The organism is Pseudomonas sp. SWRI111, assembly GCF_014268555.1.
Classification (GTDB): domain Bacteria; phylum Pseudomonadota; class Gammaproteobacteria; order Pseudomonadales; family Pseudomonadaceae; genus Aquipseudomonas; species Aquipseudomonas hamedanensis.
In genome coordinates this window covers 227,787-269,219 of the sequence record NZ_JABWQQ010000005.1, presented here as the reverse complement: position 1 = coordinate 269,219, position 41,433 = coordinate 227,787, and the positions used below count along the sequence as shown (strand labels likewise).

The window sequence follows — 41,433 nt, the reverse complement described above, 5'->3', positions numbered from 1 at the left end:
GATCTACACGTACGCCGAGCAGAAGCTGCAGCTGCTGCTGAACTTGGGCAACTACGCGTTGCTTGGCGATGACGAACTGTACATCGCCGCGTACCTCGGCTCGCTGAAAATGGCCTTTATCAGCACCGTACTCTGCCTGCTGATCGGCTATCCGATGGCCTACGCCATCGCCAGTGCGCGCAAAGAGCTGCAAACGGTGCTGGTGCTGCTGATCATGATGCCGACCTGGACCGCGATCCTGATCCGCGTCTACGCGTGGATGGGCATCCTCAGCAACAACGGCCTGCTCAACGGTTTCCTGATGAGCATGGGCCTGATCGACGAACCGCTGCAGATCCTCAACACCAACCTCGCCGTGTATATCGGCGTGGTCTATTCGTACCTGCCGTTCATGATCCTGCCGCTGTACGCCAACCTGGTGAAGCACGACAACAGCCTGCTGGAAGCTGCTTCGGACCTAGGGTCGAGTACCTTCAACAGCTTCTGGAAAATCACCATTCCGCTGTCCAAGAACGGGATCATTGCCGGCTGCATGCTGGTGTTCATCCCGGTGGTGGGCGAGTTCGTCATTCCGGAACTGCTCGGCGGTCCGGAAACCCTGATGATCGGCAAGGTGCTCTGGCAAGAGTTCTTCAACAACCGCGACTGGCCGGTGGCGTCCGCGCTGGCGGTGGTGATGCTGGCGATCCTGATTGTGCCGATCATTCTGTTCAACCGCAGTCAGGCCAAGGAAATGGAGGGTAAAGAATGAAGCGCTTCCGTTTCTCCAGCCTGATGCTGGTACTGGGTTTGTTGTTCATTTATCTGCCGATGCTGATCCTGGTCATCTACTCGTTCAACGCCTCCAAACTGGTGACGGTGTGGGGCGGCTGGTCGATCAAGTGGTACGTCGGCCTGCTCGATAACTCGCAACTGATGGGCTCGGTGCTGCGCTCGCTGGAAATCGCCTGCTACACGGCGGTCGCCGCGGTCGCTCTCGGCACACTGGCGGCGTTCGTGCTGACGCGCATCACCCACTTCAAGGGCCGCACGCTGTTCGGCGGCCTGGTGACTGCGCCGCTGGTGATGCCGGAGGTGATTACCGGTCTGTCGCTGTTGCTGCTGTTCGTGGCCATGGCGCAGATGATCGGCTGGCCGCAGGAGCGCGGCATCGTCACCATCTGGATCGCCCACACCACTTTCTGTGCGGCGTATGTTGCGGTGGTGGTGTCGGCGCGTTTGCGTGAGTTGGACCTGTCGATCGAAGAAGCGGCAATGGACTTGGGCGCACGGCCGTGGAAGGTGTTCTTCCTGATCACCATCCCGATGATCGCGCCGTCGCTGGCGGCGGGCGGGATGATGTCGTTCGCGCTGTCGCTGGATGACCTGGTGCTGGCGAGCTTCGTGTCCGGCCCGGGGTCGACGACCTTGCCGATGGAAGTGTTCTCGGCGGTGCGTCTGGGCGTGAAGCCTGAGATCAACGCCGTGGCCAGCCTGATTTTGCTGGCGGTGTCGCTGGTGACCTTCCTGGTGTGGTTCTTCAGCCGCCGCGCCGAAGAAGCACGCAAAAAAGCCATCCAGCAAGCCATCGAAGAGAGTGCGGCCGATTCGTGGAAGCAACCGGACGCCCGCCGCGCGCCTGCGCCGCAAACCGTTTAGGCCGGTCGGGTAGGCCTCATTCCCGAGGTCAACCCAAATCCAGACTGTAGGAGTGAGCCTGCTCGCGATAGCGGTGTGTCAGCCAAGCATTATTCAGCTGACACGACGCCATCGCGAGCAGGCTCACTCCTACAGGGGATTTATGCAGTCCAGGGAGAATTGCGGATGACCTCGACAAAGTTCATCGGCCTGAACCCCGGCTCCTTATCTACCAGCACATCTGTCTTCACGTTGCCAAACGTGGTCTGCGGGCGATGGCGCAAGCCGTCGGCAAACGCGCAGATGATGCATTCCTTGAAACCCTCGCCGCGTGGATGCGCATGCACCACGGCTTCGCGCTGCACGCTGCTGAACGCGGCGTAATCGATGCCCAGCACATCCATCTCCACGCCGGCAGTGACCAGCGCCACGGTCGGGCGCAGATGCTTGGGCACCCCCGGCGTGGTGTGCAAGGCGATCGACAGCCACACTTGCTCGATGTCGTCATCGCTCAGCCCGTACGGCTTGAGAAAGGCTGCCGCGGCATTCGCGCCATCCACTTCAAAACGCTCATCGTCGCTGCGATGGCCTTCGACCAGACCCAGGTCATGGAACATCGCGCCGACGTATAACAGCTCCGGGTTGTAGGCCAGTTGTTGGCGCTCGCCGCTCAAGGCTCCGAACAGAAACACCCGGCGCGAGTGGTGATAGAGCAGGTCGGATTCGATGTCACGGATGTATTCGGTGGTAGCCCGGGCGAGGGCGCTGTCGGGGATTTGGATGCCGGCGATGGTGCTGGACATTTGGTTTTCCTCAGCGAAAACGCCGTTGTGGCGTTGATGGGGAAAGTCTGTTCCCGACGCGCCAAGCGAACAATCGAGGCATGGCTGCGATCCTTGCCATTGCACCTGCAAATCATGCCAAGCTCGCTTGCCGGGTGGGATTTGGCTAGGGTTGGCTCGATCAACAAGCCAGACATGGCCCATGTGGGAGCGGGCTTGCTCGCGAAGGCGGTGTGCCATTCAACGGAGATGTTGCAGGTAATGGCCTCTTCGCGAGCAAGCCCGCTCCCACAGGGATTGTGTTTGTCACAAGCAATGAGGGCGTTTGAGCCATGAACAAATCCGTCGCCATCGTCGTATTCCCCGGCGTGCAATCGCTGGACGTCAGCGGCCCCATGGATGTGTTTGCCGAGGCCAATCGTTTCCTCGCAGCGCAGGATCACTATCGGTTAGAGGTGATCGGCCTGGAGCGTGGGCCGATGGCCTGCTCCAACGGCCTTACCCTCCACGCTCATCGCCATTTCAGCGAAGTCCTCGACGCCTATGACCTGCTGCTGGTCGCCGGTGGCCCGCAATTGCCGTTCATGGATTTCGGCGCGACCTTCGACGCCTGGCTGCGCGACGCCTGTGGCCGTGCCCGGCGCTTCGGCTCAATTTGCAACGGCGCGTTCATGCTGGCGCGTGCCGGTTTGCTGGAGCGGCGCACAGTCACCACCCATTGGAACGATGCCGAGGCCTTGGCGCGGCTATGTCCGACGACGCGGGTTGAAGCGGATCGTCTGTATGTCGAAGACGACACCCTCTACACCTCGGCGGGGGTCACGGCGGGCATCGATCTGTCTCTCTACCTGCTGGCGCGCGACCATGGCACCGAGGTCGCGCTGAATGTGGCGAAACGTCTGGTGGTGTTCACCCAGCGCTCGGGCGGGCAATCGCAGTTCAGTCCTTTCCTCACGCCACATGCCGAACCGACGTCGGCGGTGGCGACGGTGCAGCTGTACGTATTGGCCAATCTCACCGGGGATCTGACGATTGCCGATCTGGCCAGTGCGGCCAACATGAGTGCGCGGAATTTTTCCCGGGTGTTCACGCGAGAGGCCAAGGTAACGCCCGCGGAGTTTGTCGAACGGGCGCGCGTGGATGCGGCGCGAGTGATGCTCGAAAGCACAGCGGCACCGCTGAAAACCGTGGCGTACCAGTGCGGGTTTCGCGATGCGCAACATATGCGCAGCGTGTTCAACCGCAGATTAGGCGTGACGCCGCAACAGTTTCGGCTGAATTTTGCCGTAATGCTCTAAGACATGTACTGACTGGATGGGCCGCATCGCGAGCAGGCTCACTCCTACAATTAACCGCGTTTCTCCTGGAGGAATGCGATCAACTGTAGGAGCGAGCCTGCTCGCGAAGGGGCCGGTGCAGACGGCAGAACTCTATTGCGCAGCGCGCGCCGGCAGCAGCTTCAACGTACTGCGCGTATTCGCCAGCACCTCTTCTTCACTGAAATGCGCCTGCACATAAATCCCCTCGATATACGCTTCAGCCTGGTCGTCATAGTGCCGGTCAAACGGCACACCACTCTGGCCGACCGGGTTGATGGTCAAGCCATGCGCCGGGTCGGCAAAATCCACCAGCCGCCGTGTCGACGGCCCGTAAGTCACCGGCCACGGCGCCGGGCCGATTTTCGCCGAGAGGTTGTTGGGTACTTCATGACTGCCCGGCGCCGCGAACGGGCCGACATTGAACAGGCGATCCAGCGGCTTCTGCTGCCCCAGCGGATGGCCATGCGTCAGGGTGTGCGCCGCGCCCCACTGCCAGCCCGCCACATCGTCGCCAAGCGCCAGCGTGAGATGCGCCATGCTCGCCGCCCATGCCGTGCGCACAGCGTCGGCGCGGCTCTCTCTGGCCGGCGTGCTGCGATTGTCCCACCACGCTGAATCGACATTTGCCGCCAGTCGCGGCAGTGCGGAATCGACCACCCGCGTCGACAACAGCGTCTCGAAAAAGGCATTGCCCAACTCATCGCGCATGGCCGCATCGACGAGGTCATAGAGGAATTGGTTGAACACCGTCGCCGTGACCGAGTCCAGCGGATAGTCGCCCGGCCACTGCGCCAGTTGCTCGACCAGCTTCAGTTGCGCCGGATCACTCACCACCTCACGCAACACCGGCAACAGCGGTTTCAACAGACGCGGCCCGTAGGCGGTCGCCGTGCCCAATTGCAACTTCTGATTGGCCTCGTTGCTCCACTTCACGCGGTTGTCGCTGAGTTGGAGATCGAGCTGCCGGCCGCGATCGGCGAGGTTGTAGTAACCGGGAATTTCCATGCCCGTCGGCGAGACGGGCTGGAAGTTGGCCGAAACGATATAGCCGCGCGCCGGATTTTCTTCCTGCGGATTGGCGCTGAACGGGTAGTAGCCGTCCTTGTCCGCCTCAGGCGTGCTGCCGTCAAGAATGAAAGCCGGTTTTACCCCGGCCGGACGCTTGGGCAGCAAGGCCGAGGCCCACCAGGCGATGTCGCCCTTGGCGTTGGCGTAAACCAGATTCAGACCCGGCGCCTGCACCTTGGCCGCCGCAGTGCGTGCCTTGGCCAGGGTGTCGGCGCGGTTGAGCTGATAGAAGCCTTCAAGAATCGGGTTCGGCGTTTCGAGGAAGGCCCACCACATCGCAATCGGTGTTTTTCCGGCAGCGCTGCCGAGGGCATCGTTGACGATTGGCCCATGCGGCGACTGGCGCAAGGTGATGGTCACGGGCGCCTGGCCTTTCACATTGATCTGCTGCTCGGTGACGACCATGTCGGTCCACTGGCCGCGATACCAGACCTGATTGGGGTTGTCCGGGTTGACCTTTTCGGCGATCAGATCCAGGTCATCGTTCTGGAACATGGTCAGGCTCCAGCCGAAATCCAGGTTGTGTCCCAGAAACGCAAACGGCACCAGTGCCTGATGATGTCCGTACAGTTCGAAGCCCGGCGCCGACAACTGCGCCTCGTACCACACCGACGGCACCGAGAAACGAATGTGCGGATCGCCGGCCAACAGCGGCTTGCCACTCTGGCTACGGCTGCCGGCGATGACCCAGGCGTTGCTGCCTTCGAACTGCGGCAGGCCGTGGTCGATCAGTGCCTGCTCGCTGAGGCGGGCGAGGGTGTTGAGGTCTTGCCAGTCGCCAGCGGCGAGAGCTGGTTTGTGCCTGGCGTGATCGGGGGCCAGAACGCCTTTGGCTTGCCAGTCGAGATCGAAGACATTCAGGTAGTCGGCGCCGAGCTGATCGCGCACGTAGGTCAGCAGCGGCTCGGTGCGAAACGCGGCGGCAAAACTGTAGGCCATGTACCCCGCGACGCTGATGCTGTCCTCGGCAGTGAACGGCCGCTTGGCGATGCCCAGCACGTCGAACTCGATCGGCGCCGCGTGGGTGTCCTGATATTGGTTGATGCCATCCAGATACGCTTGCAGGCCCTTCCACGCCGGCGACTGCTTGTCGAGACCGGCGACGTAACTGGCCGCACGTTCACGGATGCGCAGGCTGCGGAACAGCTTATCGGTGTCGAGCAGTTTCGGTCCCAGCACTTCGGCTAGCTCACCCCGGGCGAGACGGCGCATGGCTTCCATCTGGAACAACCGATCCTGAGCGTGCACATAACCGAGGGCGCGATACAGGTCGGTTTCGTTCTCGGCGCGAATATGCGGCACACCGCGCTCGTCGTAACGCACAGTCACCGAGCCTTGCAGGTTGCGCAGTTCGACCTGGCCCTGACGTGTCGGTTGTTTGCTGTAGACGTACCCGCCGGCGGCGCAGAGCAGGACAACGATGAGCAAGGCAACAACGATCAACGCACGCTTCATGGTGACTCCTTGTGCAGGCGAGTGGGCCGCCCGTCGGGCTGCAAACATTTAGCACAGAGCATCTGTGCGGTGCAGCGCTGTCCTTGAAAAGTCCGGAATGCCTTACTTCGTCTCAACCGGCCACGGGCAATAACACCCCACCGCCAAGGTATGCGTGGCATCGACCGGGCGATCTTCCGTCAGGGCATGCAGGATCGGTTCGATAAAGCTGTTGCTGGAGTTGCAGGTCAGGCCTTCGCTGTAGGGGCCGAAGTAGGCCAGCTTGCCGCTGCGGTCCCAAATCGCCACGGCGGGGCTGGCGGGGATCTGTTCGGAACCGGGCAGGACGATGATGCTTTTCAGGCTGGCGAGGGTGGCGGGCAACTGGCCGTGGCTGCCGGGCCTTTGCACGGCGAAAAACTCCACGCCGCGGGCGCCGAACTGCTCGACCATCTCGGTCAGGTGCTGCTGATTGCCGACATTGCACGGGCACGCCGGGTCCCAGAAGTGCACCAGACGAATATTGCCCGGCCCGGCGAGGTTGTCCGGCAGACGCAGCGGATCGCCGGAAAATACGGCGGTGTGTTCGCTGAACGCACGCAGATAACGCCCCTGAAACCAGTCATACGCCGCCCACAATACCCCGGCGCAGATCAGCGCGAGCAGGCTGGCGAACAGTGCGGTGCGGTAGGGCGAACGCATGGATTTGAGTCCTCAGAGGCGGGCTAGCTTGCCATGCTTGCCGCGACAGATGAATATCGCAGGCCGATAAAGTCTGTTTACCGCTTTGGAATGACCGCATGCCTGATACTTTCGACCCCGATCATTTACGCGCGAGCCTAAAGCCCTTGGCCGAGTGGCAGCCGTTATCGGACGAGGCCAAGGCTTATCAGCGCTTCTACAAAACCGACTTTGCCGAGCGCGATGTCTGGCGCGGCATGGGCCGTTTCGAGGTCGATGGCTACGAGCTGGTCAGCCATTGCTGGTGGCCGGAGAAGGTCAAGGGCACGCTGTTTCTGCTGCACGGCTATTACGATCACACCGGGCTGTATCGGCATGTGATCGAGTGGGCGCTGGATCAGGATTTTGCCGTGATCGCCTGCGACTTGCCGGGGCATGGTCTGTCGAGCGGGCCACGGGCGAGCATTCGTGATTTCGCGGAATATCAGCACATGCTGCAAGCGCTGTTCGCCGAAGCCAATTCGATTGCGCTGCCGCAACCGTGGCATTTGTGCGGGCAGAGCACGGGTGGCGCGATTGTCGTCGATCACCTGCTCAACCATGGCGAGCACAGTCCGGCGCAGGGCCAGGTGATTTTGCTGGCGCCGCTGGTGCGGCCAAGAGCGTGGGGCTGGTCGCAGCTGAGCTATTACCTGCTGCGGCCTTTTGTCCGAGGCGTCGCGCGGCGCTTCAGCGAGAACTCCAACGATCCGGACTTCTTGCCATTTTTGCAGGCCGATCCGTTACAGCCCCGGCGCCTGCCGACGCAATGGGTAGGCGCTCTGTCGCGCTGGATCATTCGCGTCGAGCACGCCAAAAAAAGCCCGCGACGGCCGCTGATCATTCAGGGGCAGGCGGACATGACCGTGGACTGGCAGCACAATCTGCAGGTATTGAAATGGAAGTTCGACCGGCCGCAGATTCTGCTGCTGGCTGAGGCGCGCCATCATCTGGCCAATGAGACGGCGGAGATGCGCGAGGAGTATTTCGAGTTCTTGAGCAAGCGGATCAGGGGCCGGAATCTCTAGCATTAGCGATGGCCCCATCGCGAGCAGGCTCACTGCTACATTTGGAATGCGTACCCCTGTAGGAGTGAGCCTGCTCGCGATAGCGGTCTAAGAGGCGACGAGGATCACTGCCCGACCGCCAGCCCCGCCCGAATCGCCGCCAATGCCGCCTGATAGTAAGCCTTGCCCTCGGTCGACTCGGCAAACGTCGCAAACTCTTCCAGCTCTTCATCCGACAAGTCGCGATAGACATAGAGCAGGGTGTTGTTCAAATCAGCGCCAATCTGATCCATCAGGCGCTGACGCTGACCATTCAACATGCCCTGGGCCTGACCGCCACCGAGCAACCCCGGAATCATCGAACTCAAACTGTCCGCCGCGACGCCGGCAATCGCCAGGCTGACTTCGGCGCCAGCCTCGCGCGCGGGCAGCGCTTGGGCGAGGTGGCCGATAATCAGCAGACGCGTGTCGCTGGCCTGCATTTTCGGCAGGCCCTTGGCATTTTTCGCCAATTGATCGCGGCGGGTCGCGAGCAGTTCGGCGGCGACGATTTTCTTGCCCAGCGGTGACTGAAAGAACGCCAGCGCCGGTTTCGGGTCGGCGAGTTTCTGCCGCAGTTGCGCTTCGGCACGTTGATCCATGGCCTGGGGCGCGAAGCGCTGATTGCTGTTGTTCACCAGCGCCTGAAACACCGCCGGCGGCAGGCTGTTCTGATAGCGCTGCTGGGCGGCGCTCAGGGCGTCGTTGAAATGCGCGCGTTGTTCTGGCCAGCCGGCGACCTTGTAGAGCTGATCGTGGCCGTCCGCCCAGGCAGGCAAAACGCAGAACATCAACAGTGAAAAAAGCAAACGGCGCATAGGGACTCCTGTCAGCAGCCGACTATTCTCCGTGCGGTGCCGGTACTTGTCGAGAATTCGTATCAAGGCGCCGCGCGGCTCTGTCGGATTTGTTGCCGCCGGCATACTATGCGCGCCATGCCGATATCCTCTGAACACCCGCTGCTGTTACGCATTGTCGACGACCTGGCCGAACACGGCTGGTCGCAGCAGAACATTTTCCTGCCTGCCGGTTTGACCGGCGAGCTGGCGGCCGAGTGCCGTCAACGTGAAGCCGAGGGTGAACTGGCGCCGGCGGCGGTCGGTCGTGGGCCGTTTTCAGAGATCCGCGAGGGCATTCGTGGCGACCACATTCAGTGGATCGACCCGGGCCAGGCCGAGGCCACTGACCGTTATCTGAGCCTGATGGACAGCCTGCGCGAAGCGCTCAATCGCGGCCTGTTCCTGGGACTTGAAGACTTCGAATGCCATTTCGCCCTGTACCCGCCCGGCGCGTTTTATCGCAAGCACGTCGACCGCTTCCGCGATGACGACCGGCGCATGGTCTCGGCGGTGATTTACCTCAACGAGGCGTGGCTGCCGGAGGATGGCGGTCAGTTGCGCATGTACCTCAAGGACGGACGCGTGCACGACGTGCAGCCGACCGGCGGCTGTCTGGTGGTGTTTCTTTCCGGCGAAGTGCCCCACGAAGTGCTGCCGGCCAACCGCGAGCGGCTGTCGCTGACCGGATGGTTCCGTCGCCGTGGCAACGAGCCGTTCTGAGCATGGACAAGATTCTGGTCAGTCGTTGCCTGTTGGGCCATCGCGTGCGTTATGACGGTGGCGCCAGTGGGCCGTTCGATCTGCTTGAACAATGGATTGCCGAAGGACGCGTAGTGCCGCTGTGTCCTGAGGTGGCCGGTGGTTTGCCGACCCCGAGGGCGGCGGCGGAGATTCCCGGCGGGCAGGGCGCAGAGGTGCTTGATGGCGTGGCCGCAGTGATCACCACCGATGGCGAAGATGTCAGCGCGCAGTTTCTCGACGGTGCGCGACAGGCGCTGGCGTTGGTGCAGCGACACGGTATTCGGGTGGCGGTGCTCAAGGCCAACAGCCCCTCTTGCGGGAATCTGCTGACCTACGATGGCACATTCAGCGGAGTGAAAGTCTCCGGCGAAGGCGTTACGGCTGCGCTGCTCAAGCGCCATGGGGTTCAGGTGTTCAGTGAGCTTGAGCTGCCGCAAGCGGCGCAGGCCCTGGCAGCCCTCATCTAAAGGATCGCCGAAAATCCCGTGTAGGAGTGAGCCTGCTCGCGATAGCGGTGTGTCAGTCAATGATTATCGAACGACATACCGCATTCGCGGGCAAGCCCGCTCCCACAGGTTCTGGGTTTACCGGGGTGCGGTGAACCACTTCTCGGTCAGCGCATCGAGCCGCCCATCGGCCTTGATCCGCTGCATCGCACTCTCAAGGCTGGCCTGAAACGCCGGATTACCCTTCTGAAACGGAATCGCCAGTTCCACCGATTGCGGCGCTTTCGGCTTTTCTTCGGTCAACGCCTGCACCAGCACCATCGGCCGGGGTGTCTCGTCTTTCTTCGCCAGCAGCTGCCCGTCGACCTCGCCGTACGGTGTGCTGACGTCGAAACGTTCCTTGAGTTCGGGTGTCAGTGCTATGTGATTGAGCGCGACGTCGTACTTGCCACTTTCAACGCCCTGGAGCAGATCGGCCTCGTCGGTGACGATGAAGTCGGCGCGCACATCCAGCTCCCGGGCCAGGATTTGCCCAAGCTCGACCTCGAACCCCGTGAGTGTGTCGCCTTCCTTGTAATTGAACGGCGGTGTATTAGCCTCAAGGGCTATGCGCAACTCGCCACGGTCGTTGACGTCATCAATCAGTTCGGCGTGAGCCAAGGGGCTCAGAAGGGGTAGCAGGCAGATCAGGCCAGGCAGAAAACGCATGGTCACTCCTTTGAAATCATTATCGCGACGCTCTGATTCAGGCTCGCTTTGCTATGGTTGTCGAGTGCCTTCGACAACGAATGGTCATGAAGTTGTCATGACCGTGCGGATTTTACGGAAAAACTGGAGAAGAAAATGAAAAGCTTTATGTCACGTGCAGCGTTGGCCGGTGTGCTGATGGGTGTTTCGGTGCTGGCCAGTGCGGCAACGCCGGCGCCCAAGGATGCTGAAGTGTTCATCGTTTCTCCCGAGGACGGGACCACCGTCCCGCAGGAATTCAAGGTCAAGTTCGGCGTCAAGAACATCGCGCTGGCCCCGGCGGGTGACGTCACCAAAAACACCGGCCACCATCACCTGCTGATCGACGTCGACGACCTGCCGGCCGAAGGCGCGCCGATCCCGACTGACGCCCACCACATGCATTTCGGCAAGGCGCAAACCGAAGCCACGATCAAACTGGCCCCGGGCAAGCACACCTTGCAGCTGATTCTCGGCGACAGCGGTCACATGCCGTTCGACCCATCGATCGTTTCGGAAAAAATCACGGTCAACGTGAAATAAAAAAAGGGAGTCCTTCGGGACTCCCTTCTTTTATTCAGCTTCAAGTTGCTGGCTGCAAGCTACAAGCTGCAGTTAGAACAGTACGCGACTACGGATAGTACCGTTGACGTGTTGCAGCTTCTCTTGCGCCAGCTCCGAGTATTCGGCGTCGACGTCGATGACCACGTAGCCGACCTTCTCGTTGGTCTGCAGGAACTGACCGGAGATGTTGATGCCGTTTTCGGCAAAGACCTTGTTGATCTCGCTCATCACACCCGGGATGTTCTCGTGGATGTGCAGCAGGCGGTGCTTGCCAGGGTGAGCCGGCAGGGCCACTTCCGGGAAGTTCACCGACGAGACGGAGGTACCGTTGTCGCTGTACTTGACCAGTTTTTCCGCCACTTCCAGACCGATGTTGGCTTGCGCTTCAGCGGTGGAACCGCCGATGTGCGGGGTCAGGATCACGTTGTCGAGGCCACGCAGCGGGCTTTCGAACTCTTCGTCGTTGGAGCGTGGCTCCACCGGGAACACGTCGATGGCCGCGCCGATCAGGTGCTTGTCCTTGATCGCGTCCGCCAGGGCGTCGAGTTCGACCACGGTGCCGCGTGCGGCGTTGATCAGGATGCCGCCCTTCTTGATCGCGCGGATTTCCTTCTCACCGATCATCCACTGGGTCGCTGCGGTTTCCGGTACGTGCAGGGTGACGATATCGGACATGCCCAGCAGCTCGTGCAGGTTGTTGACCTGCGTGGCGTTGCCCAGCGGCAGCTTGGTCACGGTGTCGTAGAAGAACACCTGCATGCCCAGGCCTTCAGCCAGAACCGACAGCTGCGTGCCGATCGAGCCGTAGCCGACGATGCCCAGCTTCTTGCCACGGATCTCGAAGGAGTTGGCTGCGGATTTGATCCAGCCGCCACGGTGGCAGGACGCGTTTTTCTCAGGGATGCCGCGCAACAGCAGAATCGCTTCGGCCAGCACCAGCTCGGCCACGGAGCGGGTGTTGGAGTACGGCGCGTTGAACACGGCGATACCGCGCTCGCGGGCCGCACCGAGGTCAACCTGGTTGGTGCCGATGCAGAAACAGCCGACCGCGACCAGCTTCTTCGCGTGATCGAAGATCTCTTCGGTCAGTTGCGTGCGCGAGCGAATGCCGATGAAGTGAGCGTCCGCGATCTTTTCCTTGAGCTGGGCGTCCGGCAGAGAACTGGTGTGGTACTCGATGCTGGTGTAGCCCGCCGCCTTGAGGACGTCGACAGCCGATTGGTGGACGCCTTCGAGAAGAAGGAACTTGATCTTGCTCTTATCGAGAGAAGTCTTGCTCATCTGCGTAAACCTGTATCCCGGAGAAAAATGGCAGGAGATAGCCAGCAGACGCTGACCCGGACGACAAGAATGCCGTCACCGCAGATCAGGCCTTGGGCACTGTCCTGCGGGGTCGGTATGCTAGCATAGCCACCCCGCTAAACACTCATTCCTGCGACGTGAAGCGTTCTCAGGATGACCATGAATTGTTCGAGAGTTCTGTCGATGACCAATCCTGCGCTGATTGATGAACTGAAGTCCCTGGTCGAAGCTGGCAAGGTCTTGACCGACGCCGACTCCCTGAACGCATACGGCAAGGATTGGACCAGGCATTTTGCTCCGGCGCCGAGCGCCATTGTGTTTCCCAAGACCATCGAACAAGTCCAGGCCGTGGTCCGCTGGGCCAACGCGCGCAAGGTCGCGCTGGTGCCGTCGGGCGGACGCACCGGGCTGTCCGCCGCTGCGGTGGCGGCCAACGGCGAAGTGGTTGTCTCGTTCGATTACATGAACCAGATCCTCGACGTGAACCTCACCGACCGCACCGCCGTGTGCCAGCCGGGCGTAGTCACTGAACATCTGCAGAATGTCGCCGAAGAAAATGGCTTGTATTACCCGGTCGACTTCGCGTCGGCGGGTTCCAGCCAGATTGGCGGCAACATCGGCACCAATGCCGGCGGAATCAAGGTGATTCGCTACGGCATGACCCGTAACTGGGTGGCGGGCATGAAAGTCGTCACCGGCAAGGGCGACGTGCTCGAACTGAACAAGGACCTGATCAAGAACGCCACCGGTTACGACCTGCGCCAGCTGTTCATCGGCGCCGAAGGCACTTTGGGTTTCGTCGTCGAAGCGACCATGCGCCTGGACCGCGCACCGAAAAACCTCACCGCCATGGTCCTCGGCACCGCCGATTTCGATTCGATCATGCCGGTGCTGCACGCCTTTCAGGGCAAGCTTGATCTGACTGCGTTCGAATTTTTTTCCGACAAGGCCCTGGCCAAAGTGCTCGGCCGTGGCGACGTACCGGCACCGTTCGGCACCGAGTGCCCGTTCTACGCCCTGCTGGAGTTTGAAGCGACCACTGAAGAAGTGGCCAACAGCGCGCTGGAAACCTTCGAACATTGCGTCGAGCAGGGCTGGGTGCTGGACGGCGTGATGAGCCAGAGCGAAACCCAGTTGCAGAACCTGTGGAAACTGCGCGAGTACATCTCCGAGACCATTTCGCACTGGACCCCTTACAAGAACGACATCTCGGTGACGGTCTCGAAAGTGCCAGCCTTCCTGCGGGAAATCGATGCGATTGTCGGCGAGCACTACCCGGACTTCGAAATCGTCTGGTTCGGCCACATCGGCGATGGCAACCTGCACCTGAACATTCTCAAGCCGGAAAACCTCAGCAAGGACGAGTTCTTCGCCAAGTGCGCGACCGTCAACAAGTGGGTGTTCGAAACCGTTGAGAAGTACAACGGTTCGATTTCCGCCGAGCATGGCGTCGGCATGACCAAGCGCGATTACTTGACCTACAGCCGCTCGCCGGTCGAAATCGAATACATGAAAGCGGTCAAGGCAGTGTTCGACCCGAACGGCATCATGAACCCGGGCAAGATCTTTGCGGTTTGATCGGTAATCTCTGTTGAATCAATGAAGGCAGGAGTCGGTAAATGAGCTATCAGCACCAGTACGTCGACGGCACGCGCATTCACTTCCCGATCGGGAAAGTCGTGTGCATTGGCCGCAATTACGCCGAACACGCCAAGGAACTGGACAACCCGGTTCCGACCGAGCCGCTGCTGTTCATCAAGCCGGGCAGTTGCGTGGTGCCGCTGGAAGGCGGGTTCAGCATTCCGACCGAGCGCGGTTCGGTGCACTACGAGGCGGAGATCGCCGTGTTGATCGGCAAGCCGCTGTCGACCAAGCCGAGCCGCGAAGAAGTCCTCGACGCCATTTCCGGTTTCGCCCCGGCGCTGGACCTGACCCTGCGCGACAAGCAGGCCGAGCTGAAAGCCAAGGGCCTGCCGTGGGAAATCGCCAAGTCGTTCGACGGCGCAGCGGTACTTGCCCCGTTCGTGGTCGGCAGCACCTTTGCTGACCTGACCGACATTGGCATTCGCCTGACCATTAATGGCGAAGTGCGCCAGGACGGTAACAGCAGCGCGATGCTCAACCCGATCGTGCCGATGATCCAGCACATGGCCGGCTGTTTCTCGCTGCAGGCCGGTGACGTGATCCTGACCGGCACGCCGGTGGGTGTCGGTCCGCTGAACGCCGGCGATGAGATCGTCCTCGAACTCCCGGGCGCGAGCAGTTTCAGCAGCAGCGTGCGCTAAGCCCACCACCGCAAATCCCCTTGTAGGAGTGAGCCTGCTCGCGATAGCGGTCTGTCAGTCGAAACATACATCAACTGACAGACCGCTATCGCGAGCAGGCTCACTCCTACATTTGTTTTATGTTGTTGCTGGCAAACGCACACGCCAATCCCGCCATTTCCCGTTTTTTTCACATCCTCTCTGGATAATTTCCGCCATTCTGGCGTCTGAGCCGGCCTCTTTGTGCTATTACCCTTAGCCTGAATTTTCGGAACGCGTCCCTTGATGTCCTCTCAAACTCAGCAGAAACCCACACGTCGCTCCCGTTTCGCCCTGCGCTGGTACGCCTGGCTGTTATTGATCATCGCTGCGGCCTATGGGCTGGCGTTCGCCATGCACTGGGACGATCGCGGCGTGCTCTGGGTGCTGGAACGCTTCGAGAGCAAGGCCGAGCAGAAGGAGAGCGTCTGGCTGCCGGACTACCAAGTGGTGATCGATGCCAAGCCGCTGCCGGGCATGGAGAAGGACGAAGCTTCGGACCTGGCCTACAACCCGCAGACCAAAACCCTGTTTTCAGTGATGGGCAAAAATCCGTTTCTCGCCGAACTCAGCCTGCAAGGCGAGGTGCTGCGCAAAATGCCGCTGGTGGGCTGGAGCAATCCGGAAGGCCTGACGGTGATGGAGAACGGTCTGCTGGCGATCATCGATGAGCGTCAACACACGCTGTCGATCGTCAAGGTCGATGCCGCGACTCGCGAGCTGAACATCGCCGACTTCCCCAAATACGACCTCGGCCCGTCGAAAGACCAGAACAAAGCCTTCGAAGCCATCGCTTGGGATCCGCGCAATCAGCAACTGGTGCTGGGTGAAGAGCGGCCGCCGGCGCTGTTCACCTGGAAAAGCGACGGTAGCCAGACGTTGACGGGTGACAAGCAGAAACTGCCCAGCGATGAGTTGGATATCCGCAATCTTTCGGCGTTGGCCGTCGATCCGCGCACCGGCCATTGGCTGGTGTTGTCGGCCGATTCGCACCTGTTGCTGGAACTGGACGAGACCGGCGAACAAGTCAGCTTCATGACCCTGCTCGGCAATTTCAACGGTTTGAAAGACACCATCCCCCGCGCCGAAGGCGTGACCATGGACGAGGCCGGCACCCTGTACATCGTCAGTGAGCCGAACCTGTTCTACCGTTTCGAAAAGCACAAGTAACTTTCCCTACAACAATCGCGGAATTGTGCGGTTGTCGTGGCAGGCAAGTGGCCATTAAGCTTCAATTCAGACGGGCGTGATATTTCATCGGCCTGTTTTGAATCCGAGCCCGCCCGAATGCGTCGACTTGCCCGTCCCAAACCGCTGGTCATCCTCTTATTGGTAATTGCCCTGATCGCGTTGATCGCGATCGGCCAATACCTGCGCCTGTTCGAGCGCGCCTGGTTCAACCTGCACACGTTGTGGCAGCCGTTGAGCAGCGAGGCGATCGGGCTGGGTCAGTATCGGGTGACGATCGAGGCGCGGCCGATCGACGGGCTCGACGATGACGTCTCGGCGCTGACCTACGATCCGGTGCGCAAAAGCCTGTTCACCGTCACCAACAAAAACTCTGAACTGATCGAATTGTCGCTGGAAGGCAAGATCCTGCGACGCATTGCTCTGGTCGGCTTTGGCGATCCGGAAGCGGTGGAGTACATCAGCGCTGACACTTATGTCATTACCGACGAGCGCCAGCAGCGACTGATCAAGATCCACCTCGACGCCGACACAACGTTTCTCGATGCCGAGGATGCCGAGCAAATGACGCTCGGCGTGCACATGGCCAGCAACAAGGGTTTTGAGGGGCTGGCTTACGATTCAGTGGGTAAACGGCTGTTCGTGGCGAAAGAGCGCGACCCGATGCTGATCTATGAAGTCCACGGCTTTCCGCATTTCAAACCGGACAAAACCTACGCCGTGCACGTGATCAACAACCCCAAGCGTGATGCCGGGATGTTCGTGCGTGATCTGTCGAGCTTGCAGTACGACGAACGCAGTGGGCACCTGCTGGCGCTGTCAGACGAATCGCGGTTGATAATCGAGCTGGATGTCGACGGGCGACCGTTGAGCACTATGTCCATCAGCGGCGGACGTCAGGGTTTGCAGAAAACCGTGCCGCAGGCCGAGGGGATTGCGATGGACGATGACGGGACGTTGTACCTGGTGAGCGAGCCGAATCTGTTCTACGTCTTCAAGAAACCGACACAGCCCTGACTGACAAACCGAAACCAATGTGGGAGCGGGCTTGCTCGCGAATGCGGCGGATCAGCCAATATCTTCATTGACTGATCCACCGCATTCGCGAGCTAGCCCGCTCCCACAGGAGATTTCATCCTGCCCAAAGAGTGCGGGCAGTCTGTTACTCAGCCTTCAGCGTTTTCACGCCTTCACTCGTGCCCAGCAACAACAAATCCGCCGGGCGCGCCGCGAACAGGCCATTGGTGACCACGCCGACAATGGCGTTGATCTGCGCTTCCAGCTCCACCGGGTTGGTGATCTGCAGGTTGAACACGTCGAGGATGATGTTGCCGTTGTCGGTCAGCACGCCTTCGCGGTACACCGGGTCGCCACCGAGTTTGACCAATTGGCGAGCGACGTGGCTGCGCGCCATCGGGATCACTTCCACCGGCAGCGGGAATTCACCGAGCACTGGCACCAGTTTGCTGGCGTCGGCGATGCAGATGAACGTCTTGGCCACGGCGGCGACGATCTTCTCGCGGGTCAGGGCCGCGCCGCCGCCCTTGATCAGGTTCAGGTGCGCGTCGCTTTCATCGGCGCCGTCGACGTAAAACTCCAGGTCGCTGACGGTATTGAGTTCATACACCGGAATCCCGTGGCCCTTGAGGCGTGCGGCGGTGGCTTCGGAGCTGGCAACCGCGCCATCGAACGCGCCCTTGTGCTGGGCCAGGGCATCGATGAAGCAGTTGGCGGTGGAGCCGGTGCCGACGCCGACGATACTCTTGTCGTCGAGTTTCGGCAGGATGAAGTCGACGGCGGCCTGGGCTACGGCCTGTTTGAGTTGATCCTGGGTCATGCGGGCTCCGGAAGCGGGCAAGGGGTGGGCAGAAAGGCCGGCATTATAGGCCCCGCGGTGGTGCAGGGGGAAACACCCTGTGGCGAGGGGATTTATCCCCGTTCGGCGGCGCAGCCGTCGTAAAACCTGAGAACGCGGTATTTCTGAAAGAATGCCGGGGAGCGCTTCGCACTCCAACGGGGATAAATCCCCTCGCCACAATGGTGCTCACTCAAGAATGGCTTTCCAGACCTTAAAACCACCTGTTTAGTGTGGTCGTCCGGTTGAAAGCCGGGTTAGACTCCCCGGTCCCGCCCAACCCGCTCAGTGATGCTTTCCGATGCTCGAACAGTACGTCAAAAAGATCCTCACCTCGCGCGTTTATGACGTTGCCGTAGAAACCCCGCTGCACAACGCTCGCCAGCTCTCCGAGCGGCTGGGCAACGACATCTGGCTCAAACGCGAAGACTTGCAGCCCGTGTTCTCGTTCAAGATTCGCGGCGCCTACAACAAGTTGACCCAACTGAGCGACGCAGAACGCGCCCGTGGCGTGGTCACTGCTTCGGCGGGCAATCATGCGCAGGGTCTGGCTCTGGCGGCAAAAGTATTGGGCGTCAAAGCCACCATCGTCATGCCCAAGACCACTCCGGAAATCAAGGTTGAAGGCGTGCGCTCGCGCGGCGGCAAAGTCGTGCTGCACGGTGATTCGTTTCCCGAGGCGCTGGCCTACTCGCTGAAACTGGTCGACGAAAAAGGCTACGTCTACATCCATCCCTACGACGATCCGCACACCATTGCCGGGCAGGGCACGGTGGCGATGGAGATTCTGCGTCAGCACCCGCAACCCCTGGACGCGATTTTCGTCCCGGTCGGCGGCGGCGGGCTGATCGCCGGTATCGCCGCGTACGTCAAATATCTCCGGCCAGACATCAAGGTGATTGGCGTCGAACCGGACGATTCCAACTGCCTGCAAGCGGCCATGGCCGCCGGTGAGCGCGTTGTCCTGCCGACCGTGGGCATCTTCGCCGACGGCGTGGCGGTGGCGCAGATCGGCCAGCACACCTTCGACATCTGCAAGGATTACGTCGATGAAGTGATCACCGTCAGCACTGACGAGATCTGCGCGGCCATCAAGGACATCTACGACGATACCCGCTCGATCACCGAACCTGCCGGCGCGTTGGGCGTGGCCGGGATCAAGAAGTACGTCGAGCAGCGCGGTGTCAGCGGCCAGACTTTTGTCGCCATCGATTCCGGCGCCAACGTCAACTTCGACCGCTTGCGCCACGTCGCCGAGCGCGCCGAACTGGGCGAAGGTCGCGAGGCGATCATCGCTGTGACCATTCCTGAGAAAGCCGGCAGCTTCAAAGCCTTCTGCGAGGCCATCGGCAAGCGCCAGATCACCGAATTCAACTACCGCTACAACACCGGCAGCGAAGCGCACATCTTCGTCGGCGTGCAGACCCACCCCGACAACGACCCGCGCAGCGCCTTGCTGGCGAGCCTGACCGAGCAGGGCTTCCCGGTGATCGACCTGACCGACAATGAGCTGGCCAAGCTGCACATCCGCCATATGGTCGGCGGTCGCGCGGCGCAGGTGGTCGATGAAGTGGTGCTGCGCTTCGAATTCCCGGAACGTCCGGGCGCGCTGTTCAACTTCCTCAACAAGCTCGGCGGGCGCTGGAACATTTCGATGTTCCACTACCGCAACCACGGCGCGGCAGACGGCCGCGTGGTCGCCGGCCTGCAAGTGCCCCATGACGAGCGTCATCTGGTGCCGGCGGCGCTGGCTGAAATCGGCTACCCGTACTGGGACGAAAGCGACAACCCGGCTTATCAGCTGTTTCTTGGCTGAGCGGCTACGCTGATGGGCATGGACCTACGGATGAGAACTGCATGGAAACCCTGACTACCCTGAAAGTCCTTCACGTCGCGGCGACCATAGTCATCCTCGCGAGCGGACTGGGGCTTGCCGCCCTGACCTGGCGTAATCGCAGTGAAGGGGCGGCCAGCACGATGCAGCGGCCCTGGCTGTTTATCTGGTGTTTGATGCTGATCGGTATGCTCAGCATGCCGTTCACTGGCTGGTGGCTGGTGCACCTGGTTGGCTGGCCGTTGGGGCAATTGTGGATCCTGGGGTCCAGCGTGATCTATGCCGTGGCCGCGTTCAGTGCGGTCTGGCTGCTGGTTCGGCTGAATCGGCTGTGGACAAGCGGAAAGGGCAATCGGACATTCAATCTGGCGCTGGCGATTGTCAGCGGCGTCGGATTTGTCGCCATAGCGGCGTTGATGGGGGCCAAACCGGTTTAAGGCTTGAGACCGGGTTGACCCGATCGCGAGCAGGCTCACTCCTACATTTGAAATGCGTTCCCTTGTAGGAGTGAGCCTGCTCGCGATAGCGATGTCAGCCGCGCAACGAAATCACCGGCCAGCCACGCTTCTCGGCTTCGGCGCGCAAATTCGGATCAGGATCCACAGCGACGGGATTCGCCACCTGCTCCAGCAACGGCAAGTCATTCATCGAATCGCTATAGAAATAGCTGTCCTCAAGCGAATAACCAGTCTCTTCCAGCCAACGATTGAGCCGCGTCACCTTGCCTTCACGGAAGCACGGGATGTCAGTGCTGCGCCCGCTGTAGCGGCCATCGACCATCTCGCATTCGGTAGCGATCAGGGTTTCGACGCCCAGGCGCACGGCGATCGGTGCAGTGACGAAGCGGTTGGTCGCGGTGATGATCACCAGTTTGTCGCCGGCGTCGCGGTGCTGCTTGAGCAATTCCAGCGCCTTGGGCAGCACAATCGGCTCGATGCAGTCGCGCATGTAATCGCTGTGCCATTGATCGAGCACAGCCATCTCGGTGCGGCCGAGAATTTCCAGGCAGAAGTTCAGGTAGGCGGCGTTATCCAGCTTGCCGGCCAGGTAATCCTGATAGAACTCGTCGTTGCGCGCCTTGTAGGCGATCGGGTCAAGGAAGCCGCGCTCGCACAGATAATCGCCCCAGGCGTGATCGCTGTCGCCGCCCAGAAGGGTGTTGTCCAAATCGAATAGAGCCAGGCGCATTGCAGTTACCCGCTGAAAAGTCAGTAAAAAGGCGACAAGAATACGGTCTTTTCACAAGAGTGCACATAAGGTAGGAACCTTCGTTGCCGCCCGATCAAGCTTTGTGGAACAATGCGGCGACATGCGTTTGCGAGGTTGTTGCCGTGATCGACCCCGATGGTTTCCGCCCCAATGTCGGGATCATTCTGACGAATGACGCCGGCCAGGTGCTATGGGCTCGCCGTATCAATCAGGACGCCTGGCAGTTTCCGCAAGGGGGCATCAACCCCGAGGAGACGCCGGAAGACGCCTTGTACCGCGAGCTGAACGAAGAAGTTGGCCTGGAACGTGAAGATGTTGAAATACTGGCCTGTACCCGAGGCTGGTTGCGCTATCGTTTGCCGCAACGTCTGGTGCGTACCCACAGCCAACCGCTGTGCATCGGCCAGAAACAGAAATGGTTTCTCCTGCGCCTGATCTCCAACGAGCAGCGGGTGCGGATGGATTTGACCGGTAAACCGGAGTTCGATGGCTGGCGCTGGGTCAGCTATTGGTATCCGTTGGGCCAGGTGGTGACATTCAAGCGCGAGGTGTATCGCCGCGCCCTCAAAGAGCTTGCCCCGCGCCTTTTAGCGCGCGACTGACGACGGAGTTCGACCCCGAGCCATGCTCAATACGCTGCGCAAGATCGTCCAGGAAGTTAACTCCGCCAAGGATCTCAAGGCGGCGTTGGGGATTATTGTGTTGCGCGTCAAAGAGGCCATGGGCAGCCAGGTCTGCTCGGTCTACCTGCTTGACCCCGAGACCAACCGCTTTGTCCTGATGGCCACCGAGGGCTTGAACAAGCGCTCGATCGGCAAGGTCAGCATGGCTCCAAACGAAGGTCTGGTCGGTCTGGTCGGCACGCGTGAAGAACCCCTGAACCTCGAGAACGCCGCGGATCACCCGCGTTATCGCTACTTCGCCGAAACCGGTGAAGAGCGTTACGCCTCGTTCCTCGGTGCACCGATCATCCACCACCGCCGCGTTGTCGGCGTGTTGGTCATCCAGCAAAAAGAGCGGCGCCAGTTCGATGAGGGCGAAGAAGCCTTCCTCGTGACCATGAGCGCACAGCTCGCCGGCGTTATCGCCCACGCCGAGGCCACCGGCTCGATCCGTGGTCTGGGCCGTCAGGGCAAAGGCATTCAGGAAGCCAAGTTCGTCGGCGTGCCGGGTTCACCGGGTGCTGCCGTCGGTACTGCGGTGGTCATGCTGCCGCCGGCGGATCTGGACGTGGTGCCGGACAAGACCATCACCGACATCAACGCTGAGCTGGCGCTGTTCAAGACCGCCATCGAAGGCGTGCGCGCCGACATGCGCGCGTTGTCCGCCAAGCTGGCGACCCAGTTGCGTCCGGAAGAGCGCGCGCTGTTCGATGTCTACCTGATGATGCTCGACGATGCCTCGCTGGGCAGCGAAATCACCACCGTGATCAAGACCGGCCAGTGGGCGCAGGGCGCGCTGCGTCAGGTGGTCACGGAACACGTCAACCGTTTTGAACTGATGGACGACGCCTACCTGCGTGAGCGCGCCTCGGACGTCAAGGACCTTGGTCGCCGCCTGCTCGCCTATTTGCAGGAAGAGCGCCAGCAGAACCTGGTCTACCCGGAAAAAACCATTCTGGTCAGCGAAGAGCTGACCCCGGCAATGCTCGGCGAGGTGCCGGAAGGCACGCTGGTCGGTCTGGTCTCGGTACTCGGTTCGGGTAACTCCCACGTCGCGATTCTCGCTCGGGCCATGGGCATTCCGACGGTGATGGGTCTGGTTGACCTGCCGTACGCCAAGGTCGACGGCATTGAAATGATCGTCGACGGCACCCGTGGCGAGGTCTACACCAACCCGAGCGAAGTGCTGCGCAAGCAGTTTGCCGAGGTCGTCGAAGAAGAGAAACAACTGGCGCTGGGTCTCGACACCCTGCGCGACTTGCCGTGCGTGACCCTCGACGGCCACCGCATGCCGCTGTGGGTCAACACCGGCCTGCTCGCAGACGTGGCGCGGGCGCAGAAGCGTGGCGCCGAAGGGGTCGGTCTGTACCGCACCGAAGTGCCGTTCATGATCAACCAGCGCTTCCCGAGCGAGAAGGAGCAACTGGCGATCTACCGCGAACAGCTCGCCGCGTTCCACCCGCAGCCGGTGACCATGCGCAGCCTCGACATCGGTGGGGACAAGTCGCTGTCGTACTTCCCGATCAAGGAAGACAACCCGTTCCTGGGCTGGCGCGGTATCCGCGTCACCCTCGACCACCCGGAAATCTTCCTGGTGCAGACCCGCGCGATGCTCAAGGCCAGCGAAGGCCTGAACAACCTGCGGATTCTGCTGCCGATGATCTCCGGCACCCACGAACTCGAAGAAGCCCTGCACCTGATTCACCGTGCCTGGGGCGAGGTGCGCGACGAAGGCACCGACGTGCCGATGCCGCCGATCGGGGTGATGATCGAAATTCCCGCAGCCGTTTACCAGACCAAAGAACTGGCGCGGATGGTCGACTTCCTGTCCGTCGGCTCCAACGACTTGACCCAGTATTTGCTGGCGGTCGATCGCAACAACCCGCGGGTGGCCGATCTCTACGATTACCTGCACCCGGCGGTGCTGCAAGCCCTGCAAACCGTGGTGCGCGACGCCCATGCCGAAGGCAAACCGGTGAGCATCTGCGGCGAAATGGCCGGTGATCCGGCGGCGGCGGTGCTGCTGATGGCGATGGGCTTCGACAGCCTGTCAATGAACGCCACCAACCTGCCGAAGGTGAAATGGATGTTGCGCCAGGTCAATCTGAGCAAGGCCCAGGCGTTGCTGGCTGAGCTGATGACCATCGATAACCCGCAAGTTATCCACAGCTCACTGCAGTTGGCGCTGAAAAATCTCGGCTTGGCCAAGATGAATCCGCCGATGGTCACCAAGGCCCTTTGATCGGCTGATGGCTCTTCGTCGGAACGCCGCCCGGAGCAGGCTCGCTCCCACATTGGTTCTGTGATCGACACAAAACCCTGTGGGAGCGAGCCTGCTCGCGAAGGCGTCTGCTCAAGCACCGCTAAACAACGAGTTCGACCTCGCCAAGATGTCCGCCATACGGCCCAAAACTGCGCTCCACCATCCGCCGCGTCCCGTCCGCCTGCACAATCAACGCGGTACTCGCCCGCGTCCCGTAACTCTGGCTGGCAATGAATACACTCGACAGCAGCGATTCTGTCGCCAGCCCCACCCCGGTGTTCGGCAACTCGGCCTCCGGCGCGGTCTGCGCATCGCTCAACAACGCCAACAGCCGCTCCGGCTGCGGATCGTCCAGCACCGCGTTCAACGCAGCCTTGGCCTTGAGCAGTTTCGGCCATGGCGTATCCAGTCCCGCGTTGGATAACCCATAAATCCCAGGCTCAAGCATCACCGGCTCCGACGCCCGTGCATTGAAGTGCCACAGCTCATGGGCATTGCCGAGCAACAGGTTGAACCCGGCGTACTCCGCGGAACGACCGACCACATCGCGCAAATAATCATCAATCGACAGATCATCCACGAGAAACCGCGCCACCAGTTCGCCACGGGATTTGGTCGCCGGCGGCTGCTGCGGATCGCGGATATTCGTTAGCGCAGCAAAGCGCCCGTTGGCACCAATCCCCAGCCAGGTGCCGCCAGCTTCCAGATCACGCCCGGCCTGCACCTGCGGCGCCTCCGGCCAAGGCGCCAGCGGCAGGCTTGGCCGGGCGTAGAATTCGTCACGGTTGGCCGCGACGATCAGCGGCAGGGCATGGCCCGGGCGCCAGGCGAAAACAATCAGGCACATAAGGTAGTCCTTGTGTGTTTTTCGCTCACTCTACGCATCCGGCGCCCGTGCATCCATCGCCAGTGGAGCAGAAGGCCGCGCATCCGTTACCATGCCGCTCCTGTTTCGGGGATGCGTCTGGGAGAAGGACATGGAATTTCTGCTCTATCTGGCGCTGGGCGCCTGCGCAGGCGTGCTGGCCGGGCTGTTCGGGGTTGGCGGCGGGATCATTATTGTCCCGGTGCTGGTGTTCAGTTTCACTTTGCAGGGCTTCGACCCGTCGATTCTCACGCATCTGGCGGTCGGTACCTCGCTGGCGACGATCATTTTCACCTCGGTCAACGCCGTGCGTGAGCATCACCGTCGGGGCGCGGTGCGCTGGCCGATCTTCATGTGGATGACCGTGGGCATTCTGCTCGGCGCCGGGTTCGGTGCCTTGACCGCCGAGGCAATCTCCGGGCCGAACCTGCAAAAGATCATCGGGGTGTTCGCGCTGGTGATTGCCGTGCAACTGGCGCTGGATGTCAAACCCAAGGCCAGCCGAACGGTGCCGGGTAAACTCGGTCTGACCGTGGCCGGCAGCGTCATTGGCTGGGCGTCGGCGATCTTCGGTATCGGTGGCGGTTCGCTGACCGTGCCGTTCCTGACCTGGCGCAGTGTGCCGATGCAGCAAGCCGTGGCGACTTCGTCGGCCTGCGGTCTGCCGATTGCCTTGGCCAGTGCATTAAGTTTCATGATTCTGGGGTGGCACGATCCGTTGTTGCCGGCCCATAGTCTCGGTTTTGTGTATTTGCCGGCATTGCTGGGCATCGCCCTGACCAGCATGGTGTTCGCCCGTCTCGGCGCGCGTCTGGCGCACAGGTTGTCGCCGCGCTTGCTGAAGCGGCTGTTCGCCGCGTTGCTGTTTTGCGTAGGTCTGAGCTTCCTGATTTGACCGCGCGGCAATCCTGGCTTAATCCTGAGGTGGCAGCGTCGCCCGGGAATTTTCGCTTTCAACTCTAACGAGGAGTCGCAATGCTGCCTTACCCGCAGATCGACCCGGTGGCCCTGGCCATCGGTCCGCTGAAAATCCACTGGTACGGTCTGATGTACCTGATCGGCATTGGCGGCGCGTGGCTGTTGGCGTCGCGTCGGCTCAACCGCTTCGACCCGACCTGGACCAAGGAGAAACTCTCCGATCTGGTGTTCTGGTTGTCGATGGGCGTGATTGTCGGCGGCCGTCTGGGCTATGTGCTGTTCTACGATCTGAGCGCCTACCTGGCCAACCCGACGCTGATTTTCGAGGTGTGGAAGGGCGGCATGTCGTTCCATGGCGGTTTCATCGGCGTGATGCTGGCGGCATTGTGGTTCGGCAAGCGCAATGGCAAGTCGTTCTTCCAGCTGATGGACTTCGTCGCGCCGATGGTGCCGATCGGTCTGGGCGCCGGGCGTATCGGCAATTTCATCAACGCCGAGCTGTGGGGCAAGGCCACCGACGTGCCGTGGGCGATGGTGTTCCCGCCGTTCAGCGATCCGGCGCAACTGCCGCGTCACCCGTCGCAGCTGTATCAGTTTGCCCTCGAAGGCGTGGCGCTGTTCCTGATCCTCTGGCTGTTCTCGCGCAAACCGCGCCCAACCATGGCGGTGTCGGGCATGTTCGCGCTGTTCTACGGGATCTTCCGTTTCATCGTCGAGTTCGTTCGCGTGCCGGATGCCCAGTTGGGTTATCTCGCGTGGAACTGGCTGACCATGGGCCAGGTGCTGTGCGTGCCGATGATCGTCGGCGGGCTGTTCCTGATCTGGCTGGCCTATCGTCGCGCACCGGCAGCGCCGCTCGCCCCGACGGCTTAAACTACGACCCCCGGCGCGCGACGCCGGGGCTCAAAAGACACAGGTAACTCATGAAGCAATATCTCGAACTGGTCTCGCACGTCATCCAGAACGGCACCAAACAGGCCAACCGCACCGGCATCAACACCATCAGTTTCCCCGGGGCGATGCTGCGTTTCGATCTGCAGGAAGGCTTCCCGGCGATCACCACGCGCAAGATGGCCTTCAAATCGGCCATCGGCGAGATGTGCGGCTTTCTGCGTGGCGTGAACAACGCCGCGCAATTCCGCGCGCTGGGCTGCAAGGTCTGGGACCAGAACGCCAACGAAAACGCGCAATGGCTGGCCAACCCGTTCCGTCAGGGCGACGACGACCTCGGCGAAATCTACGGCGTGCAATGGCGCAAATGGCCGGCGTACAAGCAGATCCCGCTGAGCAACACTGCCGCCATCGAACAAACCTTGAGCAACGGCTACAAGCAGATTGCCCAAGGCGAAGAAGACGGTCAGGCCTACGTGGTGCTGTACAAAGCCATCGACCAGGTGCGCCAGTGCGTCGACACGATCATCAACGATCCGGGCAGCCGCCGCATCCTGTTCCACGGCTGGAACTGCGCCCAGCTCGATGAAATGGCCCTGCCGCCGTGCCATCTGCTGTACCAGTTCCACCCGAATGTCGAGACCAAAGAGATCTCGCTGACCCTGTACATCCGCTCCAACGACCTGGGGCTGGGCACGCCATTCAACCTCACCGAAGGCGCCGCGCTGCTGAGCCTGATCGGTCGCCTGACCGGCTATACGCCGCGCTGGTTCACCTATTTCATCGGTGACGCGCATGTCTATGAAAACCACCTGGACATGCTCAACGAACAGCTCAAGCGCGAGCCGTTCGCCATGCCGAAACTGAAGATCTCCGACCGCGTGCCAGAGTTTGCCAAGACGGGTGTGTATCAGCCGGAGTGGCTGGAGTTGGTCGAGCCGAGCGATTTCTCGCTGGAAGGCTATGAGCACCACCCGCCAATGACCGCGCCGATGGCGGTCTGAGCCACAACGCAGTGCCCCTGTGGGAGCGGGCTTGCTCGCGAAAGCGGTGTGTCAGATTACGATTATGTTGACTGATACACCGCTTTCGCGAGCAAGCCCGCTCCCACATTGGGGTCTGTGCGTTTCTTAGTGGCCGTGACTGCGCCCTACGTGGGAATGCTCAACCTCCGTCGCAACAACCCCGCCACTCACTTCCAGCCGCTGCAAAATCCCGCATTGATCCGCCTCCGGCCCTTCGCCACAACGCTGGCGCAGTTCGAGCAGTTGCGTCTGCAAGGCCAGTAACCCGTCAATCCGCGCCTTCACATGTTGAATATGCTCGTCGATCAACGCGTTGACGCTCTCGCACTGATCCTGCGGGCTGTCGCGCAGGGCGAGCAGGCTGCGGATTTCTTCGAGGGTCATGTCGAGGGTGCGGCAGTTGCGGATGAAGGTCAGGCGCTCGGCGTGGGCCTGGGTGTAGACGCGGTAGTTGCCGTCGCTGCGGGCCGGTTCCGGCAGCAGGTTTTCGCGCTCGTAGTAGCGGATGGTTTCTACGGCGCAGTCGGTGAGTCTGGCCAGTTCTCCAATCTTCATTGCGGCAATCTCCAAAAGGGTGCTTGACCCTATAGTGGCTACAGGGTCTTTACTTGGCAACAGGCACCTTCATGGACGCGACCAATGAGCGATTCCCTGCACACCCACAAGCCCGGCGACGGGCACGATCACAGTCATAAAGCGCAGCCCGTGCATAAACATGCGCATGGCGGCGACTCTTGCTGTGGTTCGAAAGCCGCTGCGCCGGCCCCGGTTCATTCGCACGAAGACGCCTGCTGCTCGTCGAAAGCCGCAGCGCCCGCACTGGTGCAACTGAGTGAAAAGACCAGCGCCGATGCGCGGCTGAGCAGTTTCCGCATCGAAGCCATGGATTGCCCGACCGAGCAGACGCTGATCCAGAACAAGCTCGGTAAACTGGCCGGCGTTCAGCAGCTGGAATTCAACCTGATCAACCGTGTACTCGGCGTGACCCATAACCTGGCGGACACCGCACCGATCACTGCGGCGATCAAATCCCTCGGCATGCACGCCGAACCTTTGGAGGCGGGCGTCGACGCGCCGGCCTCGACGCCAGTGAAAAAGCACTGGTGGCCACTGGCGCTGTCTGGCGTGACCGCGCTGGCAGCCGAAGTTATCCACTTCACCAACGCCGCGCCGGACTGGGTGGTGGCGGTCGTAGCACTGGTGTCGATTCTTGGCGGTGGCCTCGGCACTTACAAAAAGGGCTGGATCGCCCTGAAGAACCGCAACCTCAACATCAATGCATTAATGAGCATCGCCGTAACGGGCGCAATCCTCATTGGCCAATGGCCAGAAGCGGCGATGGTGATGTTCCTCTTTACCGTCGCCGAGTTGATCGAAGCGCGCTCGCTGGACCGCGCGCGCAATGCGATCAGCGGTCTGATGCAGATGACCCCGGAGCAGGCGACGGTGTTGCAGGCCGACGGCAACTGGCTCGAACAAGAGGTGAAAAGCGTTGAACTCGGCGCCCGTGTGCGGGTGAAACCCGGCGAGCGCATCGCCCTCGACGGCGAAGTAGCCAGTGGCAGTTCGACCATCGACCAGGCGCCGATCACCGGTGAAAGCCTGCCGGTAGAGAAGACCATCGGCGACAAAGTCTTTGCCGGTACCATCAACCAGGCCGGTTCGCTGGAGTACACCGTTACCGCCGCAGCCAACAACTCGACTCTGGCGCGGATCATTCATGCCGTTGAACAGGCCCAGGGCGCGCGGGCACCGACCCAGCGCTTCGTCGATCAATTCTCGAAAATCTACACGCCCGTGGTGTTTGTCTTTGCCTTGGCCGTGGCGATCGTACCCCCCTTGTTCATGGGCGCTGCGTGGTTCGACTGGATCTACCGCGCGCTGGTGTTGCTGGTGGTCGCCTGCCCATGTGCGCTGGTGATTTCCACGCCGGTGACCATCGTCAGCGGTCTTGCTGCGGCGGCGCGCAAAGGCATTTTGGTCAAGGGCGGCGTGTACCTGGAGGGCGGATTCAAGCTCGATTACCTGGCGCTGGATAAAACCGGGACGATCACTCACGGCAAACCGGTGCAGACCGACTACCTGTCGCTCGACTCGACCGCCGATGCCACAGCGCCGGCAATTGCCGCTGCCTTGGCCGGGCGCTCCGATCACCCGGTGTCGCTGGCCATCGCCAACGCCGCTGTGGATAAAAATCTTGAAATGCTCACTGTGGATAACTTCACAGCGCTTGGCGGTCGCGGCGTCAAAGGTGAGATCAACGGTCAGACCTATCACTTGGGCAACCATCGTCTGGTCGAAGAACTGGGGCTGTGTTCGCCGCAGCTTGAAGAAAAGCTGTTTGCGTTGGAGAAACAGGGCAAAACAGTGGTGTTGCTGTTGGACCCGTCCGGCCCGTTGGCGTTGTTTGCAGTGGCCGACACCGTCAAGGAAAGCAGTCGCGAGGCGATTCGCCAATTGCATGAACTCGGAGTGAAAACCCTGATGCTCACCGGCGACAACGTCCACACTGCCCAAGCGATTGCCGCCCAAGTCGGTATCGACGAAGCGCGGGGCGACTTGCTGCCGACCGACAAACTGCAAGCCATCGAAAATCTGTACAAGCAGGGCCACCGAGTCGGCATGGTCGGTGACGGCATCAACGACGCTCCGGCATTGGCCCGCGCCGAGATTGGTTTCGCCATGGCTGCGGCCGGTACCGATACGGCGATCGAAACCGCCGATGTCGCCCTGATGGATGATGATCTGCGCAAGATCCCGGCATTCATCAGCCTGTCGCGCAATACCGCCAGCATCTTGAAACAGAACATCGCCCTGGCTTTGGTGATCAAGGCGATCTTTCTTGGGGTAACCTTCGCCGGACTCGCCACCATGTGGATGGCGGTGTTCGCCGACATGGGCGTGAGCCTGCTGGTGGTGTTCAACGGTTTGCGTCTGCTGCGCAAATAAACAATGAGGGATGGTTGTGCTGAGTGCCGAGCTGAAAGCGTTCTACAGGGTCGCCCGCCTGGGCAGCATCACGCTGGCGGCGAAGAAACTCGGCCTCAGCCAACCGACCGTGACCACGCAGATCCGTAACCTGGAGAGCCAGTATTCGGTGGAGTTGTTCTACCGTGGCGGCCGCCGCCTGAGTGTCACTGATGAAGGTGCGCGCTTGCTGCCGATGGTCAAAGCGCTGTTGCAGCAAGAAGCGGACATCGAGTTCTTTCTGCGCAACAGCGGCCAGGTGCAGGGCACGTTGCGCATTGCCGCCACCGCGCCGTATTACATCCTTGATCTGGTAAAAACCTTTCGCGAGCGTTTGCCGCAGGTGGAAGTGTCGGTGGAAATCGGCAACTCGCAGCAGGTACTCGAGGCGCTGGAGGATTATCGCGTTGACGTCGCCGCTTCGTCGCAATTGCTCGACGATGCACGGTTGATTCGTCGGGTGCTGGGCACTGATCCGCTGGTGCTGGCGGTGCACCGTAATCATCCGCTGGCGGCGCAGCAGCATGTGACATTGAGTGCTCTGGCCGGGCATACGCTGTTGATGCGTGAATCGGGTTCGACCACGCGGCGGCTGACCGAAGAGTTGCTGGCCAGTGCCGGGGTCAGTTTCGGACCGCTGCTGGAGATCGGCAGCCGCGAGTCGATCCGCGAGGCGGTGCTGCGCAATATCGGCATCAGCATCATTGCCCGCCAGGAAGTGCCGCACGATCCGCAACTGCGCGTGCTGACCATCGAGAATGCGCCGCAGATTCCGGAGTATCTGTATTGCCTCAAGGAGCGCAAAGGGGCGCGGTTGCCGGCGGCATTCCTCGGCTTGGCCCAAGAGATGTCCCCCGCCTGAATTTTCGAGTGTGCCGACTGGCCTCATCGCGAGCAGGCTCACTCCTACAGTGGGAATGCGTTCCCCCTGTAGGAGTGAGCCTGCTCGCGATGGCGCCAATGCGGGCAACGCTTCATTTGAACGAAAATCCCCGAATACCACTATCGGCCGTTTTTGCCTCACTGCCACATGACGGACGCATTACAGCTCTAGGATTGGCCCCATCTGCTTGATGAGGTTTGTCCATGAATCCTGCCTTTGCCACTGCCCTGACCCATCCCGGCGCGCCGATGAAAGTGCGCGGCGTGCAAAAGCGCTTCGGCGCCTTCACCGCGCTGGATAATGTCTCCCTTGATGTCGCCGCCGGTGAACTGGTGTGTCTGCTCGGCCCGTCGGGCTGTGGCAAGACCACGCTGCTGCGCTGCATCGCCGGGCTGGAGAAGCAGGACAGCGGCGAGTTGTATCTGGGCGAGCGCGACGTTTCACACCTCGCCCCGCAGGCCCGGGACTACGGGATTTTGTTCCAGTCCTACGCGCTGTTCCCCAATCTGACCGTCGAAGCGAACATTGCCTACGGCCTCGCCGGCAGCGGTCGCGACGAAGTGCGCCGTCGCGTCGGTCAGATGCTGGAACTGGTCGGCCTCAGCGGCAGCGAGAAAAAGTACCCCGGGCAATTGTCCGGCGGCCAGCAACAGCGCGTTGCCCTGGCCCGAGCGTTGGCGCCGGCCCCGTCGCTGCTGTTGCTGGATGAACCGATGTCGGCCCTCGACGCGCGGGTCCGCGAGCATCTGTGCACCGAGCTGCGCCAGCTGCAACGCAACCTCGGCATCACCACCCTGATGGTCACGCACAATCAGGACGAAGCGATGCTGATGGCCGACCGCATTGCGGTGATGAACAATGGCCGCGTCGAGCAATACGCCACGCCGCAGGAAATTTACAACCGTCCGGCCACGCCGTTTGTTGCCGAGTTCGTCGGGCAGGGTAACTGGCTGCCGTTCCAGCGCAGCAGTGACAGCCACGCCCAGGTCGGCGGCATGAAGCTGCGCCTGGCCGATGGCAGCGTGCAGAGCGCGTCGGGCCGACTGTTTTGCCGCCCGGAAGCGATCAACGTCAATCCGCTGGTGCATGAAGAAAACCTGTTCCCGGCCAAGGTTCGCGAGATCACCTTCCTCGGCAACCGCTGCCGCATGAGCTTCGAACTTGATCAACTGCCGGGCCATGCGCTGCTCGCCGAATTGGCGCCGGAAGCCATGCCACGCCTCGGCGCCCAGCAGATCATGGTCGCCTTGCCGCCGCGCAGCTTGCAGGTGTTCGCCTGATGAGCGCCCCGATCGCCTTGCCGCTGCCGGACAAGCGGGTACGGCCGACGTCCCGCGCCGAGATCGGCGATCGCCTGTTCGTGGTCGGCGGCAAAATACTCCTGCTGGTATTGCTCGGCCTCGCCGTACTGCTGCCATTGCTGGCAATCTTCTGGCGCGGCTTCAGCAATGACGCCGGGCAGGGCGGTGGCTGGCTCGCGGCGAAAACACTGGTGACCAGCGCAAATTTCCACTGGCTGCTCGGCAACAGCCTGAAAGTTTCCCTCAGCGTCGCCGCCATCGTCGTACCGCTGGCCTACCTGTTTGCCTACGCGCTGCAACGCACGCTGATTCCGGCCAAGGGCGTCTGGCGCGGGATTTCCCTGTTGCCGCTGATGGCGCCATCGATGCTGCCGGGGATTGCGCTGGTCTATCTGTTCGGCAACCAGGGCCTGCTGCGCGGGCTGCTCTCGGACAATATCTACGGGTTCTGGGGGATTGTGCTGGGCGAGGTGATTTACACCTTTCCCCATGCGCTGATGATTTTGCTCTCGGCGTTGTCGCTGGCCGATGCGCGATTGTTCGATGCGGCGTCGAGCATGGGCGCCAGTCCGGCCAAGGCGTTTCGCAGCATTACCTGGCCAGCGACGCGCCAAGCGGTGTTTGCCGCGTTCTGTCTGGTGTTCACCCTGACCATCACCGATTTCGGGGTGCCGGTGGTGGTCGGTGGCGACTATCAAGTGCTGGCGCTGGAAGCCTATAAAGCCGTGGTCGGTCAGCAGCAATTCGGGCGCGGCGCGTTGATCGGCATGGTGTTGCTGCTGCCGGCACTGTTCAGTTTCGGCGTCGATGCCTGGCTGCGTCGTCGACACGGCGATTCCATGAGCGGACGCGCACAGGTGTTCAAACCGCTGCCGTCCAAGCTGCGCGATGGTTGCTACCTGGCGATTGTCTTGTTGATCAGCGCCGCGCTGTTGCTGGTGTTCGGCATGGCGGTGTTCTCATCCTTGGTGAAGTTCTGGCCATACAACCTGTCGCTGTCGCTCAACCACTATCAGTTCAACGAGACCGCCGGCGGTGGCTGGCTCGCCTACAGCAACAGTTTGACGATGGCGTTGGGCACGGCACTGATTGGCAGCGTGCTGATCTTCACTGGCGCTTATCTGATGGAGAAAACCCGCACCCAACCCGGGCTGAACCTGACCTTGCGCATGCTCAGTTTTGTACCGATGGCGGTGCCGGGTTTGGTGCTTGGGTTGGGTTACGTGTTCTTCTTCAATCTCAGCGGCAACCCGTTGCACGTTCTATACGGGACGATGACGCTGCTGATCGTCTGCACCATTGCGCATTATTTGACCACCGCGCAAATGACCGCGACCACCGCGCTGCGCCAACTCGACGCCGAGTTCGAAGCCGCCGCGCTGTCGCTCAAGGCGCCGCTGTACCGCCACTTCATGCGCGTGACCGCGCCGATCTGCCTGCCGGCGCTGCTGGATATCGTGCGCTACCTGTTCGTCTCGGCGATGACCACGGTGTCGGCGGCGATTTTCCTCTACAGCCCCGACACCATCCTTGCCGCAGTGGCGGTGCTGAACATGGACGACGCCGGCAACGTTGGCGGCGCGGCGGCGATGTCGACTCTGATTCTGTTCACCTCGGCGGGCGTGTCGTTGCTGCTGGCGTGGGCTTCGCGCGGCTTGCTGCGCCGTTCCCAGGCCTGGCGGCAAACCGCGCCCGGTCACTGAAATCACCTTCAACGCTCAAGACAGGAATCCGCTCATGTTCAAGCCTATGGCCCTGGCCGCTGCTGTGCTCGCGACGTTCAGCCTGAATGCCTTCGCGGCAAAAACCGAGTTGACGGTGTACACCGCCCTCGAAGCCGAGCAACTGAAGTCCTACAAGGAAGCCTTTGAAAAGGCCAACCCGGACATCGGGATCAAATGGGTGCGCGATTCCACCGGAATCATCACCGCCAAACTGCTGGCTGAAAAAGCCCGGCCGCAGGCGGATGCGGTGTGGGGCCTGGCGGCGTCCAGCCTGGCGATCCTTGATCAGCAAGGCATGCTGCAAAGCTACGCGCCGAAGGATCTGGGCAAGATCGGCGCGAACTACCGCGACGCCGCCAACCCGCCGGCGTGGGTCGGCATGGATGTCTGGGCCGCGACGATCTGCTTCAATACCGTCGAAGCCGAGAAGCAGGGTCTGACCAAGCCAGTGAGCTGGCAGGACCTGACCAAACCTGAGTACAAGGGCAAGATTGTCATGCCCAACCCGGCCTCGTCCGGCACCGGTTTTCTCGACGTCAGCGCCTGGCTGCAAACCTTCGGCGAGCCGCAGGGCTGGGCCTATATGGACGGTCTGCACCAGAACATCGGCCAGTACGTTCACTCCGGTTCCAAGCCTTGCAAACTGGCGGCAGCGGGCGAATTTCCAATCGGCATTTCCTTTGAGTACCCAGCCGTACAGTTGAAGCGCCAGGGCGCGCCGCTGGACATCATCCTGCCGAAAGAAGGCCTGGGCTGGGAGATCGAAGCGACAGCAGTGATCAAAGGCACGCCGCATGAAGAAGCGGCGAAAAAGCTGGCTGATTTTTCGGCGAGTGCCGAGGCGATGGATTTGTACAAAGAAAACTTCGCCGTGCTCGCCCAGCCGGGGATCGCCAAGCCGCAGACCGAATTGCCCGCCGATTATGAGCAGCGCCTGATCAAAAATGACTTTGCCTGGGCGTCGAAGAACCGCGACGCGATCCTGGCTGAATGGCGCAAGCGCTATGACGGCAAGTCCGAGAAAGTGGCTGCCAAGTAAATCTTCGCAGGCTGACAGGGCCTCATCGCGAGCAGGCTCACTCCTACAATTGGAATGCGTTCCCCTGTAGGAGTGAGCCTGCTCGCGATGGCGGTTCTGAATTCAGGAAAAATCCAAATGACACACCACAAAGACCTGCTCATCGTCGGCGCCGGCATCCTCGGCCTCTCTCACGCCTATGCCGCCGCTAAACGCGGCCTCAACGTCGCGGTGTTCGAACGCACCGCCATCCCCCTCGGCGCCTCGGTGCGCAACTTCGGCCAGGCATTGGTCACCGGCCAGCCACCCGGCACGATGCTGGAGCTGGCCAAGGCCAGCCGCGAAATCTGGGGCGACTGGGCGCAACTTGCCGGCCTGCAGATCAAGCGCAACGGCTCATACCTGTTCGCCCGTACCGAAGCCGAAGAGCAACTGCTTGAAGCCTTCTGTGCTGGCCGCGCAATCGAGCACGGCTACAACGTTGACCTGCTGCGCGGCGCCGCCCTGCCTGATCTGTACAACGGCCAGTTCAGCCATCACCGCGCGGCGCTGCACGGTATCGACGATCAACAGCTGTATTCGCGTGAGGCGATTCCGGCACTGATCGACTACCTGCGGCGCGACCTCGACGTCGAGTTTCACTTTTCCACACTGGTGCGCGACATCGAGTCGGGACGTCTGCGCAGCACTGCCGGCGACTTCACTGCGCCGCAAATCATCGTCTGTTCCGGTCACGACTATCAAACCCTGCTGGCCGAGCCGATCGCCGCACTCGAGCCGCGAATCTGCCAGCTACAGATGCTCCGCGCAAAACCGCAAATCGAGCTGAATCTGCAACACGCTGTGCTCACCGGTTTGAGCTGTGTGCACTACGGCGCGTTCGCCGATTTGCCGGAAGCAGCGGCGGTGCAGGCACAGATCTGTCGCGATCAGCCACACCTGCACGCCAACGGCATTCACCTGCTGATCAGCCCGACCCCCTATGGTGAACTGATCATTGGCGATTCGCATCATTACGGCAGCGATGCTTCACCGTTCAACGCCGAGCAGATCGACAACTGGATGCTCGAACTGGCCGAGCAGACGCTGGGCTGCAAGGTGCAAGTGATCGAGCGCTGGCAGGGCGTCTATGGTGCTCGCGGGCCGGCGCCGTTTTCGTTCCTGCGCCCCGCACCGGGCTTGAGTGTGGCGCTGATGCACAGCGGCGTCGGCATGAGCGTCGGCCCGGCGCTGGCCGAGCGCAATATCGTGCAGCTTTTGGAGGAGGCAGAAACCACGCATAGATGATCGTGCGGGGAGAGAAAGCGGCGCGACTGCTTGTGTGTAAGCCGTTGAACCGAGGTGCTGCATTCGCGAGCAAGCCCGCTCCCACAGGTTGACCGTGTTCCTCCTGAAGGAATGCGATCAACCTGTGGGAGCGGGCTTGCTCGCGAAGAGGGCAGACCAGTCGCTATAAATCTTTGGCCAAAGCCTCAATCTGCTCCTGCCGCTCCGCCCGATTCAGTTTCGGATGCGGATTGAGCGATGACCACTGCGGATGCGCCCGGGCCTTGTTCAAGGCTTCGGGCAACTTGCCCTCGCGCCAGGTCTTGTCCACAGGCGTGGCCACCTGAATGCTGTCCAGCGCCGCATGCCCGCGCTGATCAAGCGCCAGCAACAGCTGTCGCTGGCGCAACGCCAACAGGCGCAGCACCGCATCGTCCACCGTCAATTCCCGCTGGCCCTTGATCTTGCCGAGCAGGCGGCTGCCATAACTGCGCGCCGTTTGCAGCGCGCCACCGGCAATCGCCCCGGCCAACGCCGCTGCGCCGAGGGTAATTCCGCCCACCAGCAAATCCACGCCAGCCCCGGCCGCTGCGCCGGCGGCAATACCGCCGCCAACGCGTACGCCGAGCTGCTTCAGGGTCTCGGGGTTGAACAAGTCATCGCCCCAACGCCCATCAAGCAACGGCAGATCACTGGCGGCCGCGTCCTGTGGGCGGAACGCGTAGAGTTTGAGCAGCGCCTCGACACAACGCTGTTCGCGCTGACGCACCGCTTTGCGCAACTCACTGATCGCTTGCTGCTCCTGTTCGGCTTCGCTGACCACACTGCGCCGGCACGCGGCGCAGTCGATCAATAAGTCGGCAATCAGGCGCGCCGCACTTTGCTGACGCGCCAGGCGCTGCGCCTGTTGGTCGGCAATCAAGCGCTCCAGTTGCGGCCGGGCGTTTTCCAGCAGCAGCGCGAGGCTTTCGTACAGCCGGCGCTCACCGTCCTCGGGCGGCGCAACGCTGTCAAAACGCACCAGCGCATGCAGCCCCAGCCGCGCCAATGCTTCGCGCCAATCCGGCTCGCGATGGTTGGCACTGCTGACGAAATTCAGCACCGGCAGCAGCGGTTTGCCGCAACTGGCGAGCACTTCCAGTTCATCGCGATATTTCGCCAGCACCGGTTCGCGGGCGTCGATCACATACAGGCCGGCATCCGAGGCGAGCAGTTGCCGCAGCACTTTGGCTTCCTGCTCGAAACGCTGGCGCGCCTCGCTGCCGTCGAGGAACCGCGCCAGTCGCGCCGGGCCGTCGAGGCGTTCGCCGGGGCGTTCCAGGCGCTCGAGAAAATCCAGCAGGGCGATGGCGTCTTCCAGCCCCGGCGTGTCGTAGAGGTCGAGCAACGGCTCGCCATCCACCGACAGCCGCGCGCCCTCGACGTGCCGGGTGGTGCTCGGTCGATGGGAGACTTCGCCGAAACCGACGTCGCGGGTCAGCGTGCGCAGCAGTGAGGTCTTGCCGACGTTGGTGTGGCCGACCACTGCGAGTTTCAGCGGTGCCTTGCGTGCATCAGTCATGTCCGCTCTCCAGCCAGTTCATCGGCGCGCAATCGGCGAACGGCAACTCCAACTGTTGCAGCGCGACGTGCCAGTCACCCAGGCGTTCGGCGTCCAGGCCTTCGCCGGGTGGCGCTTGCAGCAGCCAGACCCGGGTGGCGCCGGCATTGCGGGCCAGTTCAGCGATCAAGGCGAGGCTGCCGCGATCCGGCGAGCGCCGCGGATCACACGCAATCGCCAACCGCGCCGGCGGGAAGCGGCTCAGTTGTTCGAGGAGCTTGTGGCGGGATTCGCGGCTGTCGAGGATGCCGGCATTGTTGACGTTTTTCGGCAGCGCGGGCGGCCATGGGCGCTGCTCGTCGAGTTCGATGGCGACCAGCAGCGCGCCTTCGCTGGCCAGCTCGCCGATCTGGCTTTCGACGCGATGCAATTGCGCCGGCTCAGGGTCGTTGACGCCGAGGCGTTCGCTGGTCGGCATCAGCCGCTCGCGCAGTTGTGCGTAGCCGGGCAAATTCAGGTCCAGACGCAGCGAGGCTTTGCCGCTGTTCCAGCGCCAGAAACACAACAGCGCCAGCAGCAGCCGCGGCAGCACGCCGTACACCACCAGCACCCCGACCAGCCAGCTCGCCCAGGCCTGTCGGGCGCTTTCGATGTCGAGGGCGCCGTTGCCGCTGGCGCGGATCATCTCGACCGTCGGCACGTTGAAGCCGATCAGCGAAGGCAGATAGCCGAGGGCCTGGGTGATAGAGATAAACGTGTCGGCGCCGAGAATCGTGGTCTCCCAGACGAAGCCGTAGCGCCGGGTCGCCATCAACGTCAGCAGCAAGATCAGCGCACTGAACATCGCCAGCAGCCACAGGCCATTGACCAGCGTGCCGAGCGCCCAGCGGTTGAGTTTCTTGCGTTGCAGCATCAGCAGCAGGGCCGGCGCCAGTTGCGCGGCTTTGGCATCGCGGGCAAGTTTTTCGCTGAGCCACAGCCACAAACGCCCGAGCGTGGCGCCGTGTTCGCCGGCAAAGATCAAGCCCAGCGCCCAGCTCAACAACAGAATCAGATTGATCCCGAGCAGACTGCCCAAAGCCCAGAACACATTCACGGGCGTTTGCCCGAGTGCAGCGAACGCCAGACCGGCGCCGCTCAGCACCGCGAAGATCATCAACAACACCAGCGCCAGACGCGCGCCTTGCAGCCAGTGCTTGAGCGCAGCCGTCAGTCCGTCACGTTCGGCCAGCCATAACGCACGGCGCTGAATGCGGCCCGGCAGATCGCCGCCGGCCGCACGGGCCAGCCGATTGGCTTCCAGGTCGTCCAGGGGGCCTGCGTGTTCTTCGCGCAGGCGCACGGTTTCAGTCAGCCAGAGGTTTTGCAGTGAAGTCAGTTCAGTCACGCGGCGTCCCGTTGCTTGATCGAGCGCTGAGCATAACCGCTGTGGCGCTTATCGGGGTAAGCGCGGCTCTGGTATCCTCGCCGGCATGACTAAATCACTCCCTTTAAGCCTGATCGCAGCCCTCGGTGCAAACCGCGTGATCGGCGTCGACAACAGCATGCCCTGGCACCTGCCGGGGGACTTCAAATACTTCAAGGCGACCACGCTCGGCAAGCCGATCATCATGGGCCGCAAGACTTGGGATTCGCTCGGTCGGCCACTGCCGGGGCGCTTGAACATCGTCGTCAGCCGCCAGCCAGAGCTGGTGCTTGAAGGCGCCGAGGTTTATCCGTCGCTTGAGGCAGCAGTGGTTCGCGCCGAAGAGTGGGCGAAAGAGCAGGGCGTTGATGAGTTGATGTTGATTGGCGGGGCGCAACTGTATGCGCAAGGCTTGGCACAGGCCGATCGGCTGTACCTGACCCGCGTGGCGCTGAGCCCGGAGGGCGACGCGTGGTTTCCAGCGTTTGATTTGAGCGAGTGGACGCTGGTCTCGAGCGTTGAAAACCCGGCGGTTGAAGATAAGCCGGCGTACAGCTTTGAGGTTTGGGAGAAGGCTTAAAAGCATCGCGAGCAGGCTCACTCCTACAGGGGGAACGCATTCCAGTTGTAGGAGTGAGCCTGCTCGCGATAGCGGTTTGTCAGGCGCTACTTATGCCTGCGCCAACTCCGCATGCTCATCGGCATCCAGCAATTTTTTATCAGTCTGCTGCATGACCTGGCTGGTAATCGCACCCGCGGTAATCGAGCCACTCACGTTCAGCGCGGTACGGCCCATATCAATCAGCGGCTCGACCGAAATCAGCAACGCCACCAGTGACACCGGCAAGCCCATCGCCGGCAGCACGATCAGTGCGGCAAACGTCGCGCCGCCACCGACCCCGGCCACACCGGCCGAACTCAACGTGACAATCGCCACCAGCGTCGCGATCCACAGCGGATCCAGCGGGTTGATGCCGACCGTCGGCGCCACCATCACTGCCAACATCGCCGGATAGAGACCGGCACAACCGTTCTGGCCGATGGTTGCACCGAACGAAGCGGCGAAACTGGCGACCGACGACGGAATGCCCAGACGACGAGTCTGCGCTTCAATGCTCAGCGGAATGGTCGCCGCGCTGGAGCGGCTGGTGAACGCGAACGTCAGCACCGGCCAGATTTTGCGGAAGAAACGCAGCGGGTTGATCCCGGCCGCCGATACCAGCACGCCGTGCACCACAAACATCAGGCCCAGGCCGAGGTACGACACGACTACGAAGCTACCGAGCTTGATGATGTCCTGCAGGTTGGAGCTGGCGACCACTTTGGTCATCAGCGCCAGCACGCCGTACGGCGTCAACTTCATCACCAGACGCACCAGACGCATCACCCAGGCTTGCAGGGTGTCGATGGCATTGATCACTTTCTGACCTTTTTCCACGTCGTCCTTGAGCAACTGCAGGGCAGCAACCCCGAGGAACGCTGCGAAAATCACCACGCTGATGATCGAGGTCGGCTTGGCCCGGGCCAGATCGGCGAACGGGTTCTGCGGAATGAACGACAGCAGCAGTTGCGGCACATTCAGGTCGGCGACCTTGCCGGCGTAGTCGTTCTGAATGGTTTGCAGGCGAGCCATTTCCTGGGTGCCAGCGACCAGGCCTTCAGCGGTGAGGCCGAACAAATTGGTCAGGCCGATGCCGATCAATGCGGCAATG

At 61.6% G+C, this 41,433-nt stretch carries 38 protein-coding genes (1 of these 38 cut by a window edge); 25 read left to right on the top strand and 13 right to left on the bottom strand.

Features of this window, described 5'->3' with window-relative positions; genetic code table 11:
* Together HU755_RS09455 and HU755_RS09450 are read left to right on the top strand one after the other, a co-directional pair.
* On the top strand, positions 1–751 hold a 751-nt coding region (locus HU755_RS09455), incomplete at its 5' end, for an ABC transporter permease subunit (protein ID WP_186631855.1).
* Positions 748–1,638 (top strand): ABC transporter permease subunit, encoded by an 891-nt coding sequence (locus HU755_RS09450; protein ID WP_024014718.1) that lies wholly within the window; start codon positions 748–750, stop codon positions 1,636–1,638. The genes HU755_RS09455 and HU755_RS09450, both read left to right, overlap by 4 nt.
* Positions 1,639–1,778: 140 nt before the next feature.
* Here HU755_RS09450 and HU755_RS09445 read toward each other — a convergent pair whose 3' ends face one another.
* On the bottom strand, positions 1,779–2,420 hold the full coding sequence (locus tag HU755_RS09445; RefSeq protein WP_186631852.1) for an HD domain-containing protein: 642 nt from the start codon (positions 2,418–2,420) through the stop codon (positions 1,779–1,781).
* A gap of 311 nt (positions 2,421–2,731) precedes the next feature.
* On the opposite strand from HU755_RS09445, the gene HU755_RS09440 reads away from it, so the two are divergent.
* The gene (locus tag HU755_RS09440) at positions 2,732–3,697 is read left to right on the top strand and encodes a GlxA family transcriptional regulator (RefSeq protein WP_186631849.1); all 966 of its coding nucleotides are present in this window, start codon (positions 2,732–2,734) and stop codon (positions 3,695–3,697) included.
* Between the two features lie 132 nt (positions 3,698–3,829).
* Here HU755_RS09440 and HU755_RS09435 read toward each other — a convergent pair whose 3' ends face one another.
* Together HU755_RS09435 and HU755_RS09430 are read right to left on the bottom strand one after the other, a co-directional pair.
* On the bottom strand, positions 3,830–6,241 hold the full coding sequence (locus HU755_RS09435; protein WP_186631846.1) for a penicillin acylase family protein: 2,412 nt from the start codon (positions 6,239–6,241) through the stop codon (positions 3,830–3,832).
* A 102-nt stretch (positions 6,242–6,343) separates the two neighbouring features.
* On the bottom strand, positions 6,344–6,922 hold the full coding sequence (locus HU755_RS09430) for a DUF6436 domain-containing protein (protein ID WP_186631843.1): 579 nt from the start codon (positions 6,920–6,922) through the stop codon (positions 6,344–6,346).
* Positions 6,923–7,020: 98 nt separating this feature from the next.
* On the opposite strand from HU755_RS09430, the gene HU755_RS09425 reads away from it, so the two are divergent.
* On the top strand, positions 7,021–7,968 hold the full coding sequence (locus HU755_RS09425; protein ID WP_186631841.1) for an alpha/beta hydrolase: 948 nt from the start codon (positions 7,021–7,023) through the stop codon (positions 7,966–7,968).
* A 104-nt stretch (positions 7,969–8,072) separates the two neighbouring features.
* Here the strand turns inward: HU755_RS09425 and HU755_RS09420 are convergent, their stop codons facing one another.
* Positions 8,073–8,804: a DUF2059 domain-containing protein gene (locus HU755_RS09420; RefSeq protein WP_186551255.1), complete on the bottom strand. Its 732-nt coding sequence runs from the start codon at positions 8,802–8,804 to the stop codon at positions 8,073–8,075.
* A 108-nt stretch (positions 8,805–8,912) separates the two neighbouring features.
* On the opposite strand from HU755_RS09420, the gene HU755_RS09415 reads away from it, so the two are divergent.
* Positions 8,913–9,545, top strand: coding sequence for a 2OG-Fe(II) oxygenase (locus tag HU755_RS09415; RefSeq protein ID WP_186551254.1), 633 nt, complete (start codon positions 8,913–8,915; stop codon positions 9,543–9,545).
* A 2-nt stretch (positions 9,546–9,547) separates the two neighbouring features.
* Positions 9,548–10,033, top strand: coding sequence for a DUF523 domain-containing protein (locus tag HU755_RS09410; protein ID WP_186631839.1), 486 nt, complete (start codon positions 9,548–9,550; stop codon positions 10,031–10,033).
* Positions 10,034–10,150: 117 nt separating this feature from the next.
* On the opposite strand, the gene HU755_RS09405 is transcribed toward HU755_RS09410, so the two are convergent.
* Positions 10,151–10,720 carry a transporter substrate-binding domain-containing protein gene (locus HU755_RS09405; RefSeq protein ID WP_186631837.1) on the bottom strand — a complete coding sequence of 190 codons (570 nt, stop codon included), beginning with the start codon at positions 10,718–10,720 and terminating at the stop codon, positions 10,151–10,153.
* 135 nt (positions 10,721–10,855) lie between these two features.
* Here HU755_RS09405 and HU755_RS09400 point away from each other — a divergent pair, with 135 nt between their 5' ends.
* The gene (locus HU755_RS09400; protein WP_186631832.1) at positions 10,856–11,281 is read left to right on the top strand and encodes a DUF4399 domain-containing protein; all 426 of its coding nucleotides are present in this window, start codon (positions 10,856–10,858) and stop codon (positions 11,279–11,281) included.
* A gap of 72 nt (positions 11,282–11,353) precedes the next feature.
* On the opposite strand, the gene serA is transcribed toward HU755_RS09400, so the two are convergent.
* Positions 11,354–12,583: a phosphoglycerate dehydrogenase gene (gene serA, locus HU755_RS09395; protein ID WP_186551251.1), complete on the bottom strand. Its 1,230-nt coding sequence runs from the start codon at positions 12,581–12,583 to the stop codon at positions 11,354–11,356.
* A gap of 204 nt (positions 12,584–12,787) precedes the next feature.
* Between serA and HU755_RS09390 the strand changes: the two genes are divergently transcribed.
* From HU755_RS09390 to HU755_RS09375, 4 genes are all read left to right on the top strand, one after another.
* Positions 12,788–14,182 carry an FAD-binding oxidoreductase gene (locus tag HU755_RS09390; protein ID WP_186551250.1) on the top strand — a complete coding sequence of 465 codons (1,395 nt, stop codon included), beginning with the start codon at positions 12,788–12,790 and terminating at the stop codon, positions 14,180–14,182.
* A gap of 41 nt (positions 14,183–14,223) precedes the next feature.
* Positions 14,224–14,889, top strand: a complete 666-nt coding sequence (locus HU755_RS09385; protein ID WP_186631829.1) for a fumarylacetoacetate hydrolase family protein — start codon at positions 14,224–14,226, stop codon at positions 14,887–14,889.
* 264 nt (positions 14,890–15,153) lie between these two features.
* Positions 15,154–16,077, top strand: a complete 924-nt coding sequence (locus HU755_RS09380; RefSeq protein ID WP_186631826.1) for an SdiA-regulated domain-containing protein — start codon at positions 15,154–15,156, stop codon at positions 16,075–16,077.
* A gap of 117 nt (positions 16,078–16,194) precedes the next feature.
* Positions 16,195–17,112: an SdiA-regulated domain-containing protein gene (locus tag HU755_RS09375; RefSeq protein WP_186631823.1), complete on the top strand. Its 918-nt coding sequence runs from the start codon at positions 16,195–16,197 to the stop codon at positions 17,110–17,112.
* Positions 17,113–17,257: 145 nt separating this feature from the next.
* Here the strand turns inward: HU755_RS09375 and rpiA are convergent, their stop codons facing one another.
* On the bottom strand, positions 17,258–17,932 hold the full coding sequence (rpiA, locus tag HU755_RS09370; RefSeq protein WP_007913886.1) for a ribose-5-phosphate isomerase RpiA: 675 nt from the start codon (positions 17,930–17,932) through the stop codon (positions 17,258–17,260).
* A gap of 319 nt (positions 17,933–18,251) precedes the next feature.
* On the opposite strand from rpiA, the gene ilvA reads away from it, so the two are divergent.
* Positions 18,252–19,766, top strand: coding sequence for a threonine ammonia-lyase, biosynthetic (gene ilvA / locus HU755_RS09365; RefSeq protein ID WP_186551246.1), 1,515 nt, complete (start codon positions 18,252–18,254; stop codon positions 19,764–19,766).
* A 41-nt stretch (positions 19,767–19,807) separates the two neighbouring features.
* Positions 19,808–20,221 carry a DUF2269 family protein gene (locus HU755_RS09360; protein ID WP_186631820.1) on the top strand — a complete coding sequence of 138 codons (414 nt, stop codon included), beginning with the start codon at positions 19,808–19,810 and terminating at the stop codon, positions 20,219–20,221.
* 94 nt (positions 20,222–20,315) lie between these two features.
* Here the strand turns inward: HU755_RS09360 and HU755_RS09355 are convergent, their stop codons facing one another.
* Complete coding sequence (locus tag HU755_RS09355; protein ID WP_186623373.1) at positions 20,316–20,972, bottom strand: HAD family phosphatase; 657 nt, start codon at positions 20,970–20,972, stop codon at positions 20,316–20,318.
* A 143-nt stretch (positions 20,973–21,115) separates the two neighbouring features.
* Here HU755_RS09355 and HU755_RS09350 point away from each other — a divergent pair, with 143 nt between their 5' ends.
* Together HU755_RS09350 and ptsP are read left to right on the top strand one after the other, a co-directional pair.
* Positions 21,116–21,595: an RNA pyrophosphohydrolase gene (locus HU755_RS09350; RefSeq protein WP_003229203.1), complete on the top strand. Its 480-nt coding sequence runs from the start codon at positions 21,116–21,118 to the stop codon at positions 21,593–21,595.
* A 22-nt stretch (positions 21,596–21,617) separates the two neighbouring features.
* Entirely contained in the window at positions 21,618–23,897 is a 2,280-nt protein-coding gene (ptsP, locus tag HU755_RS09345) for a phosphoenolpyruvate--protein phosphotransferase (protein ID WP_186631817.1), read from the top strand.
* Between the two features lie 121 nt (positions 23,898–24,018).
* Here ptsP and HU755_RS09340 read toward each other — a convergent pair whose 3' ends face one another.
* Complete coding sequence (locus HU755_RS09340; RefSeq protein ID WP_186631814.1) at positions 24,019–24,765, bottom strand: NRDE family protein; 747 nt, start codon at positions 24,763–24,765, stop codon at positions 24,019–24,021.
* 130 nt (positions 24,766–24,895) lie between these two features.
* Between HU755_RS09340 and HU755_RS09335 the strand changes: the two genes are divergently transcribed.
* From HU755_RS09335 to HU755_RS09325, 3 genes are all read left to right on the top strand, one after another.
* Positions 24,896–25,678: a sulfite exporter TauE/SafE family protein gene (locus HU755_RS09335; protein WP_186631811.1), complete on the top strand. Its 783-nt coding sequence runs from the start codon at positions 24,896–24,898 to the stop codon at positions 25,676–25,678.
* An 80-nt stretch (positions 25,679–25,758) separates the two neighbouring features.
* A complete protein-coding gene (gene lgt / locus HU755_RS09330; RefSeq protein WP_090287239.1) occupies positions 25,759–26,574 on the top strand; it encodes a prolipoprotein diacylglyceryl transferase in 816 nt (271 codons plus the stop codon).
* Between the two features lie 50 nt (positions 26,575–26,624).
* Positions 26,625–27,596: a thymidylate synthase gene (locus tag HU755_RS09325; protein ID WP_186631809.1), complete on the top strand. Its 972-nt coding sequence runs from the start codon at positions 26,625–26,627 to the stop codon at positions 27,594–27,596.
* A gap of 126 nt (positions 27,597–27,722) precedes the next feature.
* On the opposite strand, the gene cadR is transcribed toward HU755_RS09325, so the two are convergent.
* A complete protein-coding gene (gene cadR / locus HU755_RS09320) occupies positions 27,723–28,172 on the bottom strand; it encodes a Cd(II)/Pb(II)-responsive transcriptional regulator (RefSeq protein ID WP_186551239.1) in 450 nt (149 codons plus the stop codon).
* Between the two features lie 84 nt (positions 28,173–28,256).
* Here cadR and HU755_RS09315 point away from each other — a divergent pair, with 84 nt between their 5' ends.
* From HU755_RS09315 to HU755_RS09290, 6 genes are all read left to right on the top strand, one after another.
* Positions 28,257–30,566, top strand: a complete 2,310-nt coding sequence (locus tag HU755_RS09315; RefSeq protein WP_186631806.1) for a heavy metal translocating P-type ATPase — start codon at positions 28,257–28,259, stop codon at positions 30,564–30,566.
* A 16-nt stretch (positions 30,567–30,582) separates the two neighbouring features.
* Positions 30,583–31,446, top strand: coding sequence for a LysR substrate-binding domain-containing protein (locus HU755_RS09310; protein WP_186631871.1), 864 nt, complete (start codon positions 30,583–30,585; stop codon positions 31,444–31,446).
* A 224-nt stretch (positions 31,447–31,670) separates the two neighbouring features.
* Complete coding sequence (locus tag HU755_RS09305) at positions 31,671–32,747, top strand: putative 2-aminoethylphosphonate ABC transporter ATP-binding protein (protein ID WP_186631802.1); 1,077 nt, start codon at positions 31,671–31,673, stop codon at positions 32,745–32,747.
* A complete protein-coding gene (locus tag HU755_RS09300; protein ID WP_186631800.1) occupies positions 32,747–34,471 on the top strand; it encodes a putative 2-aminoethylphosphonate ABC transporter permease subunit in 1,725 nt (574 codons plus the stop codon). Before HU755_RS09305 ends, HU755_RS09300 begins: the two co-directional genes overlap by 1 nt.
* Positions 34,472–34,505: 34 nt before the next feature.
* A complete protein-coding gene (locus tag HU755_RS09295; protein WP_186631797.1) occupies positions 34,506–35,531 on the top strand; it encodes a putative 2-aminoethylphosphonate ABC transporter substrate-binding protein in 1,026 nt (341 codons plus the stop codon).
* A 117-nt stretch (positions 35,532–35,648) separates the two neighbouring features.
* Positions 35,649–36,797 carry a TIGR03364 family FAD-dependent oxidoreductase gene (locus tag HU755_RS09290; protein WP_186631794.1) on the top strand — a complete coding sequence of 383 codons (1,149 nt, stop codon included), beginning with the start codon at positions 35,649–35,651 and terminating at the stop codon, positions 36,795–36,797.
* Between the two features lie 163 nt (positions 36,798–36,960).
* On the opposite strand, the gene HU755_RS09285 is transcribed toward HU755_RS09290, so the two are convergent.
* On the bottom strand, positions 36,961–38,337 hold the full coding sequence (locus tag HU755_RS09285; RefSeq protein ID WP_186631791.1) for a GTPase/DUF3482 domain-containing protein: 1,377 nt from the start codon (positions 38,335–38,337) through the stop codon (positions 36,961–36,963).
* Positions 38,330–39,703, bottom strand: coding sequence for a DUF2868 domain-containing protein (locus HU755_RS09280; protein ID WP_186631788.1), 1,374 nt, complete (start codon positions 39,701–39,703; stop codon positions 38,330–38,332). Before HU755_RS09280 ends, HU755_RS09285 begins: the two co-directional genes overlap by 8 nt.
* 85 nt (positions 39,704–39,788) lie before the next feature.
* On the opposite strand from HU755_RS09280, the gene HU755_RS09275 reads away from it, so the two are divergent.
* Positions 39,789–40,301, top strand: a complete 513-nt coding sequence (locus HU755_RS09275) for a dihydrofolate reductase (RefSeq protein WP_186631785.1) — start codon at positions 39,789–39,791, stop codon at positions 40,299–40,301.
* A 90-nt stretch (positions 40,302–40,391) separates the two neighbouring features.
* On the opposite strand, the gene HU755_RS09270 is transcribed toward HU755_RS09275, so the two are convergent.
* Positions 40,392–41,433 carry the 3' portion of an L-cystine transporter gene (locus HU755_RS09270; RefSeq protein ID WP_186631782.1) on the bottom strand. 350 nt of this gene lie beyond the right edge of the window, so 1,042 of the gene's 1,392 nt are visible here — the last part of the coding sequence; its start codon lies off the right edge, out of view; it ends in the stop codon at positions 40,392–40,394.

Coding starts and splice junctions, on each gene's coding strand:
- HU755_RS09450 (WP_024014718.1), top strand. CDS start 748: ATGAAGCGCTTCCGTTTCTCCAGCCTGATGCTGGTACTGGGTTTGTTG.
- HU755_RS09445 (WP_186631852.1), bottom strand. CDS start 2,420: ATGTCCAGCACCATCGCCGGCATCCAAATCCCCGACAGCGCCCTCGCC.
- HU755_RS09440 (WP_186631849.1), top strand. CDS start 2,732: ATGAACAAATCCGTCGCCATCGTCGTATTCCCCGGCGTGCAATCGCTG.
- HU755_RS09435 (WP_186631846.1), bottom strand. CDS start 6,241: ATGAAGCGTGCGTTGATCGTTGTTGCCTTGCTCATCGTTGTCCTGCTC.
- HU755_RS09430 (WP_186631843.1), bottom strand. CDS start 6,922: ATGCGTTCGCCCTACCGCACCGCACTGTTCGCCAGCCTGCTCGCGCTG.
- HU755_RS09425 (WP_186631841.1), top strand. CDS start 7,021: ATGCCTGATACTTTCGACCCCGATCATTTACGCGCGAGCCTAAAGCCC.
- HU755_RS09420 (WP_186551255.1), bottom strand. CDS start 8,804: ATGCGCCGTTTGCTTTTTTCACTGTTGATGTTCTGCGTTTTGCCTGCC.
- HU755_RS09415 (WP_186551254.1), top strand. CDS start 8,913: ATGCGCGCCATGCCGATATCCTCTGAACACCCGCTGCTGTTACGCATT.
- HU755_RS09410 (WP_186631839.1), top strand. CDS start 9,548: ATGGACAAGATTCTGGTCAGTCGTTGCCTGTTGGGCCATCGCGTGCGT.
- HU755_RS09405 (WP_186631837.1), bottom strand. CDS start 10,720: ATGCGTTTTCTGCCTGGCCTGATCTGCCTGCTACCCCTTCTGAGCCCC.
- HU755_RS09400 (WP_186631832.1), top strand. CDS start 10,856: ATGAAAAGCTTTATGTCACGTGCAGCGTTGGCCGGTGTGCTGATGGGT.
- serA (WP_186551251.1), bottom strand. CDS start 12,583: ATGAGCAAGACTTCTCTCGATAAGAGCAAGATCAAGTTCCTTCTTCTC.
- HU755_RS09390 (WP_186551250.1), top strand. CDS start 12,788: ATGACCAATCCTGCGCTGATTGATGAACTGAAGTCCCTGGTCGAAGCT.
- HU755_RS09385 (WP_186631829.1), top strand. CDS start 14,224: ATGAGCTATCAGCACCAGTACGTCGACGGCACGCGCATTCACTTCCCG.
- HU755_RS09380 (WP_186631826.1), top strand. CDS start 15,154: ATGTCCTCTCAAACTCAGCAGAAACCCACACGTCGCTCCCGTTTCGCC.
- HU755_RS09375 (WP_186631823.1), top strand. CDS start 16,195: ATGCGTCGACTTGCCCGTCCCAAACCGCTGGTCATCCTCTTATTGGTA.
- rpiA (WP_007913886.1), bottom strand. CDS start 17,932: ATGACCCAGGATCAACTCAAACAGGCCGTAGCCCAGGCCGCCGTCGAC.
- ilvA (WP_186551246.1), top strand. CDS start 18,252: ATGCTCGAACAGTACGTCAAAAAGATCCTCACCTCGCGCGTTTATGAC.
- HU755_RS09360 (WP_186631820.1), top strand. CDS start 19,808: ATGGAAACCCTGACTACCCTGAAAGTCCTTCACGTCGCGGCGACCATA.
- HU755_RS09355 (WP_186623373.1), bottom strand. CDS start 20,972: ATGCGCCTGGCTCTATTCGATTTGGACAACACCCTTCTGGGCGGCGAC.
- ptsP (WP_186631817.1), top strand. CDS start 21,618: ATGCTCAATACGCTGCGCAAGATCGTCCAGGAAGTTAACTCCGCCAAG.
- HU755_RS09340 (WP_186631814.1), bottom strand. CDS start 24,765: ATGTGCCTGATTGTTTTCGCCTGGCGCCCGGGCCATGCCCTGCCGCTG.
- HU755_RS09335 (WP_186631811.1), top strand. CDS start 24,896: ATGGAATTTCTGCTCTATCTGGCGCTGGGCGCCTGCGCAGGCGTGCTG.
- lgt (WP_090287239.1), top strand. CDS start 25,759: ATGCTGCCTTACCCGCAGATCGACCCGGTGGCCCTGGCCATCGGTCCG.
- HU755_RS09325 (WP_186631809.1), top strand. CDS start 26,625: ATGAAGCAATATCTCGAACTGGTCTCGCACGTCATCCAGAACGGCACC.
- cadR (WP_186551239.1), bottom strand. CDS start 28,172: ATGAAGATTGGAGAACTGGCCAGACTCACCGACTGCGCCGTAGAAACC.
- HU755_RS09315 (WP_186631806.1), top strand. CDS start 28,257: ATGAGCGATTCCCTGCACACCCACAAGCCCGGCGACGGGCACGATCAC.
- HU755_RS09305 (WP_186631802.1), top strand. CDS start 31,671: ATGAATCCTGCCTTTGCCACTGCCCTGACCCATCCCGGCGCGCCGATG.
- HU755_RS09300 (WP_186631800.1), top strand. CDS start 32,747: ATGAGCGCCCCGATCGCCTTGCCGCTGCCGGACAAGCGGGTACGGCCG.
- HU755_RS09295 (WP_186631797.1), top strand. CDS start 34,506: ATGTTCAAGCCTATGGCCCTGGCCGCTGCTGTGCTCGCGACGTTCAGC.
- HU755_RS09290 (WP_186631794.1), top strand. CDS start 35,649: ATGACACACCACAAAGACCTGCTCATCGTCGGCGCCGGCATCCTCGGC.
- HU755_RS09285 (WP_186631791.1), bottom strand. CDS start 38,337: ATGACTGATGCACGCAAGGCACCGCTGAAACTCGCAGTGGTCGGCCAC.
- HU755_RS09275 (WP_186631785.1), top strand. CDS start 39,789: ATGACTAAATCACTCCCTTTAAGCCTGATCGCAGCCCTCGGTGCAAAC.